Origin of the sequence: Aestuariivirga sp. (assembly GCF_046294715.1) — a bacterium.
In the GTDB taxonomy this organism is placed as follows: domain Bacteria; phylum Pseudomonadota; class Alphaproteobacteria; order Rhizobiales; family Aestuariivirgaceae; genus Aestuariivirga.
This window is the reverse complement of record NZ_JBKBKI010000019.1, coordinates 1-56,260: the sequence shown is the minus strand read 5'-3', so window position 1 is coordinate 56,260 and position 56,260 is coordinate 1. Positions and strand designations below refer to the sequence as shown.

General features: G+C 64.9%; 51 protein-coding genes and 1 tRNA gene (1 of these 52 cut by a window edge). 27 read left to right on the top strand and 25 right to left on the bottom strand.

Annotated elements, in window-relative coordinates; genetic code table 11:
- Positions 1-2,025, top strand: partial view of an efflux RND transporter permease subunit gene (locus ACK4HL_RS13530; RefSeq protein ID WP_409761171.1) — the 3' portion only. The gene continues 1,122 nt to the left of window position 1, outside the view; 2,025 of the gene's 3,147 nt are visible here — the last part of the coding sequence; its start codon lies beyond the left edge, outside the window; its stop codon occupies positions 2,023-2,025.
- A 268-nt stretch (positions 2,026-2,293) separates the two neighbouring features.
- Here ACK4HL_RS13530 and ACK4HL_RS13525 read toward each other — a convergent pair whose 3' ends face one another.
- Together ACK4HL_RS13525 and ACK4HL_RS13520 are read right to left on the bottom strand one after the other, a co-directional pair.
- Positions 2,294-3,586 carry a lipopolysaccharide biosynthesis protein gene (locus ACK4HL_RS13525; protein WP_409761169.1) on the bottom strand — a complete coding sequence of 431 codons (1,293 nt, stop codon included), beginning with the start codon at positions 3,584-3,586 and terminating at the stop codon, positions 2,294-2,296.
- Positions 3,579-4,685: a GNAT family N-acetyltransferase gene (locus tag ACK4HL_RS13520; RefSeq protein ID WP_409761167.1), complete on the bottom strand. Its 1,107-nt coding sequence runs from the start codon at positions 4,683-4,685 to the stop codon at positions 3,579-3,581. The genes ACK4HL_RS13525 and ACK4HL_RS13520 overlap by 8 nt, the downstream gene beginning before the upstream one ends.
- Before the next feature lie 312 nt (positions 4,686-4,997).
- Between ACK4HL_RS13520 and ACK4HL_RS13515 the strand changes: the two genes are divergently transcribed.
- The 8 genes from ACK4HL_RS13515 to ACK4HL_RS13480 all read left to right on the top strand — a co-directional run bounded on the left by ACK4HL_RS13515 (position 4,998) and on the right by ACK4HL_RS13480 (position 12,293).
- Entirely contained in the window at positions 4,998-5,741 is a 744-nt protein-coding gene (locus tag ACK4HL_RS13515) for a GntR family transcriptional regulator (protein WP_409761165.1), read from the top strand.
- A 5-nt stretch (positions 5,742-5,746) separates the two neighbouring features.
- Positions 5,747-6,766, top strand: coding sequence for an ADP-ribosylglycohydrolase family protein (locus ACK4HL_RS13510; RefSeq protein WP_409761163.1), 1,020 nt, complete (start codon positions 5,747-5,749; stop codon positions 6,764-6,766).
- Positions 6,763-7,677, top strand: coding sequence for a PfkB family carbohydrate kinase (locus ACK4HL_RS13505; RefSeq protein WP_409761161.1), 915 nt, complete (start codon positions 6,763-6,765; stop codon positions 7,675-7,677). The genes ACK4HL_RS13510 and ACK4HL_RS13505 overlap by 4 nt, the downstream gene beginning before the upstream one ends.
- 53 nt (positions 7,678-7,730) lie before the next feature.
- Positions 7,731-8,789, top strand: a complete 1,059-nt coding sequence (locus ACK4HL_RS13500; protein ID WP_409761159.1) for a PotD/PotF family extracellular solute-binding protein — start codon at positions 7,731-7,733, stop codon at positions 8,787-8,789.
- Between the two features lies 1 nt (position 8,790).
- A complete protein-coding gene (locus ACK4HL_RS13495) occupies positions 8,791-9,651 on the top strand; it encodes an ABC transporter permease (RefSeq protein WP_409761157.1) in 861 nt (286 codons plus the stop codon).
- Positions 9,648-10,439 carry an ABC transporter permease gene (locus ACK4HL_RS13490; RefSeq protein ID WP_409761155.1) on the top strand — a complete coding sequence of 264 codons (792 nt, stop codon included), beginning with the start codon at positions 9,648-9,650 and terminating at the stop codon, positions 10,437-10,439. Before ACK4HL_RS13495 ends, ACK4HL_RS13490 begins: the two co-directional genes overlap by 4 nt.
- A complete protein-coding gene (locus ACK4HL_RS13485; RefSeq protein ID WP_409761153.1) occupies positions 10,439-11,494 on the top strand; it encodes an ABC transporter ATP-binding protein in 1,056 nt (351 codons plus the stop codon). Before ACK4HL_RS13490 ends, ACK4HL_RS13485 begins: the two co-directional genes overlap by 1 nt.
- A 103-nt stretch (positions 11,495-11,597) precedes the next feature.
- The gene (locus tag ACK4HL_RS13480) at positions 11,598-12,293 is read left to right on the top strand and encodes a Crp/Fnr family transcriptional regulator (RefSeq protein WP_409761151.1); all 696 of its coding nucleotides are present in this window, start codon (positions 11,598-11,600) and stop codon (positions 12,291-12,293) included.
- A 4-nt stretch (positions 12,294-12,297) separates the two neighbouring features.
- Here ACK4HL_RS13480 and ACK4HL_RS13475 read toward each other — a convergent pair whose 3' ends face one another.
- A complete protein-coding gene (locus ACK4HL_RS13475) occupies positions 12,298-12,513 on the bottom strand; it encodes a DUF1858 domain-containing protein (RefSeq protein WP_409761149.1) in 216 nt (71 codons plus the stop codon).
- A 192-nt stretch (positions 12,514-12,705) separates the two neighbouring features.
- Here ACK4HL_RS13475 and ACK4HL_RS13470 point away from each other — a divergent pair, with 192 nt between their 5' ends.
- From ACK4HL_RS13470 to ACK4HL_RS13445, 6 genes are read left to right on the top strand one after another with little or no spacing between them, the layout of a single operon-like run.
- A complete protein-coding gene (locus ACK4HL_RS13470) occupies positions 12,706-13,185 on the top strand; it encodes a hemerythrin domain-containing protein (protein WP_409761147.1) in 480 nt (159 codons plus the stop codon).
- Positions 13,186-13,197: 12 nt separating this feature from the next.
- Complete coding sequence (locus ACK4HL_RS13465) at positions 13,198-14,163, top strand: polysaccharide pyruvyl transferase family protein (protein WP_409761145.1); 966 nt, start codon at positions 13,198-13,200, stop codon at positions 14,161-14,163.
- A gap of 5 nt (positions 14,164-14,168) precedes the next feature.
- Complete coding sequence (locus ACK4HL_RS13460; protein ID WP_409761143.1) at positions 14,169-14,741, top strand: glycosyltransferase family 29 protein; 573 nt, start codon at positions 14,169-14,171, stop codon at positions 14,739-14,741.
- Entirely contained in the window at positions 14,741-16,495 is a 1,755-nt protein-coding gene (locus ACK4HL_RS13455) for an ABC transporter ATP-binding protein (RefSeq protein ID WP_409761141.1), read from the top strand. The genes ACK4HL_RS13460 and ACK4HL_RS13455 overlap by 1 nt, the downstream gene beginning before the upstream one ends.
- On the top strand, positions 16,476-17,006 hold the full coding sequence (locus tag ACK4HL_RS13450; protein WP_409761139.1) for a hemerythrin domain-containing protein: 531 nt from the start codon (positions 16,476-16,478) through the stop codon (positions 17,004-17,006). The genes ACK4HL_RS13455 and ACK4HL_RS13450 overlap by 20 nt, the downstream gene beginning before the upstream one ends.
- A gap of 18 nt (positions 17,007-17,024) precedes the next feature.
- Positions 17,025-18,215, top strand: a complete 1,191-nt coding sequence (locus ACK4HL_RS13445; RefSeq protein ID WP_409761137.1) for an NnrS family protein — start codon at positions 17,025-17,027, stop codon at positions 18,213-18,215.
- Here ACK4HL_RS13445 and ACK4HL_RS13440 read toward each other — a convergent pair.
- The 7 genes from ACK4HL_RS13440 to ACK4HL_RS13410 all read right to left on the bottom strand — a co-directional run bounded on the left by ACK4HL_RS13440 (position 18,212) and on the right by ACK4HL_RS13410 (position 23,971).
- Positions 18,212-18,487, bottom strand: a complete 276-nt coding sequence (locus tag ACK4HL_RS13440; protein WP_409761201.1) for a cupin domain-containing protein — start codon at positions 18,485-18,487, stop codon at positions 18,212-18,214. The genes ACK4HL_RS13445 and ACK4HL_RS13440 overlap by 4 nt on opposite strands.
- Positions 18,488-18,580: 93 nt before the next feature.
- Positions 18,581-18,946, bottom strand: coding sequence for a cupin domain-containing protein (locus ACK4HL_RS13435; RefSeq protein ID WP_409761135.1), 366 nt, complete (start codon positions 18,944-18,946; stop codon positions 18,581-18,583).
- Positions 18,946-20,427, bottom strand: coding sequence for a glycosyltransferase (locus tag ACK4HL_RS13430; protein ID WP_409761133.1), 1,482 nt, complete (start codon positions 20,425-20,427; stop codon positions 18,946-18,948). The genes ACK4HL_RS13435 and ACK4HL_RS13430 overlap by 1 nt, the downstream gene beginning before the upstream one ends.
- 42 nt (positions 20,428-20,469) lie before the next feature.
- Positions 20,470-21,240, bottom strand: coding sequence for an ABC transporter permease (locus tag ACK4HL_RS13425; RefSeq protein WP_409761131.1), 771 nt, complete (start codon positions 21,238-21,240; stop codon positions 20,470-20,472).
- Positions 21,227-22,084 carry an ABC transporter permease gene (locus tag ACK4HL_RS13420; RefSeq protein ID WP_409761129.1) on the bottom strand — a complete coding sequence of 286 codons (858 nt, stop codon included), beginning with the start codon at positions 22,082-22,084 and terminating at the stop codon, positions 21,227-21,229. Before ACK4HL_RS13420 ends, ACK4HL_RS13425 begins: the two co-directional genes overlap by 14 nt.
- Before the next feature lie 63 nt (positions 22,085-22,147).
- Positions 22,148-23,197 (bottom strand): spermidine/putrescine ABC transporter substrate-binding protein, encoded by a 1,050-nt coding sequence (locus tag ACK4HL_RS13415; protein ID WP_409761127.1) that lies wholly within the window; start codon positions 23,195-23,197, stop codon positions 22,148-22,150.
- Positions 23,198-23,272: 75 nt separating this feature from the next.
- Entirely contained in the window at positions 23,273-23,971 is a 699-nt protein-coding gene (locus ACK4HL_RS13410) for a cyclic nucleotide-binding domain-containing protein (RefSeq protein ID WP_409761125.1), read from the bottom strand.
- A gap of 239 nt (positions 23,972-24,210) precedes the next feature.
- On the opposite strand from ACK4HL_RS13410, the gene ACK4HL_RS13405 reads away from it, so the two are divergent.
- Genes ACK4HL_RS13405 through ACK4HL_RS13375 form a run of 7 tightly spaced genes read left to right on the top strand, consistent with a single transcriptional unit; the run spans position 24,211 to position 34,722 of the window.
- Complete coding sequence (locus ACK4HL_RS13405) at positions 24,211-25,584, top strand: MFS transporter (protein ID WP_409761123.1); 1,374 nt, start codon at positions 24,211-24,213, stop codon at positions 25,582-25,584.
- A gap of 25 nt (positions 25,585-25,609) precedes the next feature.
- Entirely contained in the window at positions 25,610-26,944 is a 1,335-nt protein-coding gene (locus ACK4HL_RS13400; protein WP_409761121.1) for an MFS transporter, read from the top strand.
- Positions 26,945-26,965: 21 nt separating this feature from the next.
- Positions 26,966-30,706, top strand: coding sequence for a nitrate reductase subunit alpha (locus ACK4HL_RS13395; RefSeq protein ID WP_409761119.1), 3,741 nt, complete (start codon positions 26,966-26,968; stop codon positions 30,704-30,706).
- The gene (gene narH, locus ACK4HL_RS13390) at positions 30,703-32,229 is read left to right on the top strand and encodes a nitrate reductase subunit beta (protein ID WP_409761117.1); all 1,527 of its coding nucleotides are present in this window, start codon (positions 30,703-30,705) and stop codon (positions 32,227-32,229) included. Before ACK4HL_RS13395 ends, narH begins: the two co-directional genes overlap by 4 nt.
- Positions 32,229-32,978 carry a nitrate reductase molybdenum cofactor assembly chaperone gene (gene narJ, locus ACK4HL_RS13385; protein ID WP_409761115.1) on the top strand — a complete coding sequence of 250 codons (750 nt, stop codon included), beginning with the start codon at positions 32,229-32,231 and terminating at the stop codon, positions 32,976-32,978. Before narH ends, narJ begins: the two co-directional genes overlap by 1 nt.
- Positions 32,979-32,990: 12 nt before the next feature.
- Complete coding sequence (narI, locus tag ACK4HL_RS13380) at positions 32,991-33,704, top strand: respiratory nitrate reductase subunit gamma (RefSeq protein WP_409761113.1); 714 nt, start codon at positions 32,991-32,993, stop codon at positions 33,702-33,704.
- Entirely contained in the window at positions 33,685-34,722 is a 1,038-nt protein-coding gene (locus ACK4HL_RS13375) for a peptidylprolyl isomerase (protein ID WP_409761111.1), read from the top strand. The genes narI and ACK4HL_RS13375 overlap by 20 nt, the downstream gene beginning before the upstream one ends.
- 15 nt (positions 34,723-34,737) lie before the next feature.
- Here ACK4HL_RS13375 and ACK4HL_RS13370 read toward each other — a convergent pair whose 3' ends face one another.
- The 11 genes from ACK4HL_RS13370 to ACK4HL_RS13320 form a co-directional block, all read right to left on the bottom strand.
- Positions 34,738-37,473: an HAD-IC family P-type ATPase gene (locus ACK4HL_RS13370; RefSeq protein ID WP_409761109.1), complete on the bottom strand. Its 2,736-nt coding sequence runs from the start codon at positions 37,471-37,473 to the stop codon at positions 34,738-34,740.
- Entirely contained in the window at positions 37,449-37,862 is a 414-nt protein-coding gene (locus ACK4HL_RS13365; protein ID WP_409761107.1) for a universal stress protein, read from the bottom strand. Before ACK4HL_RS13365 ends, ACK4HL_RS13370 begins: the two co-directional genes overlap by 25 nt.
- Positions 37,863-37,932: 70 nt before the next feature.
- On the bottom strand, positions 37,933-39,126 hold the full coding sequence (gene nhaA / locus ACK4HL_RS13360; protein WP_409761105.1) for a Na+/H+ antiporter NhaA: 1,194 nt from the start codon (positions 39,124-39,126) through the stop codon (positions 37,933-37,935).
- A 99-nt stretch (positions 39,127-39,225) separates the two neighbouring features.
- A complete protein-coding gene (locus tag ACK4HL_RS13355) occupies positions 39,226-39,588 on the bottom strand; it encodes a DUF2190 family protein (protein WP_409761103.1) in 363 nt (120 codons plus the stop codon).
- A 158-nt stretch (positions 39,589-39,746) separates the two neighbouring features.
- On the bottom strand, positions 39,747-41,432 hold the full coding sequence (locus ACK4HL_RS13350; protein WP_409761101.1) for a glycosyltransferase family 39 protein: 1,686 nt from the start codon (positions 41,430-41,432) through the stop codon (positions 39,747-39,749).
- Positions 41,425-42,549: a hypothetical protein gene (locus ACK4HL_RS13345; protein ID WP_409761099.1), complete on the bottom strand. Its 1,125-nt coding sequence runs from the start codon at positions 42,547-42,549 to the stop codon at positions 41,425-41,427. Before ACK4HL_RS13345 ends, ACK4HL_RS13350 begins: the two co-directional genes overlap by 8 nt.
- A complete protein-coding gene (locus ACK4HL_RS13340) occupies positions 42,546-43,115 on the bottom strand; it encodes a hypothetical protein (RefSeq protein ID WP_409761097.1) in 570 nt (189 codons plus the stop codon). The genes ACK4HL_RS13345 and ACK4HL_RS13340 overlap by 4 nt, the downstream gene beginning before the upstream one ends.
- Complete coding sequence (locus ACK4HL_RS13335; RefSeq protein ID WP_409761096.1) at positions 43,112-44,059, bottom strand: lysylphosphatidylglycerol synthase transmembrane domain-containing protein; 948 nt, start codon at positions 44,057-44,059, stop codon at positions 43,112-43,114. The genes ACK4HL_RS13340 and ACK4HL_RS13335 overlap by 4 nt, the downstream gene beginning before the upstream one ends.
- A gap of 41 nt (positions 44,060-44,100) precedes the next feature.
- The gene (locus ACK4HL_RS13330; RefSeq protein ID WP_409761094.1) at positions 44,101-45,099 is read right to left on the bottom strand and encodes an autotransporter outer membrane beta-barrel domain-containing protein; all 999 of its coding nucleotides are present in this window, start codon (positions 45,097-45,099) and stop codon (positions 44,101-44,103) included.
- Positions 45,100-45,158: 59 nt separating this feature from the next.
- Positions 45,159-47,222 (bottom strand): DUF2298 domain-containing protein, encoded by a 2,064-nt coding sequence (locus ACK4HL_RS13325; RefSeq protein WP_409761092.1) that lies wholly within the window; start codon positions 47,220-47,222, stop codon positions 45,159-45,161.
- Positions 47,206-47,946, bottom strand: a complete 741-nt coding sequence (locus ACK4HL_RS13320; RefSeq protein ID WP_409761090.1) for a glycosyltransferase family 2 protein — start codon at positions 47,944-47,946, stop codon at positions 47,206-47,208. The genes ACK4HL_RS13325 and ACK4HL_RS13320 overlap by 17 nt, the downstream gene beginning before the upstream one ends.
- 113 nt (positions 47,947-48,059) lie before the next feature.
- Between ACK4HL_RS13320 and glf the strand changes: the two genes are divergently transcribed.
- Entirely contained in the window at positions 48,060-49,214 is a 1,155-nt protein-coding gene (glf, locus tag ACK4HL_RS13315) for a UDP-galactopyranose mutase (RefSeq protein ID WP_409761088.1), read from the top strand.
- Entirely contained in the window at positions 49,211-50,095 is an 885-nt protein-coding gene (locus ACK4HL_RS13310) for a UbiA family prenyltransferase (protein ID WP_409761086.1), read from the top strand. The genes glf and ACK4HL_RS13310 overlap by 4 nt, the downstream gene beginning before the upstream one ends.
- A 9-nt stretch (positions 50,096-50,104) precedes the next feature.
- On the opposite strand, the gene ACK4HL_RS13305 is transcribed toward ACK4HL_RS13310, so the two are convergent.
- Both ACK4HL_RS13305 and ACK4HL_RS13300 read right to left on the bottom strand, forming a co-directional pair.
- Positions 50,105-51,892 (bottom strand): glycosyltransferase family 39 protein, encoded by a 1,788-nt coding sequence (locus tag ACK4HL_RS13305; RefSeq protein ID WP_409761084.1) that lies wholly within the window; start codon positions 51,890-51,892, stop codon positions 50,105-50,107.
- Positions 51,893-51,895: 3 nt separating this feature from the next.
- Positions 51,896-52,753: a class I SAM-dependent methyltransferase gene (locus ACK4HL_RS13300; RefSeq protein ID WP_409761082.1), complete on the bottom strand. Its 858-nt coding sequence runs from the start codon at positions 52,751-52,753 to the stop codon at positions 51,896-51,898.
- A gap of 117 nt (positions 52,754-52,870) precedes the next feature.
- Between ACK4HL_RS13300 and ACK4HL_RS13295 the strand changes: the two genes are divergently transcribed.
- From ACK4HL_RS13295 to ACK4HL_RS13285, 3 genes are all read left to right on the top strand, one after another.
- A complete protein-coding gene (locus tag ACK4HL_RS13295; protein ID WP_409761080.1) occupies positions 52,871-54,022 on the top strand; it encodes a glycosyltransferase family 4 protein in 1,152 nt (383 codons plus the stop codon).
- Positions 54,023-54,105: 83 nt separating this feature from the next.
- The gene (locus ACK4HL_RS13290; protein WP_409761078.1) at positions 54,106-54,762 is read left to right on the top strand and encodes a class I SAM-dependent methyltransferase; all 657 of its coding nucleotides are present in this window, start codon (positions 54,106-54,108) and stop codon (positions 54,760-54,762) included.
- Positions 54,763-54,888: 126 nt separating this feature from the next.
- The gene (locus ACK4HL_RS13285; RefSeq protein WP_409761076.1) at positions 54,889-55,773 is read left to right on the top strand and encodes a glycine reductase; all 885 of its coding nucleotides are present in this window, start codon (positions 54,889-54,891) and stop codon (positions 55,771-55,773) included.
- A gap of 89 nt (positions 55,774-55,862) precedes the next feature.
- Here ACK4HL_RS13285 and ACK4HL_RS13280 read toward each other — a convergent pair.
- A tRNA-Arg gene (locus ACK4HL_RS13280) sits at positions 55,863-55,939 on the bottom strand.
- 66 nt (positions 55,940-56,005) lie between these two features.
- Positions 56,006-56,260 (bottom strand): helix-turn-helix transcriptional regulator (locus ACK4HL_RS13275; protein ID WP_409761074.1); only part of this gene is annotated, 255 nt, incomplete at its 5' end.

Here is a 56,260-nt window from a genome sequence, read left to right as displayed (position 1 = left end):
GCGCTCGCTTTCTTCGGCTTCACATTGAACACCATGACGCTGATGGCGCTTTCGCTGGCGATCGGGATACTGATCGACGACGCGATCGTGGTGCGCGAGAACATCAGCCGCCATCTCGCCATGGGCAAGGACCATGTGCGCGCCGCACTCGAAGGCACCAGGGAGATCGGCCTCGCCGTGCTGGCGACGACGCTTGCCATCGTCGCGGTCTTCGCTCCGCTCGCCTTCATGGGCGGTATCATCGGGCAGTTCTTCTTCGAGTTCGGCATCACCGTCGCGGTGGCGGTGCTCATTTCGCTCTTCGTCTCCTTCACCCTCGACCCCATGCTCTCCAGCGTGTGGCCCGACCCCGATGCGGAGCGGCGGCCCCGTGGCCCGCTCGGCTGGCTGGCGGCCGGTATCGACTGGCTGATGGCGGGCATCCTCGCCATCTACCATCCACTCCTGCGCTTCAGCCTGAGGCGGCGCTGGGTGGTGGTGATCGCCGCCCTCGCCCTGTTCTTCGGCAGCTTCACCCTGGTGGCGAAGATCGGCACCGAATTCGTGCCGAGCGCCGACATGGGCGAAATCTCGGTCAAGGTGGCGGCACCCGTGGGTTCCTCGCTCGACTACACGGAATCGAAGCTTCGCCAGGTCGAAGCGGCACTGAAGGAGTTCCCGGAGATCGATTACACCTATGCCACGATCAACAGCGGCGACGCTTCCGGAAAGAACCAGGCCTCGATCTTCGTTGCCCTGAAGCCGATCGGTGAGCGCGTCCGTTCCGCCGAGGCACTGGTGGATCTCATGCGGCAGCGCCTGTCCAGCATCGCAGGTCTCGAGCTTTCCCTTGGTCTCCCGGGCGTTGGCAATGGCAAGCCCATCCAGATCAGCGTGCAGGGCCCGGATACCGCGGAACTCGCCCGCATCTCGCAGCAGGTGAGGGGCCTCATTGCCGAGGTGCCCGGTGTGGTCGACATCGAGTCGAGCCTCAAGGCGGCGAGGCCTACCCTTGACGTGACGCTGGACCAGCCGCTGGCGAGCGATCTCGGCATCAGCCTGCGCAGCCTCTCCGAGACCTTGCGCGTGCTGCTCGCCGGTCAGGACGTGAGCAGTTTCCGCAGCCCGGCAGGCGAGAATTACGACGTCAATGTGCGGCTTCCCGAGAGCGACCGGCGGACGGCGGAGGACCTCTCGCGCCTGCCGCTGTCGAGCACGCTCCGCGAGGCGGACGGTTCGGCGCGCATGGTGCCGCTGCGCGAGGTGGCGAAGCTCGAACCGGGCTTCGGCCCCTCCCAGATCAACCGCCGCGACCTGACGCGCGAGGTGCAGATCACCGCCAACAAGAGCGGCCGCGCCGCGGGCGACATCAACGCAGACATCGCGAACCTCCTGAAGACAGTCGAGCTGCCACCCGGCTACGGTTTCGCGGCGGGCGGTGCGGCCGAGAACATCGCGGAAACCTCCGGCGAGGCAGGCCGCGCCCTTATTCTCGCAGTCGTATTCATCTACATCGTGCTCGCATCGCAGTTCGGCAGCTTCCTGCAGCCGCTGGCGATCATGACTTCACTGCCGCTGTCGCTCATCGGCGTGTTCCTCGGCCTTCTCGCCTGGGGATCCACCCTCAACCTGTTCTCCGCCATCGGCTTCATCATGCTCATGGGCCTCGTGGTGAAGAACGCCATTCTCCTCGTCGACTTCATCAACCAGGCGCGCGCCGGGGGGATGGAACGCACAACCGCGATCATGCGCGCGGCCGATGTGCGTCTGCGGCCCATCTTGATGACGACGCTCGCCATGATCTTCGGCATGGTGCCGCTGGCGCTGGGCCTGGGCGAAGGTGGCCAGCAGCGCGCCGGCATGGCTCATGCGGTGATCGGCGGTCTCATCAGTTCGAGCATCCTGACGCTCGTCGTGGTGCCCGTCGTCCTCACCCTGTTCGAAGACCTGGCGGGGAAGCTGGGCTTCGGCAGGCAGAAGTCCGCCCCGGCTGAGGCGGCGCCGAAGACCCTGCAGCCCAGGCCGCAGCTCAAGGCCGCGGAATAGCCCGGAACTTCGCCTGTTCCGAGGGTTTGACGGCGGAGCGGCAAGATGCCGGAGGACCGATCATGGGCGAGCGCGCTAAGGCGCGGAAGACCTGCCGCACGCGGTCCGCGGCGTGCGCCACGTGCAGAACAATCTGCGTCTCGCCGGCGGCAAGGAAGCCGGGAGAGCCCATCGGAGCGCGCCGGAAGGCAGCGATCCCTTCGCCGCCAGCGCCCCCGACGACACCGAAACGGGCCAGAAGAGCGCCCCCGGGGGCGGCGCACGAAGTTCAGACCGCTGAATTTGCCGGCCCCGAAGCCCGCGGCCGCAGCGCCGGAAGGGCAGATAGGCCCATGCTGACCCGCGCCTGTCGCAGCAGCAGGGCCGAGCGCACCGCCATGGAGCATGCCGCCGCCACGGCCGCCCCTGTGAGCCCGCAGAGCGGAGAGAGCAGCGTCATGAGCCCCGCGAGCAGGAAAAGCGTGGCACCGTTGATAAGGCCGAGCGCCCGGTTCTGCCCGGCGAGGAGCAGGAACTCGTGACAGGGTGCGGCGACCGCGCGGGCGAGCAAGGCCAGCGCGAGGATGAACATCGCCTGATGGGCCTCGCCGAATTCGGGGCCGAACAGCGTGAGAAGATGTGGCGCCAGGGCCAGGGTCGCGGCCAGTGCCCCGCCGGTTGCCAGCAAGGTGCCGGCGGTGGCGCGCTGGAGGCTTCGCTCGGGGCTTTCGGCTCCTGCCCCAACCAGTGAAAGGCTCATCAGCCGGGCGCTGACGAAGAGCACGGCGAACTGCGCGAAGCTGGCAAGCGACAGCAGGCGCTCCGCCGTGCCGTAGAGCCCCGCCTCGGCAGGCCCCAGCAGGAGGCCCACGGCAAGCAGCGCCGCCGCAGGCATGAGACCATCGAGACCGGTCACCACCAGCATCGGGATCGCGGAGCGGAGCCATAGCCTGGCGAGGCGGGGGCCGGCGCGCTCGGGCCTGCCGGTGCTCAGCCGGCGCCTGAAGACGAGGAGGAGAGCACCTGTCGTGGCGGCCATGCTGAGAATGGTCGCCGCGCCGGCAGAAGCGAGCGTCAGTCCCTCGCCGGAGACGTGGAGGAGAAGGCAGGCTGCAGCGACGAGAAGCGGCCGCAGCACGAAGTAGTTCAGCGTGCCCAGCCGGAACCAGCCCATGCCCCGGGCGACGCCGTCGAGAAAATAGTCGATTGCGATCAGCGGAAGCCCGGCAAGGACGATGATGCCGGTGTGAAGCCCCATGGCGCCGAACGGAAGCAGCGCAAGGAGTGCGCCGCCGCCGATGGCGCTCATTGCACCGGTGGTGGCCGCCATTCGCCAGCCGCTGGCGAAGAAGGCTTCCAACCGCGTGATGCGTCCGCGGGCCGCATAGCGCGGGAGAATACGGACGGCGGCCTCTGCAAGACCCAGCGAGACAGGGCTTCCGAGCGCCGCGATCCAGGCGAGCGCGATGACATAGGCTCCGTAATCGGGACCCGTCATCAGGCGTGCGAGAAGAAGTTGCTGCGCGAGCGCCAGGCCGGCTCCCGCCACGCGGATCACGAATGTGGTGGTGGCGTCAGGCAAGGAGGGTCAAGGCCTGGCTGAGCGCGCCGCGGATGCCGGTCCGGTAGGACGGCGGCAGGCTGAGCATGAGCTTCTTCAGGGCCGGACGCGACGTCGAGTACCAGAGCCTCGCGCACAGCGAGCCAGCAGCGGTGAGCCCCACTTCATGATTGGCGAGTTTCAGCGTGGTGTTGGACCAGGAGTCCTTGTAGTCGGAAGGGTTCGCCAGGAGATCATAGGCGTGAGCGCCGTTGTCGATCAGCCAGCACACGGTCATGTCCATCTGGATCTTGCCTGGCGAGCATTCCCGCAAGGCCCAGTCGAAACCCCCGATGTAGGCGTAGTAGTGCCGGTTGCGCAGGAAGCCGAGCTCGAGCGCCACCGGCATTCCTCCTGCCGAGAGCTCGAAGAGAATGGCCGAACTGCCGAGACGGGCGAGGAACTGCGCATGGCCAGGCATCGACAGGCCAAGGCTGATGCGCCCGGTGTGCTCGAGCCAGCTCTGCTTGAAGCGGAGGCATTGGGCGATGCCGGATGCGAAGTCGGGATCGGCCGGCCGCAGCACCCGGAAACCGATCTCGCCCGACCTGGCGAGCTGGTTGCGCCGCCGGTTGCGGTTGCGGCGCTGGGTCTTCCCGAGGCTCGCCAGATAGGCTTCGCTGTCGGCAAAGCATGTGAGATCGAGGATCGAAGCCTCGGAGCCGGGCGTGCTGCCGTCATGGCGCTCACCCAGCGCCCGTCCGAGCGCACTGGACCGCGGCAGCATGTCGATGACCGCGAGGTCAGCATGGCCGCCGGAAAGGACCTCTTCGCACAGCGCCGCTGCCGCGGCACCCGCATCGGCTCCCTCCCGCACCAGCAATCCGGCATATTGCGTGTGCGGGGCACCGAGGTTCCGCAGGATGCGAGGGCCGAAGCGGCGGGCCTCCAGCATCAGCGGCCAGACGGCGGCCGGCCGGCCGGCCTCGGAAGCCACGAAGACGCGCGGCTGGATGCGGGTCGTGGCATGGTGCTCCAGCCACGCCATGCACCATTCGCTTGTCTGGAAGTAATCGTGGCTTCCGCAGCGCTGGGAATCGAGCCGTCGCCAGGCCGGCAGGAATGCCTCGACCGCGGCCATGCTGGAGAGGCAGGAAACGTCAAGACGGGCCTCTCTGCTCAGAGGGAATGAACCGTGTTCGTCGATGCTGGTGTGGATTCCCATCGGGCAGACCTCGCGCGCTGAACTCACTGCAGCGAGGGAATGCGATTCGCGTGCCAGTTGCCAAAGGCGGCGCTTTCGCCGGAGAAAACCTTTGCAAGCTTCGTCGGACAACACTCAGGGGGGACACTTGCCCCGCCATGGCACCGGGACCCTGTCCCGCAATGAATGAGGGCTTCACGTTCACGGGGGAGTCGACGGAGCGCTTTCAGACAGGTATAGACAGGTCTGATGACCGGAAGCCCCCGCCTGCGCGCATCGAGCAAGTCACCTGCCGTTGCGGCTGCCAAGCCGCACCGCATTGCCGAGGCTCTTGAGCGCGACATCCGCTCGGGAAAGCTTCGCTTCGGAGCACGGCTCGAAAGCGAGAACGAACTCGTCCGCCGTTTCGCGGTGAGCCGCAGCACGGTGCGCAAGGGGCTGGAGGCGCTCGCCGGCAAGGGCCTCATCACGACGAGGGTGGGCATCGGCTCCTTCGTCACCTTCGACGGTCAGACCATCGACAATACTCTGGGCTGGACGCGCGCCCTCTCGCGCCAGAAGGAGGCCGTCGAAACGAGGCTCCTGCGGCTCGAACGCGTGCGGGATGCCGAACTTGCGGCGGCGCTGAACGAAAGCTGCGTCGATTTCATCGCCATAGACCGCACGCGGGCGCTGAGCGGCACGGGCCGTGTCATCTCGATCGAGCGCAGCCGGGTGCCGCTGCGGCCGGAGCTCGCCCATGTCCTTGCCGAAGGTTTGCATGCCGGCTCCCTCGCAGCCACCCTGCGGCAGGCGGGCCTCAGCGTGCATTCGGGAGAGGAATGGGCGGAGGTCGAATGCCTGGGAGAGGCCGATGCGGCATTGGTCGGCAGCATGCCCGGAACACCCTTCCTCCGCACGCGCCGGCTCGCTCGCGATGCCAAGGGGCGGCTTCTCGAATATGTCGTGAGCCTGCTCGACCCCCGTCACTTTGCCCTTCACCTGGAGTTCTGATGGGAATGTCCTCCGCTCGCGACCGTGCCCTGGGCGCCCTGGCGGGTGTGGCGGTCGGCGATGCCATGGGGATGCCCACCCAGACCATGACACCCGAAGAGATCGCTGCGGCCTATGGCGCGATCACCGGCTTCCGGGATGCCGCGCCGAGCCAGCCGGTCAGCGCCGGGCTCAAGGCCGGCACTGTCACCGACGATACCGAGCAGAGCCTGCTCCTCGCCCGCCATCTCCTCGCGAGGAACGGCGCCGTCGACCAGAAGGCCTGGGCGAACGAGCTGCTCGCCTGGGAACGCGACACGCATGCCCGGGGTGTCAACGATCTTCTGGGGCCTTCGACGAAACGGGCGATCGAGGCCCTGCAGCGCGGTGTTCCGGCCAGCGAGGCCGGGCGCTCCGGCACCACCAACGGCGCCGCCATGCGCATCGTGCCGGTGGCGATCGCCACGCCTCCCGAACCGGTTCCCGTGCTCGTCGATGCGGTGGAGGAAAGCTGCCGGCTGACTCACAACACCGGCGAAGCGATCAGTGCCGCTTCCGCCGTGGCCGCCGTGGTGAGCGCCGGCATCGCGGGCAAGAGCTTCGAGGAAACGCTGCCGCTGGCACTTGCCGCCGCCGAGGAAGGCGAAAGGCGTGGCACGCCCCCCGCGGCGGGTTCGGTGGCGCGGGCCATCCGGCGCGCGCTGGCGCTCGCCGAAGGAAAGAAGGGCGAGGCGGAAGCACGTGCCATCGGGGTCGGAATTGGCACCAGCGTCGCGGCCATCGAGTCCATTCCCATGGCCTTCGCCATCGTCCGGCTTGCCGGCGGCGATCCGTGGGAAGCCGCACTGCTGAGTGCCGCCATCGGCGACGACACCGATACCATCGGCGCCATCTCCTGCGGCATGGCGGCGGCATGCAAGGGGCTCGCGGCCATCCCGGCAGCCGCATGGCAGGAGGTTGTGCGCGTCAACGGTCTCGACGTGGCACCCCTCGCCGAGGGGCTTCTCGCCATCCGCCAGTCGCGCAGCGGGGGTGCTGCGCAATGAGGGACCTGCTTCAGTTGTCCGGCATCGTCATTGATCTCGTGCATCGGGTCGACCACCTGCCAGCACCCGGCGAGGAGGTCGAGACCCAGAGTTTCGCCATGACGGCAGGTGGCGGCTTCAATGCCATGGTAGCGGCCCGGCGCATGGGGGCCGATGTCACATATGGCGGCGTGCTCGGCACCGGCCTCCTGGCGGAGATCGCCGCCCGCCAGCTGGTGGAGGAGGGCATTTCCATTGCAGCGGTGGGCCGGGCCGACATCGACCAGGGCAGCTGCGCCGTCATCGTCGATGCCTCGGGCGAGCGGAGTTTCATCTCGCACCATGGCGCGGAGCGGCGCGTTACCTTGGGCCACCTCGCCGCGCTCGATGCGGCGTCATTCGCCTTCGGGCTGCTCACCGGATACTCGCTCTACAAGTCCGAGAGCGCCGCGGCGTTCCTGCCCTGGCTCCTGGCGCTCGAGCGGCCGCCCTTGCTCTTCTTCGATCCCGGTCCCACCGTGGCGGAGATCCCGCGTAATGCGCTCGATGCCGTCATGGCGCGGGCCGACTGGGTGAGTGCCAACAGCCGCGAGGCCTCGGTGCTGACCGGCCTAGCCGATCCTGCCGCCGCGGCGATGGCGCTGTCGCGGGGGCGGGCGGGCGCCCTCGTCCGGCGCGGTGCGGAGGGCTGCTGGCTCGGCCTGACGGGCAGCGTCGCCCATCATCCCGGCTTCGCCGTCGACTGCATCGACAGCAACGGCGCGGGCGACACGCATGACGGAGCCTTCATCGCCGCCCTGCTGCGCGGCGAGGCGCCCGCGGCGGCCGCCCGCCTCGCCAACGCCGCGGCGGCGCTTTCGACGACCCGTGCGGGTCCGGCCACCTCGCCGGATCTTGCCGAGACCCGGCGCTTTCTGGCCGCACGTGCATGAGAGAATTGGCTTTAACCGGGCGCAGGAGACGCCCAACAGGAGGAGGACAGAGAATGATGACGATCAACAGGCGCATCCTGCTGGGCGCCATGAGTGCCGCGGCCTTCGCCGCCACGGCGGGCTTCGCCCATGCCGCAGGCGAGATCCGCGTGCTCAACTGGCAGGGCTACGGCACGGACGAGGCCTTCGCCGTCGAGGCGTTCGAGAAGAAGACCGGCGTCAAGGTCGTGCATGACTATTTCACCTCGGAGCAGGAAATGCTGACGAAGCTCCGCACCAATCCCGGCGCCTATGACGTGGTTCTGGTCAATTCCGCATATACCGGCCAGGCCAAGGACGAGGGGCTGATCACCAAGATCGACACCTCCGACATGCCCAACGTCAAGGACCTGGCTCCGAACATGGGCCAGAACCCGGACCTCGTGCCGAACGGCGAGGTCTATGGCGTGGCCTGGACCTGGGGCGCCACCGGGCTTGCCGTCAACACCGGAGAGGTGAAGCCGCTCCCGACCTCGCTCAACGTGCTCTGGGATCCGCAGTATGCCGGCAAGGTCTCGATCCGCGACGACGGTGTCGAGGCCGTGCAATTCGCCGCCATGGCCCTCGGTCAGGACATGAACGACGTCAAGGATCTCGACGCGGTGAAGGCGAAGCTCCAGCAGCTCATGCCGCAGATCAAGACTTTCTGGTCCTCCGAGAATGACTGGAACCAGTTCTTTTCGGCGGGCGACTTCACCGTCTCGACCTTCTGGTCGGGAGGTGCGGGCCGCTCGGCATCGAAGGGCCTGCCCGTGGCCTTCATCGTGCCGGATGAGGGTGCAGTGGGCTGGCTCGACAGCCTCGCCATCCCGACGGCCTCGAAGAACCAGGAGGCCGCCCGTGCCTTCATAAACTGGATGATCGATCCCGAATTCTACGTCCAGTGGGCGGCCAAGGGTGCGCCCAGCTCCGCCAACTCCAAGGCAAATGCGGCGCTGCCTGACACCGACTTCAACAAGAAGACCTTCGCGGACCCGGCGGTGGTGGCGCGCGTGCAGTTCATGAAGCCGCTCGCCGACGACAAGCGCAAGGCCTATACCGAGCTCTGGCAGGACGTGAAGACGGCCCAGTAGCTTGGCCGCGGTCATTTCCCGCAACGACGGCTGGCGCGCGGGGTCTCTCCTCGCGCCGGCCTATCTCTGGCTGACGGTGGCGGTTTTCCTGCCGTTGTCGGCCATGCTGTTCTTCAGTTTCCTCTCGGCCGCGCCCTTCACCAATGCCGAGTGGCACGTCACGCTTGCCAATTACGCGGAATTCTTCGAGCGCTCGATCTATCCAGATCTGCTCGGCCATTCGCTCCTGCTTGCCGCCGTGGTGACGCTCATCTGCGTGCTGATCGGCTACCCTTGCGCCTATGTTCTGGCGCGCCAGATCAGGGGCCGGGCGCGCGAGGCGCTGTTCCTGCTGATCATCCTGCCATTCTGGAGCAACAGCCTCGTCCGCATCTTCTCCTGGGCCATCGTGCTGCGCGGCAACGGCATCATCGACCACACGCTCGAGGCCATCCTGCCGATCGACGTGTCGATCAATCTCATGTTCAGCTACACCGCGGTGGTGGTCGGGCTCGTCCATTCCTATCTGCCCTACGTCATCCTCACCTGCTACCTGGCGCTCCAGGCAATCGACGAGAGCATTCTCGAGGCCGCGCGCTCGCTGGGAGCACCCTTCCGCACGATTCTGTTCCGTCTGCTGTTGCCTCTGTCCCTGCCGGGCCTTGCCGCGGGCGCGGTTCTGATCTTCGTTCCCGTGGCCGGTTCCTTCATGGAGCCGCGCATCCTCGGCGGCAAGCACGGCACATTCTACGGCACGCTGATCGAGGACCAGTTCGTCGCCGTGTTCAACTGGCCGCTCGGTGCGGCGCTCTCCTTCATCCTGCTCGCCGTGGTGCTGGTGATCCTCGGTCTGTCGAGCCCGGTTCTCAGGAGGGCGGCGTGAGGCGGCCCGGCGCTGCGGCGCATGCCTTCGGCCGGGCCTATGTCTGGCTCGTGCTGTTCTTTCTCTACGCGCCCATCCTGGTGATGGCGCTGATGTCCTTCAACGCATCCGAATTCTACGCCTTTCCGCTGAGCTTCACGCTCGACTGGTACCGCAAGCTTGCGGCAAATGCGGAAATTGTCGCCTCGTCGTGGCGCAGCCTGTGGATCGCGCTCGCCACCACGCTGATCGCGACGGCCCTCGGCACCGCCGCGGCGATCGCCCTGTTCCGCTACGAGTTTCCCGGCAAGCGGCTGCTGCAGGCGCTGCTCTTTCCGCCCATCGCCATTCCCTGGCTCATCATCGGCACCGCCATGCTGATCTTCTTTTTCTGGGTAGGAATCGGCAGGGGCACGCCCGCGGTGATCCTCGGCCATGTGGCTCTGGCGTTGCCCTATGTCATCGTCGTCGTCGCCGCCAGGCTCCAGACCTTCGACCGGCAGCTCGAGGAGGCGGCGCGCTCGCTCGGCGCCAGCCAGTGGCAGGTGACACGCCACGTCACCCTGCCATGGATCGCGTCGGGCGTGGTGGCGGGGGCGCTCTTCTCCTTCGCGGTCTCCTTCGACCAGTTCGTCGTCTCTTATTTCCTTGCGAAACCGGGTGACGCCACGCTGCCCGTGGTGATCTACACGGCGATCCGCAAGGGATTCACGCCCGAGATCAACGCCATCTCGACGATCATCATTGCCGTATCCATGGCCGTCATGCTGGCGGCTTCGCGCTATTTCAAATTCGGTGGGGAGCGGTAATGGCCGAGGTCAAGGTCCGCAACGTGTCGCTTGCCTATGGCGCGACCAAGGCGCTGGACGACGTGTCGCTCGATTTCCCCGACGGCGAGCTCTTCGGCCTTCTCGGGCCTTCGGGCAGCGGCAAGACCACGCTGCTCCGCGTCATTGCCGGTTTCGTCTACCCGGATTCGGGCAGCGTCACCATCGGCGGCGAGCCGGTCGAGCGCGTGCCGGTCGAGAAACGCGAGATCGGCATGATGTTCCAGTCCTATGCGCTCTTCCCCAACATGACGGTTGCGGACAACATCGGCTTCGGCCTCAAGGTGCGGCGCGTGGCGTCACAAGAATTGAAGCGGAGGGTCGGCGAGGCCCTCGACCTCGTGCAGCTTCAGGGACTGGGCGGCAGGAAACCCCATGAACTCTCGGGCGGGCAGCGCCAGCGCGTCGCCCTGGCGCGCGCCATCGTGACGCGGCCGCGCGTCCTTCTCCTCGACGAGCCGCTCTCCGCACTCGACAAGGCGCTCCGCGTCGAGATGCAGGTAGAGCTGAAACGCATCCAGCGCGAGGTGGGCATCACCACGGTGTTCGTCACTCACGACCAGGAGGAGGCCCTCACGCTGAGCGACCGGATCGGCATACTCCGAGCCGGCGCCCTCGTTCAGGCAGGATCGCCCCGCGATCTCTACCACCGGCCAAGCGACCGCTTCACGGCATCCTTCCTGGGAGAGGTGAATTTCTTCGAAGGAAAGCCCGAGCGGGAGGGGCTGAGGCTCGCCGGCGGCGCATTGCTGCCGTGGCCCATGGTCCCGGGAGAGCATGCGAAGCCGATCCTGGGGGTGCGGCCTGAGGAGATGACGATTTCCGTGGTCCAGCCGGAGAAGAGTTCCGATCTCTGCATCCTGCGGGGCGAGATGGCTGAACCGGTGTTCTCGGGTCCCACCGCGATGTGCCGTGTCAGGGTCGAAGGCCTGCTCTGCAAGGTGCTGGTGAAGAACTCCGAACTCGCCGCCATCCCGAGCTCCGGTCCCGTCTGGGTTTCCTGGCGCATCGCGCGTTCAATGCCGCTGGCGCCCTAGATTTTGGTTGCGCCCAACCACGGCTGAACACCGGACGTTGAACGTCCGATTGGACATTGCGGCGACCGGCCGCTGGGCTATACCTCCCGGCCTGGAGGTTCCGGTGCCCGCCCTCGACCGCATGCTGATCGCCCATCTCCCGCTTTTCGAAGGTCTCTCGCCGCGCGAGCAGGAGGACGTTCTGCGCGATGCCCAATCAGTGCGTTATCCGAAGGGTGCGGACGTGTTCCAGCAGGACCAGCCTGCGCAATCCTTTTATCTGCTCCTCAATGGCCATCTTCGCGTCTACCGCTTGACGCCCGACGGCCAGCAGGTGGTGGTCCGCTACGTTTCGCCCGGCGAGCTGTTCGGAGTAGCCATGGCGCTCGGACGTTCGAGCTATCCCGCGACGGCCAGTGCCGTTGTCGACAGCGTCGCCCTCGTCTGGCCCAGCGCCATCTGGCCGCGGCTCTCGGCGAGCTATCCCTCGCTCGTCGCAAATACGCTGCGCACGGTTGGCGGGAGGCTGCAGGATGCGCACACGCGCGTCGTCGAGATGTCGACCGAGCAGGTTGAGCGCCGCATCGCCCACGCACTCCTGAGGCTGGCACAACAGTCGGGCCGCAAGGTGGAAGCCGGAATTCTCATCGATTTCCCGATCTCCCGCCAGGATGTGGCGGAGATGACGGGTGCGACCCTCCACACCGTGAGCCGCGTGCTCAGCGCCTGGGAAGAGAGGGGGCTGGTCGAAAGCGGCCGCCAGAAGATCACGCTCACAGACCCGCACCGCCTGTTCCAGCTGGCCGAGGGCTCATCCTGAACGCTCAGGACGCGGCGGCAACGTCCTCCTCCGCAAGGGTGCGCAATTCTCTCAGGAACGCCTCGGCTTCCACGCCATGCTCGAGGCAGGCATCCTCCACCGTGTGAAAGCAGGCGATGGGGCAGCCGGGGCAACCCATGCGGCGGACGAGGAACAGCCGGATCGTCGCCGGGTGCTGGCGCATGACGTCGTCCACGAGTGAGGTGTATTCGATTGTCATCAAATGATCCGCGCCATCCTGAAGCGAGACTAGCGCATCACGCACCGCCGTCTCTTTGTCGCGGCGCAACTCCCCGGATCGGTGAAAACGCTTTCTCCCGCCGCGCCCCGATGTGAACTTGATCCAGCACAAAGACCCTGGAGTCGTCTCTTCCTATCAAGGCGCAGACGCTTGAGAGGCAGCAACCCCGCCATGACCGCGATTCTCCGCCCTTCCACCCCCGCCGGGGACCTGATCGCTCACATTCTAGAACGTTTTCACGCCACTCACCGGCGCGAACTTCCGGAACTCGTGGCACTCGCCCGGGAGGTGGAGCAGCGCCACGCCGATCATCCTGCCGCACCGCATGGCTTGGGTGACGCGCTGGCGCTCCTGCAGATCGACCTCGAAGCGCATATGCGCAAGGAGGAGACGGAACTGTTTCCGGCCCTGCTCGACGGCAGGAGGCAAGGTCTCGCCGCGACGGCCGGCGCAGTGCGCCACGATCACGATTTTCAGGACGAAAGCCTGGCCCTGATCCGCGAGCTCGCTCACTATTTTCACTTGCCCGCCGATGCCTGTGTGTCATGGCGGGAACTCTATGCCGGCATCTCCAAGCTCATCGGGGATCTCGACGAGCACATGCGCCTCGAAAATCATGAAATTCTTGCGGAGCTGGCTGCGGCAGCCTGAGGCGTGCAATCCATGTCTTGCCGCAGTGCCTTCCTCGTCAACGATACCGGCGTGTCCGGCCATCCCGGATGCGTGACGGTGATGTCCGTCATCCGCGACAATCTCGAGATGCGCGGGCTCTCAATCGCCGGGCGCTGGCCATTGGGCGTCGAGCCGCAGATGGGCCTGACCCTCAGCCCGTCGCTGCGCGGCGCCGGCGTGGTCATCGTCAACGGGGAGGGGACGATTCACAACACCGCCGCGCGCCCCGGCGCACGCCGCCTGCTGCAGACCATCAAGCAGGTGCGGGCCGTCACGCGCGCTCCGATCTTCCTCGTCAACGCCACCATCGAGAACCTGCGACCGCGCGATTTCGGCGTCCTGAAGCTCTGCGACCGCGTCTTCCTGCGCGATTCGAACTCCTTGGGCTATGCCACGGAGCATGGCCTCGAGGCTTCGATGGCGCCCGATCTGTGCTTCAACGCCAGCCGGAGGCCGCGCGCCGGCGAAGAGCGCCTGGTGGTGACGGACAGCACGCTGGCGGAGACGACCGAGGCGCTCCGTCGGTGGGGCCGCAGTGTCCGCGCCCGCTACCGCCCCATGCAGCTCTCGCGCCTTCGCTCGATGCTGCACTGGGCCGTCACGCCAGGACAGCACGAGAAGGCAGCGGCCCGCTACCTTTCCGGCATCTCGGCCGCTGCCGGGGTGGTGACCGGGCGTTTCCACGCGGTAGTCTTCGCGCTCGTCTGCGAGACGCCGTTCCTGGCGCTCGGCTCCAATACCTCGAAGGTCGAGTCTCTGCTTGGGGATGTTCTGGGCGGGCACCAGCGGCTCATCGGCCCGCACCAGCTGAGGGATTCCGGCCTCGCCGTGCCGGAATTCACACCCGAGGAGCGCCGCAGGATACGTGCCTATCGGGCGGCCGCGGCCCTGAGCGCCCAGAGCATGTTCGACCATATCGCCCAGGCGGCGGTGCTCGGCAGGGCAGGGCGGCCATGAAGCCGATGAGCCTCAGGTCCAGGCTCTCGGGAAGCACGGTGGCGCTCGTCGGCAACGCGCGGAGCCTCGCCGCTTCAAGTCTCGGAGCTGAAATAGACCGCTGCAGCCTGGTGATCCGGTTGAACGCCGCCCCGCAGGCGGCAGCACAGAGCCATGGGCAGGCGACCCACTGGCTGGGCGTCAGCAGCTTCGTTGCCGCGAGGCGCCTTGGCGAACTGAAGCCGGAGATGCTCCTGTGGATGACCCCCGAGCGGCGGTGGCGCGCCGCGGCGGCTTACGGCTGGCGTCTGCCGATGCTGTTCTACCCCCAAGACTGGTGGCGGAGCCTCGCCGCGGAACTCGGCGGCGCGCGTCCCACGACGGGCCTCATGATGATCGATCTGCTGCGCCGCCTCGGTGGCTTCGCGGAGCTGCGCCTGTTCGGCTTCGACTTCTTCCAGTCGGGCTCGCTCAGCGCCCGCGGACTCGCCGCGCCGCCGCCGCATGATTTCGACCGCGAAAGAGAGCATGTGCTGGGCCTCGCCGCGTCCGACCCGCGCATCCGCCTCGTCGGGCCCGCTCCTGCGGAGGCGGCGTGATGCTGCATCTTCCCCGCATCTTCCTCGCCCGGCGCGAGGCGGCTTCCGCCCTGGTGCTGCTGTGCCTGCTTCTCGCCGGCATCGCCGAGGCGGCAAGCCTCGGCTCGCTCCTGCCTGCGCTTTCCATCATCGCCAGCGGCGATGCGGCGGGGGGCTCCGCAGTCGGCACGCATGTGCGTGCCGGGATTTCCGCCCTCGGCATCGCGCCCATTCTCGGGAACATGATTCTCCTCGCCGTGGGGCTGATGGCGGTAAAGGCGATCCTCGGTTTCGCCGCCCTCTCCTATGCCGGCGTGCTTGCCGCGCGGGTCTCGATCTCGCTCCGCCGCAGGCTCATCGCCTCCTTTTTCGATGCGCGCTGGGATTTTCTGGCCAACCAGAAGGGAGGCCACCTCGCCAATGCACTCGGCAACGATGCGGCGCGGGCGGGGGATGCCTATCTCGTCTCGGCGCAGGTCGCCGCCTATGCCATTCAGGCCGCGGCCTACGTGGCGCTCAACTTCCTGATCAACTGGCGGGTCGCGCTGTTCGGCCTCACCGGGGGGCTGCTGGTGATCCTGGCGCTCGGCCGCCTCGTTGAGATCGGCCGCCGCGCCGGCTACCGCCAGACGGACAGCACTGCCGAACTCGCCACCCTTACCGCTGACGCCATGGCCGGGCTGAAGCCCATCAAGTCCATGTGGCGGCACCATGCCATCCAGGCGCGCATCGCCCGCGCCCTGAAGGGCGTTCACCGCTCGCTGGTGGCGCGCGAGGTCTCGAAGGCGGGCCTCACCCAGGGAAGCGACCTGCTCGTCGCGATGCTGGTGGGGCTCGGCCTCTGGCTCGGACACGCCGTGGCGGGGCTGCCCCTGGCCGAGCTCATCGTCAGCGGCATCGGCTTTTTCCAGATCCTCTCCATCACCTCCCGGCTGCAGCGCTTCCTGCAGCAGGCGGTGCAGCTCGAGAGCGCCTTCGTGCGCACCGACGCACTGATCCGGGAGGCAGAGTCTGCGCGCGAGATCAACGAAGGCCACCTGCCGCCGCCCGTGCCCTGCGGCTGCCGCTTCGCGGCCGTCACCTTCCGGCGCGGCGAAAGCCTCGTCCTTGACGGGCTCGATCTCGAGATGCCGGAGGGCCAGATCACCGTGCTGCAAGGCCATTCCGGTTCCGGCAAGACGACGATCGTCGATCTGCTGCTGGGCCTTCATGCGCCGGACAGCGGAACGATCCTGCTCGGCAGCGTGCCGCTCTCCAAAGTCGATCTGTGGGCATGGCGCCGCAAGATCGGCTATGTACCCCAGGAGCTCACGCTGTTTCACGCCAGCATCCGCGACAACGTCACGCTGCTCGACCCGCACATCAGCGAAGAGGAAGTGTGGGAGGCGCTGGAGCTTGCGGGTGCGGCCCCCTTCGTCAGGCAGATGCCGCACGGCCTCGAGACCGGCGTCGGCGAAATGGGATCGCGTCTCTCAGGCGGCGAGCGCCAGCGCGTCTCCCTGGCTAGGGCTCTCGTGACGAGGCCAGCCCTTCTCATCCTTGACGAGGTGACGAGCGCGCTCGATCCCGTCACCGAGGCGCAGGTGCTCGCCAACATCAGGTCACTGAGGGGCCGCTACACCATCCTCACCATCTCGCACCGCCCGGCCTGGTCTCTGGTGGCCGACCGTGTTTACGACATCCGTGGCGGCAAGGCGGTGCCGGCCCCGCTTCCCGCCGCCGACATTCACGCCCTGTCCCAGAAAGGAGAACGCGATGAACCTGCCCTCGCCTGACGCCTTACGCGCCCCGTCCCCGGATACCATGGATGTCGAGAGCCTTCTCGACCACATCCTGGCCGCCTATCACCAGAAGCACCGGGCGGAACTTCCCGATCTCGTGGCGCTCGCCCGCAAGGTGGAGCGGGTGCACCATGACGTTCCTGAGGCACCGCTCGGCCTCGGCGATGCGCTCGAGCACGTCGCCGCCGATCTCGAAAGCCACATGCAGAAGGAGGAGCAGGTGCTGTTCCCAGCCATGCGCCAGGGCCTCGGCGGCGCACTCGCGCAGCCGATCTCCATGATGCGGAGCGATCATGAGGACCACGCGCAGTGCATTGCCGAAATCGAGCGGCTCACCCGGGGCTATGCCGTTCCGGCAGGGGCTTGCGGTTCCTGGCAGCGCCTTTACGCCGGGGTGGAAAGCCTCTGTGCCGAACTCCGCGAGCACATTCGCATTGAAGACGATATCCTGTTCCCACGTTTCGAAATCCTCGGCCATACGCGCTGCACCTGCGCGCATGGCTGAGAGCTGAAGGACGCAATCATGTCGAGTTCCGCCGAACAGATCCGCAACTGGAACGGACCGGCCATACTTGGCTACGGCTTCCGCCCCTTCTTCCTTGGCGCTGCGGTGTTCGCAGGAGTCGCCATGGCCGTCTGGATCGGGGCCCTCGCCGGATTGTGGATCATTCCCTCCGCCTTCGGTCCGATCGAGTGGCACGCCCATGAGTTTCTATGGGGCTACCTCTCGGCCGTCGTTGCGGGCTTCATGCTGACGGCGGTTCCCAACTGGACGGGCCGGCTCCCCATCGTGGGTCACCCGCTTGCCTTGCTGTGGAGCAGCTGGGCACTGGGTCGTATTGCCGTCTTCTTCTCGGCGGGCTTGCCACCGCTGCTGCTCGCAGGGCTCGACCTGCTCTTCCTGGCGCTTCTCATCTCCATGCTGGGCCGCGAGATCGTGGCGGGGCGCAATTGGCGCAATCTCAAGGTGCTGGCGATGGTCGGCACGCTGCTCACGGGCAATGCCGTGTTTCACCTCGAGAACCTGTCGGGAGAGGCGCTCTCCCAAGGTTACGGCATAAGGCTCGGCATTGGCAGCGCAATCCTGCTCATCGCGGTGATCGGAGGTCGCATCATCCCGAGCTTCACCAGGAACTGGCTGGCCCGCCGCGCTCCCGGCCGACTCCCGGAAGGCTTCAGCACCTTCGACAAGGCGGCGATCGGGCTCACCGCGGCCGCGCTCCTGCTCTGGGTCGCGAGGCCAGGCAGCGCGCTCGCCGGCATCCTCCTCCTCGCGGCCGGCGCCGCCAATCTTCTGCGGCTGGCCCGCTGGGCAGGCTGGCGCAGCCTCTCCGAACCCCTCGTGAGCATCCTGCACGCGGCCTATCTCTTCGTGCCCCTGGGCTTTCTGCTGGTGGGAAGCGCAGCACTCTGGCCCGAACAGGTGCCGCCCTCCGCCGCCATTCATGCCTGGACGGCGGGCGCCATCCTGCTGATGACGCTCGCCGTAATGACGCGGGCGAGCCTCGGCCACAGCGGCATGCCCTTGACCGCGGACAGGCGCATCACAGCCATCTACGTGCTGGCACTCGTTGCGGCGCTGAGCCGGATCGCCGCGGGCCTCGCTCCGGGGGCTTCATGGCTGCTCGAGGTCGCGGGGCTGGGCTGGATTCTCGCTTTCCTGGTCTTCGTCGCCGTCTATGCGCCGCTCTTTCTGAAGCCCAGGAGGGCCTAGCGGATCATGTAGACCTTGCGGATCGTCTCGTGCACCCGGCAGGTGCCCTTCCAGTCCCGTGGGAAGAAGGCCACCGTGCCGGGCACGATCTCGATCACCTCGCCGGACTCATGCGTATAGGTGCAGCGCCCGAGCAGGAAGTGGCAGAACTCGTCGCGCGTCACGTGGCAGTTCCAGAAGCCCGGCGTACAGATCCAGATGCCGCTTTCGCTCTCGCCGTTCGGTCCTTTGTGCAGCACGATGCCGCTCGTGTGCGACTGGCCCTCGATCATGGTGGGGATCACGCCCCAATCCTTGAACGGGCCGGAATAGCTCTCGGGCGCCACCAGGTGTGGGGCGGATGTATCCAGTTTCAGGGTCATGTCTCAGCTCAGCATGTAGACGTTGCGCATGGTTTCGTGAACGGTGCAGGTGCCCTTCCAGCCTGCCGGGAACAGCACCACCGTGCCCGGCACGATCTTGATCTCTTCGCCCGATTCGTGCCGGTAGGTGGCGCTTCCGGAAACGAAATGGCAGAGCTCGTCGCGCGGGATCTCGAGCGGCCATTCTCCCGGTGTGCATTGCCAGAGCCCCACCTCCGGCGCGCCGCCTGCCCCCTTGTGCAGCAGCACGCCGTCGTTCTTCGAATTGCCGGAGATGGGGTTCGGCTGATGGCCCCAGTCCTTCAAGGGCCCGGCGTAATGCGCCGGGTCCCGAAGGTGCGGGGCGGAAGAGTCGAGCTTCGCCTCCATCAGGCGATCTTCCGGCGCGTCAGCGCGTCGATCACCTTCGCGGCCTTGGTCGGGCCGTGCTCGGCACGCATCTGCTGCGAGGTCTTCTTCAGTCTCTCCTTCATCTTCTTGTCGGTGAGCATGGTCATGATCTTCTGCTGCAATTCCTCCTCCGTCCAGTCATAGCGATCGAGCTTGAAGCCATGGCCGGTTTCCTGGACGCGCGTGGCATTGTCGTGGCCATCCCACACATACGGCATGATGATCGCGGGCTTGCCGAAATAGAGGCACTCGGTGAAGGAGTTGTTGCCGCCGTGATGGATCACGCCGTCCACCTTGGGGATCACCGAAGGCTGCGGGAACCAGCTGTCGATGATCACATTGGGCGGGATGTCGGAGTACTGGTCCTTGTAGTCGCCGACATTGACCAGCGCCCGCACCGGCATCTTGCCCAGCGCCGCGATCAGCCGCTTCAGGAGGTCGACGTCACCCGATCCCAACGATCCGAAGCTCACATAGAGGAGCGGCTTGTCGTTGTTGGCCTGGAACTGCGGCACCTCATAGGGCTTGTCCTTGCGCACGCATCCCTCGAGATACTGGAACTGCCTTGCGGGCAACTTGTGACGGCGCTTGAACTTCACCGCACTCGGATAGAGCAGGATGTTCATGTGCGGGCTCGCCTCGAAGAACTGGCCCAGCGGATACTTCTTCTCGCCCACCGAGGCGAGGAAGCGGTTGAACTCCTCGTGGATCGGCTTGATCACTTCCTTGAAGCGCTTGCGGTAGGCGGAATGCGCCTTCTTGTCCGTGGCGCCCGCACCTGAGAGATGGGGAGGGATGTCCGGGTCCTCGATCTCGTTCTCGGAGCAGGAGATGACGCGCACCCATGGTTTTCCGTGCGTCTTGGCATAGCGCTTGATCGCGGGGAACAGGATCACGTTGTCGACGCAGACGACGTCCGGCTTCACCCGCTCGAGAATGCCGGGCAGGTCCTTCTCGGCCCATTTTGCCGTCTCGACGATCATGCTCCAGCAGTCCTTCACGTAGTTGCCGATCTGCTCGAAGGGCGTCTTGCGGAAGTTCGGTATGTGGCCGTTGATGAAATCGACCCAGAACTTCGCCATCTGCTCGGGCGGCAGCGGCTCCGAGAGGTTCACGGGGTGCGCCTCGAAACCGTAACCCTTGTAGACGTCGAGAAAGCCGGGGTCGGAGAGAAACACCACCTTGTGCCCGAGCTTCTTCAGTGCCTGGCCGATGCCCACCGAATTGAGCGCCGGCCCGAAGGCCGCTTCCGGAAACAGGGCGATCACCTTCTTTGCCGAGGCCTTCGCCTTGGGCTTCGCGGTGGTACGGCTCCGCGCCGCCGCCTTGCGGGAAAGCCCCAGTTTCCTCGGCGCGGGCGTTTTCTTCTTTGCCGGCGCCTTCTTTGCGGGGCCTGCCTTCTTCCTCGCGGCGGGTTTTTTCCTCGCCCCGCCAGCCTTCTTCACTGCTTTCCTTGCCATGGTGTGTTACTCCCTCGTGCCGTTTCGACGTTCAAAAAAGGATCAGGCCCCCGGAATGCGTCCGCTGTTCAGCCGCTGGGCGGCGAGGACCAGGATGAAGCTCACGCCGAGGACGATGCTCGCCATGGCGTTGATCTCGGGCGTCACGCCGAAGCGGATCATCGCATAGATCTGCATCGGCAGAGTGGTGGAGGACTGGCCCGCACCTGCCGTGAAATAGGCAATGATGAACTCGTCGATCGAGAGCGTGAAGGCCAGCAGTGCCGCCGCCACGACGGAGGGGCCGATCAGCGGCAGCGTGATGCGGAGGAAGGTCGCGATGGCGCCCGCCCCGAGATCGCGCGAGGCTTCGTCGAGTGACCAGTCGTAGGACTTGAGGCGCGCGCGCACCACGGCGCACACGAAAGCGATGTTGAACACCACATGCGCCACGACGATCGAGTGCAGGCCGAGCGTGAATTTCGTCAGCGTGAAGAAGGAGAGCAGTGCTATGGCGAGCACGATATCCGGAATGATCATCGGCGCGAAGAGCAGCGCCTCGCGGGACGCGGAAGGCCTCGCCCGCTCCACACCCAGCGCCAGCAGTGTGCCCAATGCGGTCGAGATCGCCGTCGCCCAGAACGCGACGACGAGCGAGTTCCAGGCAGCGCCCATGATCTTGGGGTTGGCGGCGAGTTCGCCATACCATGAGAAGGTGAAGCCGCCCCATGCGGTGGGCAGGCCGGAGCGGTTGAAGGACAGCACCATCAGGATCGCGATGGGCAGATAAAGGAAGCCGTAGACGGCGCCGAGCCAGGCATTAAGCGCGCGCATGTTCGCCCCTTGCCCGCAGCGACGCCACGGCCTGCGCGAAGAGAAGTCCCATCATGAGCACAATAAGCAGGGCCGAGAGGGCCGCGCCGAAGGGCCAGTCCCGGGCCGAGAGGAACTGGTCGTAGATGAGGTTGCCCACCATCTGAAACTTGCCGCCGCCGAGGAGGTCCGGGGTCACGAAATTGCCGATCGACAGCACAAAGACGAAGACCGCCCCCGCAGCAACCCCGGGTGCCGTCAGGGGCAGGGTGATGCGCAGGAACGTCTCGACAGGCCCGGCGCCGAGGTCACGCGAAGCCTCGGCATAGGAGGGATCGAGCCGCTGCAATGCGGAGTAGATCGCCAGGATCACAAAGGGCGTATAGCTGTAGACGAGGCCGAGTACCACGGCGGCCTTGGTGTAGAGAAGGGGCAGCGGCTCGCTCCGAAGCCCCGAGCCCAGCAGCAGGACGTTGATGAGCCCGGCAGGATTGAGAAGCACGATCCACGCATAGGTGCGGATCAGGTAGTTCGTCCAGAACGGCAGGATCGCGAGGAACAAGAGTGCGGTCTGCCGCTCGGGCGGCGACTTGGCGATGGCATAGGCGGCCGGATAGCCGATCAGCAGGGCGAACAGCGTTGCCGCCCCTGCCACGGCCGCGCTGTCCAGGAATACCGAGAGATAGAGCGGATCGAAAACGCGGCGGATGTTCTCGAACGTCGGCGCTTCCCAGTCGACGCCGCCATAGATGCCGCGCTCGAAGAAGATCAGCACGAAGACGAGCAGGCACGGCACGACCATGAGCAGCCCGAGCCAGAGGAGCCCGGGTGCCATCAGGAGCCAGGAGGTGTGCTGCGGCCTCATCGGTGGGGGAGTGCTCTCCCGGCGGGGCCGGGAGAGCGGGAAGGGAGGTTCACCTGGCCGCCTTCACTTAGCTGCCATGATTTCGGAGACGGTCTTCGAGAAGGCCTTCATGCCATTGCCCAGATCGCGCAGCTGCTCGTATTTGAGAAGTTCGGCCGGCGGAATTGCCATGTTGGGATATTGCGTGAGCATGGCCTTGTCGATCGCCTCCATGCCGGCCTTGTTGGGTGTCTTGTACATGATGTTCTCGACCACCCATTTTCCGTTCTCGGCATTGAGCACGAAGTCGATGAACTTGTGCGCGGCTTCCGGGTTCTTCGAAGCCTTGGTGATGACGATGGCATCGACCCACAGGTCCGAGCCTTCCTTCGGGATCACGTATTTGATCTCGGGCTTCTCGGCGATGCCGTAGTTGCACCAGCCATCCCAGGCGTGGACGAGCGAGGCCTCGCCCGATACGAGCTTGGAATAGAAGGTTGTATCGTCATAGGCCAGAAGCTGGCGCTTCGTCTCGATCAGCTGATCGCGAACCTTGTCGAGATCGGCCTGCTCCGTGGTGTTGACCGACATGCCGTTGGCAAGGAAGCCCGCCGCCATCAGCCAACGGTCCGTCGAGAGCATGGTGACCTTGCCCTTGAGATCGTCCGAAGGCTTCAGGAGGTCGTTCCAGCTTGCGGGTTCCGTCTTGACGACGTCCGAACGGTAGCAGAGCCCTGTCGTGCCCCACGTATAGGGGATCGAGAACGCGTTGCCCGGATCGTGCTTGAGCTGCGTGGCCTCCGGGTAGAGATTCGCGAGGTTGGGGATCTTCGCGTGGTCGATCGGCGCCACGAGTCCGAGGTTGTTGAGCGCCTCGGCGAACGGCGAGGAGACGAAGAGCACGTCGTAGCCTTCCCCGCCGGACGCCGTCACCTTGCCCATGATCTCTTCATTCGTGGCATGCACTGCGATCTCGAGATCGATCCCCGTCGCGGCCTTGAACTTTTCGGCCATGTCCTTCGGCATGTAGCCGTCCCAGTTGGAGATCACGAGCTTGTCGGCGAGTGCTGTCCCCGAGCCGGAAGCGAACAGCAATGCGCCAACGGCAAGTGCGAGCAGACTCTTGAACTTCATGGTGTTTCCTCCCTTGTCGTGTTCTGTTTGGCGCGGAGATTAGGTCAAATCGCCGTCTTGGTCGAGGCCCCGTTCCTAGAACTCGGGATCGTCGATGATGGGCGAAGGCTTTGCGAAATTCGTGAGCAGCGCCAGGTCGTTCACGACGACCGACTTGCCCGACACCGTGACGCCGTAGGGCACCAGCGCCGCGAAGTTGCGCGAGAGTACCTCCGGGGTGACGCCAAGCTTGGCGGCGAGGGTTTTCTTGTCGAAGGGAAAGGTGAAGGTCGCCGGCGCCGCATCCTTGCCCACCTGGCGCAGGATCCAGTTCGCCAGACGCTCGAGGCTCGAGCGGAGTTTCTGGTTGTTGATCTCCTTGACGAGAGAGCGGTAGCCCTCCGCCATTTCGCTTGCGATCCGCCGCGCGAAGTTCGGATCGAGCCCGAAGGCTGCCCTCACATTCGCCGCCGGGAGGAGGAGCAAACGGGCGGCTGAAAGCGAGCGGGCCGATTTGAGGTAGGGCTTGTCCAGAAAGACGGCCGCAAGGATGAAGCTTGCTCCTGGCCCCAGCACCGCGACCGTGGTCTCGCGGTCCCGGTAGCTGGAGAAGACCTCAACTTGCCCCTCCACCACCACATGAAGAAAGTCAGCCGTCTGGCCCTGGTGGATGAGTTCAACGTGGGCGGGAAAGCGCTGCAGATAGGCGCCGCGGATCAGCAGCCTGACCGTCGCTTCCGCCAGTCCCTCGAAGAACGGCAATTCCGATGCTGTCGCCTCGTCTTCGCTCCGCATGATTCTTTCCGATCCGCCTTGTTTCCCTCGTGCACTGTGCCGTGTCTTGATGTTTATCAATCTTTCCGAGGGGAGTTCAATGAATTCGTCCTGCCGGTTGGAGAAAGCGGCTTTGCCATCCGTCGAGGCGGAACTTGAATCGACCTGCCGAGAAGCGGACGTTGATTCACATCAAAGGGAATGCGGCCCCTCAGCCCCATTGATCTTGGAAAGGCCATTCCGATCCATGAGGGGCAAAGATGATGACGGAAGACACCGGGGAGCACGGAGCGCAATCGCGCGCGCTCTGGCTTTCGACACTTTCATTCACGGTCTGCTTCGCTGTCTGGACCATCTTCTCGATCATCGGTGTGCAGATCAAGAAGGACCTGGGGCTCTCCGACACGCAGTTCGGCCTCCTGGCCGGCACGCCGATCCTCACGGGTTCACTCATTCGCCTGGTGCTCGGCATCTGGGCCGATCAGTATGGCGGAAGGATCGTCAACGTCGCGGTGATGGTGACGGCGGCGATCGCCACCTGGCTTCTCACCTTCGCGTATGATTATCCGACATTCCTGCTCGCGGCACTGGGCGTCGGGGTGGCGGGCGGCTCCTTCGCGGTGGGCATCGCCTATGTCTCGAAGTGGTTTCCCAAGGAGAAGCAGGGAACGGCGCTGGGCATCTTCGGCGCCGGCAATGTCGGCGCGGCGGTGACCAAGTTCCTGGCCCCGATGGTGATGGTGCATTTCGGCTGGACCATGGTCGCCAATCTGTGGGCAGTCGGGCTCCTGGTGATGGCGGCCATCTTCTGGTTCATGACCTCGGACGACCCGGACCTCGCCGAGCGCCGCAAGTCAGGAAAGAAGCCCGAGCCGATGAGCGCCATGCTGAAGCCGCTCAGGAACCTGCAGGTCTGGCGCTTCTCACTCTATTACTTCTTCGTGTTCGGCGGCTTCGTGGCGCTCGCGCTGTGGCTGCCCCGCTACTATGTCGGCGTCTATGGCCTCGATATCGTGACAGCCGGTCTGCTGGGCGCGGCGTACTCCATTCCCGGTTCGCTGTTCCGCGTTCTCGGCGGCACGCTCTCGGACAAGCACGGCGCACGCAAGGTGATGTACTGGACCTTCATCGGGTCGCTTGTCTGCACATTCCTGCTCAGCTATCCCGCAACCCATTACATCGTGAGCGGCATCAAGGGCCCGATCGAGTTCACCTTTGCGCTTGGATTCGTTCCGTTCACGATCCTCACCTTCTGCCTCGGCTTCTTCATGAGCCTCGGCAAGGCGGCGGTCTACAAGCATATCCCTGTCTACTATCCAGGTCGCGTGGGTGCCGTGGGCGGCATCGTGGGGCTCATCGGGGGGCTCGGCGGCTTCATCCTGCCGATTGCCTTCGGCATTCTGAACGATGTCGTCGGTGTGTGGACCAGCTGCTTCATGCTTCTCTTCCTCATCGTCGCCGTCAGCCTCGCCTGGATGCACCTGGCGATCCGCGAAATGGAGAAGCAGGCTCATCCGGAACTCGCCCGTCCGCGCGACCTCCCGGAGCTCGAGGCGCTGAACCTCCCGAAGGCGAAGAGCCGCAAGGCTGCAAAGGTTCTGGGCGTTGCACCGGCAGGGCCGGGTGCGCGCTGACAATCGTTCACCAGGAGAAAGATCAATGTCCACTTCCACCACCTGGCTCAAGCAATGGACGCCCGAGGACGAGCTGTTCTGGAGCAAGACCGGGAAAGCCGTCGCGAACCGCACGCTCGTCATCACCACGGCCAATCTCACGCTTGCCTTCATCGTCTGGTTCGTGGTCTCCGCCCTGGTCGTGCGGCTGCCGCAGATCGGCTTTCAGCTGACGACGGGCCAGCTCTTCTGGCTCGCGGCCATGCCGGGGCTGGCTGGCGGCACGCTGCGCCTCGTTCATATGTTCCTCACGCCGATGTTCGGCACCCGAACCGTCGTGACCTTCTCCACCCTCTCGCTGCTCATCCCGGCGGTGGGTTGGTATTATGCGGTCCAGAATCCCGAGACGCCTTACTGGGTGCTGATGGTGCTCGCCTTCCTTGCCGGGCTCGGAGGCGGTAACTTCTCCTCCTTCATGCCCTCGACCAGCCTCTTCTTCCCGAAGCGTCTGCAGGGCACGGCCTTGGCGATTCAGGCGGGCATCGGAAACTTCGGTGTCTCCGTCGTTCAGTTCGTCACGCCCTGGATCATCGGTGTGGCGCTGGTGGGCGGCGGCCTCCTCGGCTCCTCCCAGACGCTGACCAAGGGCGGTGCCACGAGCCAAGTCTATCTCCAGAACGCGACCGCCATCTACATCCCATTCATCATCGTCTTCGGTGCGCTCGGCTGGCTCATGCTGCGCTCCGTTCCCATCAAGGCGAATTTTCGCGAGCAGTTCGATATCTTCGGTTCGCGCCACACCTGGTCCATGACCTCGCTCTACATCATGACCTTCGGCGCCTTCTCCGGCCTCTCGGCTACCTTCCCGCTGCTCATCAAGTCCTGTTACGGCGGGCTCGAGGGTGCGCCCGATCCGCTGACATACGCCTTCTATGGCCCGCTCGTGGGCTCGATCGCCCGGGTGCTTGCCGGACCATTGTCTGACAAGCTGGGCGGCGCGCGCGTCACGCAATGGGCCGGGCTTGGCATGCTGCTCTCGGCGATTGCGGTTCCGATGTTCACCACGCCCTCCGACATGTCGTCCTTCCCGTGGTTCGTGGCCGCCATGCTCGCGCTGTTCTTCTTCGCCGGCGTAGGCAATGCCTCGACATTCAAGCAGATGCCGATGATCTTCCCGCCCCGCCAGGCCGGCGGCGTGATCGGCTTTACCGCGGCGATCGCGGCATATGGGCCTCTGTTCTTCGGCATGATGTTCGCGCTCGCCATCGGCCGCTTCGGCACGCCCAACGCGGTCTTCTACTGGCTCGCGGTCTACATCGCCGCGAACGTCGTGATGAACTGGCGGATGTATGCCCGCCGCGGCGCCGCCACCCCCTGCTGATTTCAAGAACGGACAGGAACAATGTCTCTCTTTCTCGACCGACTGACCTTCTTCAAGCGTGACGTGCAGCCCTTCGCCAACGGCCACGGCATCACGACCACCGAGGACCGTTCCTGGGAGGACGGTTATCGCAAGCGCTGGCAACACGACAAGGTCGTGCGCTCCACCCACGGGGCGAACTGCACCGGCTCCTGCAGCTGGAAGATCTATGTGAAGGGCGGCATCGTCACCTGGGAAACCCAGCAGACGGATTACCCGCGTACGCGACCCGATCTCCCGAACCACGAGCCGCGTGGTTGTTCGCGCGGAGCGAGCTATAGCTGGTATCTCTATTCGGGGAACCGCGTGAAATATCCGCTGGTGCGCTCGAGGCTGCTCAAGCAGTGGCGCGAGGCGCGTGCAAGGCAGGCACCGGTGGCCGCTTGGGCCTCGATCGTGGAGAATCCCCACAAGCGCGACAGTTACGTGAAGGTCCGCGGCCACGGCGGGTTCGTTCGCGCCAGCTGGGACGAGGTGACGGAGATCATCGCTGCCGCGAACGCCTATACGGCAAGGCAATACGGGCCTGACCGCATTTTCGGCTTCTCGCCCATTCCTGCCATGTCAATGGTATCCTATGCCGCGGGATCGCGTTACCTCTCCCTCCTCGGCGGCGTGTGCATGTCCTTCTATGACTGGTACTGCGACCTGCCGCCGGCCTCGCCCCAGACCTGGGGCGAGCAGACGGACGTTCCCGAGTCAGCCGACTGGTACAATGCCGGCTTCATCATCCTGTGGGGTTCCAACGTTCCGCAGACGCGCACTCCGGATGCGCATTTCTACACCGAGGCGCGCTATCGCGGCATGAAGAGCGCAGTGATCTGCCCGGACTATTCCGAAGCATCGAAATTCGCCGATATCTGGCTTTCGGTGAAGCAGGGCACCGACGCCGCCCTTGCCATGGCCATGGGTCACGTGATCCTCAAGGAATATCACGTCGAGAGAAGCGTTCCCTATTTCGAGGATTACGTCCGGCAGTACACCGACATGCCGATGCTGGTCCGCCTCGAGAAGCAGGGCGGAAAGCTGGTGCCCGGGAGAATGCTGCGCGCCAGCGACTTCGCCGAGAATCTCGGCGAGGCCAACAATCCGGACTGGAAGACGGTGGCCTTTGACGAGGAGAGCGGCAAGGTCGTGGTGCCGACGGGCTCGATCGGCTTCCGCTGGGGCGAGCAGGGCAAATGGAACCTCGAGGAGCAGGAAAGTGGAGGCAGGCCGGTCCGGCTGCGTCTCTCGCTCGCCGAAGTCCGCGACGAGCTCGCCGATGTGTCCTTCCCCTATTACGGCAATATCGCGCATGATCACTTCGCATCGACCGACCATGCGAGTGTGCTCGAGCGCCGCATTCCCGTGAAGCGGTTGCAGACCACGGAGGGCGAATTCCTCGTCGCCTCCGTGCACGACCTGTTCGTCGCCAATTATGGCGTCGATTGCGGCTATGGCGGTGCCAACGTCGCAGCCTCCTTCGACGAGGATCTTCCCTACACCCCAGCCTGGGCAGAGAAGATCACCGGCGTCTCGCGCGACAAGATCATCCAGGTGGCCCGCGAGTTCGCCACCAACGCCGAGAAGACGAACGGCCGCTCGATGGTGATCATCGGCGCCGCCATGAACCACTGGTACCACGCCGACATGAACTATCGCGGCGTCATCAACATGCTTGTCATGTGCGGCTGCGTAGGGCAGTCGGGCGGAGGGTGGTCGCACTACGTCGGCCAGGAAAAGCTGAGGCCGCAGGCCGGCTGGGCGCCTCTTGCCTTCGCCCTGGATTGGGGCCGTCCGCCCCGCCAGCAGAATTCGACCTCGGCCTGGTATGCACATACCGACCAGTGGCGCTACGAGACGGTGGACGTGAAGGGCATCCTCTCGCCCCTCGCACAGGAGGGCGCATGGGATGGTGCCATCATCGACTACAACATCCGTGCCGAGCGGATGGGCTGGCTGCCTTCCGCCCCTCAGCTCAAGCAGAACCCCCTTACCATCGCGAAGGACGCAGCAGCAGCAGGCCTTGAGCCGAAGGACTACGTCGCCCAGGCGTTGAAGTCCGGCAAGCTCCAGATGTCCTGCGAGGACCCGGATCATCCGGACAACTGGCCACGCAACCTCTTCGTCTGGCGCTCCAACCTTCTGGGCTCTTCCGGCAAAGGCCACGAGTATTTTTTGAAGCACCTGCTCGGCACCACGCACGGCGTCATGGGCAAGGATCTCGGCGAACAGGGGCTGGCAAAGCCCAGGGAAGCGCGCTGGCACGACGAGGCGCCCCAGGGGAAGCTCGATCTCCTGGTGACGCTCGACTTTCGCATGTCCACGACCTGCGTCTATTCCGACATCGTGCTTCCCACAGCCACCTGGTACGAGAAGAACGACCTCAACACCTCGGACATGCATCCCTTCATCCACCCGCTCACCAGCGCTGTCGATCCGGTGTGGGAGGCGAGGAGCGACTGGGAAATCTACAAGGCGATTGCCAAGGCCTTCTCGCGCGTAGCACCCGAAGTGCTGGGTGTGGAGAAGGACGTCGTGCTCAATCCGATCATGCATGACAGCCCCAACGAGATTGCCCAGCCCAAGGACGTGAGGGACTGGAAGCGCGGCGAAGTGGAGCCCATTCCCGGCAAGACGATGCCGACTGTGACGGTTGTCGAGCGCGATTATCCCCGTGTCTACGAGCGCTTCACCGCATTGGGCCCCCTCATGGAAAGAGTCGGGAACGGCATCAAGGGCATGACCTGGAAGACGGAGCACGAAGTCGAGAACCTCAAGGCCCTGAACGGCGTTTGGGAGGAGGGTCCCGCCAAGGGCCTCGCCCGCATCGACACCGACATCGACGCGGCCGAGGTGGTGCTTATGATGGCGCCCGAGACCAATGGCGAAGTGGCCGTCCGCTCGTGGAAGGCCCTTTCGAAAACCACGGGGAGGGAGCACGCGCATCTCGCACTCCCGAAGGAAGACGAGAAGATCCGCTTCCGCGACGTGGTGGCACAGCCGCGCAAGATCATCTCGGCACCGACCTGGTCGGGCCTCGAAAGCGAGAAGGTCTGCTACAACGCGGGCTATACGAACGTGCACGAGTTGATCCCGTGGCGCACCCTCTCGGGCCGCCAGCAACTCTACCAGGATCACCCCTGGATGCGCGCCTTCGGCGAGGCTCTCTGCGCTTACCGCCCGCCGGTCGACCTGAAGACAGTCGCTCCCGTGAAAGGCAAGAAGCCCAACGGCAACCCGGAGATCGAACTCAACTTCATCACGCCGCATCAGAAATGGGGGATCCACTCGACCTATACCGACAATCTCCTGATGCTCACGCTTTCGCGCGGGGGGCCGATCGTCTGGCTGTCGGAGAAGGACGCAGCGAGAGCCGGCATCGTGGACAATGACTGGGTCGAGGCCTTCAACGCCAATGGCGCGCTGGTGGCGCGTGCCGTCGTCTCCCAGCGCATGAAGGAGGGAACGCTCTTCATGTATCACGCGCAGGAGAAGATCGTGAACGTGCCCGGCTCGGAAATGACCGGCAACCGCGGCGGCATTCACAATTCCGTCACCCGTGCCGTCCTGAAGCCCACGCACATGATCGGGGGCTATGCGCAGCTCGCCTACGGGTTCAACTACTATGGAACCATCGGCACGAACCGCGACGAATTCGTCGTCATACGCAAGCTCGCAAAGGTGGACTGGCTTGAACGCGGCCTTGGCGAAACCGGCAAGGAAGGAGTATCGGCATGAAGGTCCGCGCGCAAATTGCAATGGTGCTGAACCTCGATAAGTGCATCGGGTGTCACACCTGCTCCGTCACGTGCAAGAACGTGTGGACCAACCGGGAAGGCATGGAATATGCCTGGTTCAACAATGTCGAGACCAAACCGGGCATCGGTTACCCGAAGAACTGGGAAGACCAGGGAAGGTGGAACGGTGGGTGGAGGCGCAAGGCCAACGGCAAGATCGAGCCTCGCATGGGCTCGAAGTGGCGCATTCTCGCTTCTATATTCGCCAATCCGAACCTGCCTGAAATCGATGATTACTATGAGCCATTCACCTTCGACTACGAGCACCTGCAGAAAGCGCCGGAGCTTGAGGCATTCCCAACCGCGCGGCCGCGTTCGCTCATCACCGGCAAGCGCATGGAGAAGATCGAGTGGGGGCCGAACTGGGAGGAGATCCTCGGCGGCGAATTCGCCAAGCGTTCGGCAGACGTCAATTTCGAAGGCGTAGAGAAGGAGATCTACGGCCAGTTCGAGAACACCTTCATGATGTACCTGCCGCGCCTGTGCGAGCACTGCCTCAATCCGGCCTGCGCGGCTTCCTGCCCCTCGGGCGCCATCTACAAGCGCGAAGAGGATGGCATCGTCCTGATCGATCAGGACAAGTGCCGAGGATGGCGCATGTGCGTGACGGGCTGCCCCTACAAGAAGATCTACTTCAACTGGTCGAGCGGCAAGTCCGAGAAATGCATTTTCTGCTATCCGCGCATCGAGGCCGGCCAGCCCACCGTCTGCTCTGAAACCTGCGTTGGCCGCATCCGCTATCTCGGTGTCGTTCTCTACGATGCCGACCGCATCGAGGAGACGGCCAGCGTTCCACAGGAGGGCGACCTCTATGAAGCACAGCTGAAGCTGTTTCTCGATCCCAGTGACCCCGAGGTGATCGCACAGGCGCGTCTCGATGGGGTTCAGGAAAGCTGGCTCGATGCTGCGCGCAAGTCTCCAATCTGGAAAATGGCGATGGAATGGAAGATCGCCTTCCCCCTTCACCCCGAATACCGCACTCTGCCCATGGTCTGGTATGTGCCGCCGCTCTCGCCGATCCAGGCCGCTGCGGAGGCCGGTAAGATGGGAACCGATGGCGGCATGCCGGATGTCCGCTCACTGCGCATTCCGCTCAAGTACCTGGCCAACATGCTGACGGCAGGCGAGGAGGAGCCGGTGGCGAAAGCCCTTGAGCGGATGCTGGCGATGCGCGCCTACATGCGCGCCAAGACGGTGGACGGCGTCATTGACGAGAAAGTGGCGGCGCGCGCTGGCCTCAGGCCCTCGCAGATCGAGGAAATGTACCGGCTTATGGCAATTGCCAACTACGAGGATCGCTTCGTGATCCCGACCGCGCACCGCGAGGTGTCCGAGGATGCCTATGAGCTTCGTGGGCAGTGCGGCTTCTCCTTCGGCGACGGTTGCCTGCCGAGCGACGATCGCGTGAACCTGTTCGGCGGCATCAAGGTGAAGAACGACAAGCCGAAAGTGGGGTCCTACTGATGAAGACGCTCAAGGTTCTCTCAGCCATCCTCTCCTATCCCTCGGCCGAACTGGTGGAAGCGGCGGACGAGCTGAGAGAGGTGCTAGCTGCCGAGGCGGTGATCCCCACGGCAGAGCGCGAGGGCGTCCTCGGGCTCATCGACGAGATCGCCTCGGGCGATCTCTACGATCTGCAGGAAAGATACCTCCTTCTCTTCGACCGCACCCGCTCGCTCTCTCTCCACCTCTTCGAGCATGTCCACGGGGAGAGCCGTGACAGGGGCCAGGCCATGGTCGATCTCCTGAAACTTTACGAGGAGGCAGGCTATTCGCCGACCGCTTCGGAGCTTCCGGACTATCTGCCGCTCTTCCTTGAATTCTCTGCAACGCGGCCCGCCGCCGACGCACTTGATCTCGTCGGCCAGCCGGGGCACGTCTTCGCCGCACTGAAGGAGAGGCTCGAGAAGCGCAAGTCGTCCTATGCCGCGGTATTCGCAGCCCTGATCGCGCTCTCGAAGGCGAAGCTGGACGAGACAGCGCTAGCCGCCCTCAGGTCCGAGCCTGACCCCGAGCCCGATGACCTCGCCGCCCTCGATGCGGCCTGGGAGGAGGAAGAAGTAACCTTCGGCCCCGGTGCCGCTCAGGACTGCGGCAAGGAAGGCCTCGTGGCGAAGCTCCGCCATGCGCGTCGTCCCGCACCGGGAGTTGCCGCGCCCGCAGCACAAGGGCCGCGCGTTTCCATCACCACTTCACCCGCATCCCGCAACTAGGAGCCCCGCACCATGCGCGACACGCTCTTTCACATCCTCTTCGTCTGGTATCCCTATGTCTGCCTCTCGTCCTTCATCTTCGGCAGCCTCATCCGCTTCGACCGCGAGCAGTATACGTGGAAGGCGAGTTCCAGCCAGCTGCTGAGAAAGCGACAGCTTTTCTGGGGCTCCAACCTGTTCCACTTCGGCATCCTCTTTCTGTTGCTCGGCCACACGGTGGGCCTTCTCACGCCCACCTCGGTTTACACGCTCTTCATCACCGTGGAGCAGAAGCAGCTGATCGCCATCACGGCGGGCGGAATCGCCGGCGTCGTCTGTTTCGTGGGACTGACGCTCCTGCTGCATCGCCGGCTCTTCGACGATCGCATCCGCCAGACTTCGACCTACATGGATCTGGCGATCCTGATCATCCTCTGGGTGCAGCTTTCGCTGGGTCTTCTCACATTGCCGTTCTCCTTCGCCCACAGCGATGGCGAGGTCATGCTGAAGCTGTCGCACTGGGCGCAGGGCATTCTCACCGTGCAGCCGGTCGACGCCAAGACCCTGCAGGGCCTTGACTGGCCCTACCTCGTGCATCTGGTGCTTGGCATGACGATCTTCCTGCTCTTCCCCTATTCGCGACTTGTTCACATTTGGTCAGCACCCGTCTGGTACCTGGGCCGCAAGGGTTACCAGGTCGTCCGCCGCAGACCCATGGAGACCAGCTATGTCCGCAAGAGCCTTTGACGTTACCCCGGGAGTGATCTCCGTCAACGGAGTCGAGATCGCGCGAGATGATATCGCCCGCGAAGCCCAGCATCATCCCGGGGCTACACCGCTTGATACATGGCGCGAGGCGGCGCGTGCCCTCGTCATCCGCGAGCTTCTCCTGCAGGAGTCATATCGCCAGGGCTTGACACCGGAGCCTCAGAACGACGGGGAAGGCTGCCGTGAGTCCGATGAGGAGGCCCTGATCCGCCAGCTCATCGAGGCGCGGGTGGAAACACTCGAACCTGATGCGGAGGCCTGCCAGCGCTATTACGCGCAGAACCGCGGGCGCTTCCGCTCCGCCGATCTGTTCGAAGCGGCGCACATTCTGATCGCGGCGGAGCCCGGCAATGCCGCGGCGCGGAGCGCAGCCCATACGAAGGCCTCGGCGCTCATCGCGGAGTTGCGCGCAGCGCCCCGGCGCTTCGGCGAAGCCGCGGCGCTGCACTCGGCCTGCACGTCCGCTGCCCAAGGCGGCAATCTCGGCCAGATCGGACCGGGCCAGACAGTGCCGCAGTTCGAAAAGGCGCTGAAAACCATGGAGGAGGGCGCGATTTCCCTCGAGCCCGTCGAGACGCGCTACGGCTTCCACGTCATCAGGCTTGACCGGCGCATCCCGGGCCGCGAGCTTCCCTTCGAATCCGTTGCAGGGATGATCAGCGATTATCTCTCCGTCCGGGCCCGGCACGATGCGCTCTACAGCTATGTGCGCTGGCTCGCCGTGAATTCCCGCATCACTGGCATCGATCTCGAGACGGGGCGAATCGATCCCGCCGCCGTGTCCGGGGGCGAGAGGGGTGCGAAACAGGCGGCGATGCGCCGCTTCGCCAATGGCGCCAGTGCCGAGGACTGGACGAGCCTTGTGGGAACCGTGCAAAGAGCGGAAGATCCCGCACACGCACTCGAAAAGACTATGGCGGACTGGCGGCCGCCGGCACGGCCCGAAGGGCCATCCCCGCGCCCTCGCACACTCTTCACCTATGGTGGAAGCGGCTGAGAGGAGAATGCCCCTTCATGGCCGGGGAGCGGTGCGCGCCAGTGCAAGACGCATCTGCTTCTCTATCTCGAGAATGACGAAGAACACCGCGCCGAGAGCCACGATGATCACGCCCTCGGTAAACGGAACCGCTGACGTTCCAAGCACGGCCTGAAACGGCGGCAGATAAGTGATGGCGAACTGGGCCACCGTGATGATGAGCACGGTGGTCCAGACCACCCGCGTTCCCCGGGCCGCCTTCCAGGTGAGCGATGTTCCGTAGATGTTGCGCACGAAGAAGAGGTGGAAGATCTCGAAGACGACGAGGGTATTGAGCGCGATGGTGCGCGCGAGCTCGTCAGGGTGACCCTTGTCCACGGCATAGGCATAAACGCCGAAGGCACCTGCCATGAAAAGCAAGGATACAAAAGCCACGTGCCAGAGCAGTCCGCCGCTGATCAGCGCCTCGCCGCGCGTCCGCGGCGGCCTGAGCATCGTGTTCTCCTCGGTGGGCTCGAAGGCGAGGGCAAGCCCCAGCGTGACGCCGGTGATCAGGTTGATCCAGAGGATCTGCACCGCGGTTACCGGCAGGGCCAATCCCAGCAGCAACGCGGCGGCAACCGTCAATCCCTCGCCCGCATTCGTGGGAAGGGTCCAGCTGATCACCTTCCTGATGTTGTCGTAGACGGTGCGGCCTTCCCTGATCGCCGCCACGATCGAGGCGAAATTGTCGTCGGCGAGCACGAGGTCCGATGCCTCTTTTGCCGCCTCGCTTCCCTTCTGGCCCATGGCGATCCCGGCATCCGCCCGCTTCAGCGCCGGCGCATCGTTCACGCCATCGCCGGTCATCGCCACGCTGAGGCCGTGCGATTGCAGCGCCGTCACCAGCCGCAGCTTGTGCTCCGGGCTGGTGCGCGCGAAGATGTCCACCGTCTGCACGGCGCTGGCCAGTGCCGCATCATCCATCTGGTCGAGATTGGTCCCGGTAAGCACCTGCGTGTGCTGCAGAAGCCCCACTTGCCGCCCGATGGCGGCTGCCGTCGCCGCGTGATCGCCGGTGATCATCTTCACCGCAATTCCCGCCCGATGGCAAGCCGCGACGGCGGCAATGGCTTCCGGCCGCGGCGGATCGATCAGGCCAACGAGCCCGAGCAACGTAAGGCCGCTCTCGAGATCTCTCACCGTCAGGTTGCCATGATCAATTGCAGCACCGCGCATGGCGAGGGCGAGCACCCGCTGGCCACGTGCCGCGATCTCCTCGGCCTTGCGGTGCCAGTGCGCCTCATCGACGGGAACGCTCTCTCCGCTGGCCGAGAGTTCCAGCGCGCACATCCTGAGAATGCGTTCGGGCGCGCCCTTGGCGAAGATGGCGGCGTTTCCGGCGTCGTCCTGCGCCAGCACGGCCATGTAGCGGTGGCGCGCATCGAAGGGAATTTCGTCGATCCTGCTCCATGCCTGGGGCGCATCGTCCGGCAGAAGCTTGCCGGCGAGCGCGAGAAGGGCTCCTTCCATCGGATCACCCCGTACGACCCAGTGGCCGTTCGCCTGCGAAATGGTGGCGTCGTTGCAGAGATGCGCTGCGAGGCCCAGGGCCTGCAGCAGGCCGTCGGCCCTTGCGTCGAGCGCACCTGTTCCCCCGACTATTGAGCCCGTGGGAGCATATCCTTCCCCCTCTACCCTGTAATCGGCGCGGGCAGAGGAGATCGCGGCAACCATCATTTCATTCCGGGTGAGCGTCCCCGTCTTGTCCGTGCAGATCACGGAGACTGAACCCAGGGTCTCGATGGCAGGCAGTCGCCGGACGATCGCGTTTCGCCGCGCCATGGCCTGAACGCCGACAGCCAGCGTGATGGTCAGCACGGCCGGCAGCCCCTCGGGGATCGCGGCGACGGTCAGGCTCACCACCACCATGAAAAGCTCGGCAAAAGGGTGATGCCCCACGTAATAGCCGTAGGTGAGGATCAGCCCCGCGAAGATCAGGATGAGCAGTGACAGCCAGCGGCCGAAGTCGTCCATTTGACGGGTGAGCGGAGTTTCCAGCGCCTCAATTCCGGACAGCAGCCCGCTGATGCGGCCGAGTTCCGTGGCACTTCCGGTTGCCACGGCAACGCCCCGGCCGGTGCCCGAGGTGACCAGCGTTCCGCCATAGGCCATGGAGGTTCGCTCGCCCAGTTGCGCCAGGACATCGGCCCGCTCCGGAGACTTCTCCACCGGCACGGACTCTCCTGTCAGCACGGCCTCCTCGATGCTGAGGCCATTCGCCTCGAGAATGCGGAGGTCGGCGGGAACCTTGTCTCCCGCCTCGAGCAGGACAATATCGCCCGGCGCGATCATCGCCGCGTCGACCACGGTCCGCTTGCCGTCGCGCAGCACGGAACTGCTGGCGGCGACGAGTTTCCGGATCGAGTCCATCGCGCTCTCGGCCCGCCCTTCCTGAATGAAGCCGATCACGGCGTTCGCGACCAGCACCGCGAGGATGACGCCGGTGTCGACGAAGTGCCCAAGTGCCGCCGTGATGGCGGCCGACGCGAACAGAACGTAGATCAGGACATTGTTGAAGTGGGCGGCAAAGCGGCGGAGAAGACTTGGCCGCGCCGGTTGCGGCAGCGCATTGCGGCCGTGACGCGCGAGCCGCACCGCCGCCTCGGCGCTGCTCAGCCCCTGCGCCGAACTCCCGAACAAAGCGAGGACCTCGCCGGTTGAGAGGGCGTGGTGGGTGGTGGTTCCTTCTCCCTTTCCCGCCTCGGTCAGTGGACGATCGTCACCGGGCATGCCGACTTCCGCAGAAGATCAATCGAGGTGGAACCGAGTGCAAAGCGCCGGAGGGCATCCTTCCCCGTGGAGCCCACAACGATCATCCCGGCTCCATGCTCGTCGGCATAGTCCGCGATCGAGACGGCCGCATCGCGCCCCTTAAGTTCGACGGCAGCCACGGATCCGCACCCGCTCTGGCGGGCCAATTCGACGGCTGCTTCGAGAACGGCCGCGGCCTCTTCCGGCGTCGGAAGGCCTGCTGCAGCCGACCGCCCGAGCACGAAGCTGCGCACAGTCACCACGCTGAGCCGTGCGCCCAGCCCCTTGGCCATCTCCGCCGCGAGCACCACGGCCCGCAGCGAAGGCTCCGACCCGTCCACCGCACAGACGATGTGTGTCAATCCCATGACAGCTCCTGCCACTTTGCTCTCGGAACATCATAGCGCCGCTCGACGGCGGCTTCCATGCCGCCCTGCGTCACGCCCGCCACACCGCGAACCGCAGCAGAGCGAGCCCTGCGGCACAGGACAGAAGCGAACCATAGAGGACACCCGTGCGCACCGCATCGGCGGCGGTCTCGGAGTCGAATGCGAGGGCGCCGATGAAAAGACTCATGGTGAAGCCGATGCCTGCCAAAAAGCCCACACCGACAACATGGGTCCAGTTGCAGTCCTGTGGCAGCTGAGACAGGCGCAGCCTTACGGCTAGCCAGCAGGCCGCGACGATGCCGAGCGGCTTGCCGATGAACAGTCCCGCAGCAATGCCGATGGCGGGCGGCTCCATCGCGCGCGCCAGTGCCAGTGCTTCGACTGGAAGGCCGGCATTGGCGAATGCGAAGACCGGAAGGATCATGAATTTCACATAAGGGTGAAGCGCGTGCTCGATGGGGTACAGGAAAGCTCTGCCGTCTCGGCGCGTCAAGGGAATGGCCAGCCCGAGAACGACGCCCGCCAGGGTGGCGTGGACGCCGGATTCCAGGACGCAAAGCCACAGCACGATCCCTGAGAGAATGTAGAGACCCGTATGGCTGTAATGGATGCGGTTGAGCAGGAGAAGGAACAACCCGGCAAGGCCTGCCAGCGCCAGCGCCAGAGTTGAGATATGCGCCGTGTAGAAGAGCGCGATGATGACGATGGCGCCGAGATCGTCGCGAGCGGCAAGGGTCAGCAGGAACACCTTGAGGCTGAAGGGAACCGCACGCCCGGCCAGCGAGAGCGCCCCGAGGGCAAATGCGATGTCGGTCGCGGCCGGAATGGCCCAGCCGCTCAGCAGCTCCGGGTGGTTGCCGTTCAACACGAAGTAGATCACGGCCGGAACGGCCATGCCGCCCGCTGCAGCAATGGCCGGGAGGATGATCTGGTCGCGAAAGGAGAGATTACCCTCCAGGAACTCCCGCTTGAGTTCGAGGCCGACGAGGAAGAAGAACACGGCCATCAGACCGTCGTTGATCCACAGCAGCAGTGGCTTGGCCAACTCTGCCTCGGCGAAACCGATGCGGAGCGGCGCCTGGAGCAGGTCGCTGTAATAGGGCTTCGCCAGCTCGATGTTGTAGAGCACAATCGCCAGCGCCGCAGCCGAAGCGAGGATGAGTCCCGCCGTGGCTTCGTTCTGCAGGAAGGCTGCCAGCCTGCTTCTCGGTGTCAGGTCTTCCCCATGCTCGAGGCTGCTCACGCCTCCCGGCTCCCCATCTGGAATGCATACGAGTGGTCCACGAGGATGTTCCTGCCCGTGGCGTGCCTGCTGCGCAAGACAAGTTGGATTAAATCGCTGTCATGTGGGGTCATTGCGGGACTCCTGGAGAGCGGCATGTCCGATGAGCTTTCCCCGCACCCAGGGGTGGTCCTGGCCCCGCGTATGGCTCACGGCCACGCCGACCATCACCGCGCCCTTTGCCTCGCGGGTGAAGCGTTTCCCGGCATCATCCCAATAGATGGGCTCGCCGACCTCCCAATGCTCGTCAGTCTCCCGCTTCAGGTCGAACACGCCGGCGGTGCTGATGCTGACCGTCTCACCTTGCCGTGCCCAGCTGGTCGCTATCCCGAAGAGCGCCCCGCGCAAGAGCCCGTCGCCACTCGTCACGTCGTAGGGCGCAGTCACTTCCAGAAAATGACCCTCGTGAACGAAATTGTTCATGTTCGATTCTCCATCGCCTGGGGCAAGAAACTCAGCGAGCCTGCCCGGACAATTGCCGGGCGCGGCGATCACGCTTCTCCGGTGCGCCGCATCATGTCGCCCAGAATGGTGGCAGAGCAAGGCCCATGCCATAGGCAAGGCTACCTAGGTGCAGGCCCTCACCGGCAACCGGGCGGCACGTTGCCGAGTTCGCGCCGGATGTCCTCCATTCGGGCCCGGCGTGCATTCCTGAATATGAACACCTCGGGGCTGTCGAACACGGAGAAGGTCTCTTCCGCGATTGCGACAGGATCGAGAACTGAGACGACGCCCTGGGCTCGGCGGTTGAAGCGTTCCAAGAGCTCATAGCCGAGCCGCCCGCTCCACAGCGCATCGTAATAACCGCACATTTCCGGAAAGCGGGCGCGCATATGGGGCAGCACGCGATGATGCCGCCGGCTCGCGATGATCATCCAGTCTCCGGACGCGAGCACGCCGGCGAGGGTCTCCATCTTCGCCGGACCGCTCGGCTCGATGAGGGGTAGGACGGCGACCCTGAGCGACAGCTTCTCTGCGCCGCCGAGGGGCGGGCCCACCTCCACCGGCTCGACCAGCAGCGTATCGCCCTTCTGCATGTTGGCGAGAAGGAAGGTCCAAGCCGAGATCCGGCTGTCCCGCCTCAGATACAGGCCTGCTTGCATGAAGCCGTAGATCAGCATCGAGAACACGATGAGGGCGGTGAGCGGTCGGCGCAGTGCGAGGCCCCATTTCCGACCTGTGGCAAACCACGCGCATGCCACCGCCATGATGAAGAGCGGCAGCAGCGGAACGAGATAGCGGATGAACTTGGCGTGCCATCCGCTGACCAGGCCGAAATAGATGAGTCCGGCGGCGAGGGCGGGAAAGAGCAGGCGCGGCCTGCCGCCGCCACGCACCGCCTGCCAGGCGACAATGATCAGCCCGGGAACGATGAACACGGCCGACACCGGATCGAGCAACCACGGAATCTGGCGCAACTCGAAGAGGACGTTCGTGGCACCGTGGAACTGGTAGGTCCAGAATACGTCCACCGTTCCGCGGACCACGCCGCCCTCGAAGATCATCGTGTCGAGATAGGCTTGCGGGTTGAGCAGAATCTGAGGCGTCGTTGCGAGGAGAACCAGGACAGAGAGCACACCCGCCGCCGCAAGCCAGCCAAAGCGCTGCACCATCGTTCCGGTCCTGGCCAGCGAAAAGCTGAAGATGGGGATGAGAGCGAAGGCGGCGGCCGTGGTCTTCAGCCCGAGCCCAAAGCCGAGGATGAGGCCATAGAGCAACGCAGCCGAAGGATTTGCGATCTGCGTTCCGACATGTCGCACCGAAACCAGCATGAGGAGCGAGACCACGAGGACCAGGCCGGACTCGGTTGTTCCGAAATGGGCAGCCTGAACGAGGCCAGGTGAGAAAGCCGCGAGGAATGCTGCGAGAGCGGCGGTTTCCTCGTCGAAGAGGTCGCGCGCCGTGCGGTAGATCGCGAACACTGCCGCGAGAGACAGGAACGCGGAAAGAAGCCGCGCGCACCAGGCAATCTCGGGCACGCCGGTCGCGCCGAGGATACCCACGCTCGCCAAGGCTTCGGCGAGAAGCCGGGGAAGAAACAGCGCCAGACCGTTGTATGCATGGAAATCGGGCACGAGGCCATCCGGCCAGGAGAGCCGAGCCGCTGCAGTGGCGAGATTGCGCTCGTCGGGATGAAACATCATCCCCTCATCCCAGGAGAGGCCGCGCAGTCGGAAGACCGCGGCGGCAAGGAAGAGGAGCAAGGTGAGGGCGCCCGCCGCCGTCATCCTCGCTGGCGGAGGCGCTTGTGTCGAGGCGTCAGCCACGACGCCTGCTCCCTCGTTCCGCTCGCCGCGCGAGAGGGGGCCGTGTGGTGGGAAGGAAAAAGATCACGAACGGCATGATGAAGAGATTGAAATAGACAGCGCAGTTCTGAAGCGCGGCGAGCACGCTCCGCGAGGCCCCGCCCGGCGGTTCGTAGCTTTCCAGCCGGGACGAGGAGGCGAGCTGCGTGAGCCCTGCCGCGACTGCTTCACCTTGCGCGAGGGTGAAGGCAGCGGCCGATACTGCCAGCGCCATTCCGAGGAGGGCCATCAACGCGACGAGCAGCTTCGACTTTGGCGGAGCATTGGCGACGAGCAAGGATGCTGCAAGCAATGGAAAGCCGACCGCAAAGTCGCGGGGAGAGAAGGGAAGTGAGGCAAGGCTGACCGGCGCATGCGAGGTGACGAGCGTGGTATCGATGAAATGACCTCCGCCCTGTTCGCTGATGCCAATGACGAGCATGCCGGGAACCAGCCTTATTGTGGCGCTGCTCAGCGGCACCAGGATCGCACCGGTGACCGCGTCGGCGACAAAGTGCCAGATGACGGCGCCCGCCAACGCAATTGCGCACCAGCGTAGAAGCGCGCCCGCTGGAACGGAGAACGACCGGTGCCCGGCCAGCAAGACGATGCCGGCGATGAGCAGCGCGCTCAGCAAGGGGAAGATATGGAAATGAACGAGTTCGAAACCCGCGCTCGTTGCCGGCAGCAATCCGTATAGCGACAGGATGCGCGCGAGATTGAAGGCCTGTATGAGGACGAAGCCGGCTCCGGCCACCGCGAGGTAGCGCGCCCAGCTGAAGGGCGGGGCGGCGAGTGCCGCAAGGGTGGAGAGCAACGTCACTGTCAGGCCAAGGCCATCGCAGGCCGAGGTCACCGAGAGGGCATAACCGGTCTCCCCGCTGCGGAGTTCGCTCCCCGAGCGCAGCACGTCGCCTCGAAAGACCTCGAGCACCGCACTCGACACAACCGCGAGCAGCGTCGCAATGGTGCCGGAAATATACTCTCCCAGTCCGGTCCGGAGCAGGAGGAAGCCGAGCAGCAATCCTGCACCGAGCTTGGCGATGAGGGTCCAGGAAAACCGGTCGGTCTGTGGAAGACCGGGAAGAATTCCGCTCATCTTCTCCGGTCGGCCCGGCGCGCCCAGACCAGCAAAGTGAGCATGGACGCGACGAGCACGATGAGCAGGCCCGGAATGGTCGGGCCGCGGCCGCTGCCGCCCGGAATGACGTCGACATCGGCAGGCGTTGCCGTGGAGGTTATCGGAGTGGTGATGGGCGTCGAGGTCAATGTGCCTGTCGGCGTATTGGTGGGCGTATCCGTTGGCGTGTCGGTCGGCGTGTTTGTTGGCGTATCGGTCGGCGATCCGGTGGGAGTGTCGGTGGGAGTGTTGGTCGGGGTGTCCGTCGGGGCCACCGGCGTGTTGGTCGGCGTGTTGGTGGGCGTGTCGGTTGGTGTGTTTGTGGGCGTGTTGGTGGGCGTGTCAGTTGGTGTGTTTGTTGGCGTATCAGTCGGCGTGTTGGTGGGAGTATCTGTTGGCGTGCTGGTGGGAGTGTCGGTTGGTGTGTTTGTTGGCGTATCAGTCGGGGTGTTTGTGGCGGTCTGCGCGAGGGGCGCACCGGCGCTCAGCAGGGTGAGCTTCGCCAGGAGAAAAGCGGCAACGACGTGCTTCAGGCTCGCTCTCATCGTTTGATCCGCCCCGGCCAGATGGAGATGTAGGCGACTGCAGGTATCGCCGCAATAAGTTGAAAAATACCAAAGAATATAGATGCAAGCAATGCGTCTTGTTGGGCGATCCCGTAGAGCGAGAGGCCATGGACCACCGTCAGCTCGCGCACGCCCCATCCTCCGAATGAAATTGGCAGCATCGAAGCGAGCAGGGCGAGCGGAAATACGCTCATCGCGGCAGCAAAGGGAACGTCGAGCGCAAAGGCGCGCGCCAGAAGCACGAAGATGAGTACTGAGAGGGCGTGTCCCGCGGCGGCGAGGACGACGAGCAGGGGGGCCTTCTGAATGGCGGGGGCGGCAACCCGCGCGGGTATTCTTCGCAGCAGTGCGGCCGCCTCTTTTCGCCCAACGGAATAGAGGAGCGCCAGAAAGGCAGCGGCGGCCACTCCGGCAGCCGAGAGCGCCGCGGAAGAAACGTCCGGCCACAGAAGCCACCGCGGATCGGCCATCAGGACCGGCAGCAGAAGCAGCAGGAGGCCGGCGAGTCCAATGACCCGGTCAATCACCACCGACATAGCCGCACCGGACCAGGAAACGCCCTCGAGGCGCAGTGCGGCAATGCGCAGGCCATCGCTGCCGATCACCGCGGGCAAGACCTGCCCCACGGCACTGCTGAGCCATGTCACCGCAAGGAATCTGCGGAAGCTCGGCAGCGCCTGCGCATCCCCGAGGAGCACTGCCGTCGTCATCCTCCAGCGCAGCGCCAGAGTTGCGAACTGCACCAGCGCGATTGCCGCGGAGGCCATGACCAGCGAAGGAACGGCGAGTTCCACCTGCGGCCATTCTCCCGCAGGCGGCAGGCGGGACCACAGCCAGTATAGCAGGCCTCCAGAAAGCGCGATCTTTGCGGCGATGAGGGCAATGACCTTTGTTCGGCCGCGCCCGGACGACTGCGCCGTCATTGCTGAAGGAAACTGGGCATTAGTGGCCGTGCCGGCGCTGATCAGAAGTTCCTGCTGAAGCCGAGCCGCACATCGAAGCCCTTCCAGCCGTCGTCGGCGAAATAGGCGCCGCTGGACAGCGACAGCAGCCCGTCGAGCATCTCGGCATCCGCGCCCACGCCCAACCTGCCGCTGAAGGTCTCGTCGTCGGCATCGATGCCGATGATGCCGAGGGACTCGTCGTGCACGATGTCCGCCAGGCCGGAAAGCTGGACATAGGGCCGGATGCCGTCGATGGTCGTCCCGATCTTCAGGTCGCCCACCAGCGAGACGAGGAACAGATCGACGTCGTCTACCGTGGTCTCGCTGCCGTCATCGCCCTTCTCGTCATAGGAGTCGTTGTTCTGGCTGATCACACGAATGCCGCCGCGATAGATGAGCCAGAGATCCTCCTCCCCCATCTGCCCGCCGAGCGCCGCATCGCCGAACAAGCGGGTGGCATCGTAGCTGCCTTCGTAGAAGCCGCCGGAGCGGCTGACATCGTAGTTCAGCCCCTCGATCCCGCCGAGCAGGCTGAGTTCCACGGCGGGCGAAAACTTGTGAATGAAACCCGCCGCGGCTCCGATCCCCTTCTGGTCCACTTCGCCATCGTTGAAGTCGGTTTCAGTCGTGGCGGCCTCGAAGAGTATCCCGCCGACGATCACGGTGTTCGGCGAAATCCATCTCGATATCATGATGTTACCGTAGCCGGCGGTGGACTGGTAGTCATAGCCGTCGGGCTCGTCGTCCAGGTAGAGCATCTCCCCCCGTGCCGAGAATCCCCACTCGCAGTAGTCCCGGCGGTCATCCGGCCCGGCCTTGTACTGCTTTCCGCACAGCTCGAAACGCGAGGACTCGATTGCCGACTGCACGGTCAGGTCGACGAGGTTGGAAGCGACTTGCCTGTCGACGCGGCCCTGCACCGCCCCGGCCGAGCCAGGCACGTTCTTGGCGAATGTCGGCGCGGCGGAAAGGAACAGGATGGGCAGCAATGCCAGCACCAGTCGATGAATGTGCAACATTGATGCCCCCGTCTCTCTTGGACCGGATGGATAAAGGATGCAAAGAGCAATAGGTGATTTCAAGGTACGCCGCAAGCATCGCCTGCGATCTCGTAGAGGCGCGTCTCGCCCTTTTCCGCGATGGCGCGGCCGAGCTTGCGGAAGGTCTCCTCTTTCAGTGCCGGGTAGATCTGCCGCTCGATCCGGCCCACCACGACATATTGCACCGCGAGCGCCCTCAACGGCGGGCAGGCTTCCTCCGGGCTGCGCGAAGCATAGATCTTTTCGATCTGGCCCGAGAGCCGGGATACTTTCGGCCAGTCGCTGCGCCACAGCCATTCGTGGTTCCGCCAGCCGAGTGGAACCGGCTGGCCGGTTAGCGCTGAGAATCGGCCGGCATAGCTGTAGCTGTCGCCCGGCGCCTCGAGCAGGCGCTTTCCCGGAGCAAGCGCCAGGCCGCGTATCACCGGGATGAGCTCCTCCTCTCCTGGCGCTTCGCGGGCAACGAAGCGCAGTCCGTCGAGCGTATAGCGGGCCGGCGGAACGTCACGCAGCCGGTCCCACAGCCAATAGCGTGGATAGACCAGCGGCATCACAAGCGGCGCTGCGATGAGAAGGGCAGCCACCTGCGGCAACCTTCTCCCGGCCCGCGTCAGCAGCAGGCCGATGGTCAGTGCCGCCGCGATCACGCCCAGCGGCTGGCCCTGGAAGGTGAGCTTGAACATGGTATTGGCCCGTGCGTGATCGGCGCCGTATATGTCCTTCAGGAAGACGATCTCGGGCAGGATCAGCAATGTCAGCGAGGCGGCGGCGAGTGCGGCTGAAAAGGCAGCGGCGGCGCTGCGCTGGCGGAATAGCGCCCATCCGGCGAGCGCTGCGAGGCAGCCCGGCAGCAGGTGCATGTAGAGCGTCAGCCATTGCCAGAGCGGTGTCGTCTTCTCCACCAGTCGAACCCCTTCGCCGAAGGGTCTGAAGTGGATGAGGAAAGGAAGAATGACAAGAATGGCAATGGCGAGGGCGGAGAGGCCCTGGCCCGCGAGACGGAAGAGTTCGGAAATCCGGAGCCGTTCTGCGCTGAGCCATGCGGCGAGCCCGAGAAGGCTGATGACGAGGCCGTAGATCACCGCGTCCCAGGCATTGGTCATGACCGCTGCACCCAGAAGGAAACCGGCGGCCGCAACGTGATGGGGCTTCACCGGAACCACCGCCCGCGCTGCAGCCCCGCGTTGCGCCACGGCATGGAACATCACAAGCAGCAGCAGCATCGTCACCGGCAGGTTCGACACGTGGCCATGCAGGTCGGCCACCGCGAAACCATAGGCCGGCATCTCGGTAAAGGCCTTGTCGTCGGTCGGCGGATCGAACCCGATGAAACGGGTGGAATCCGGATAGAAGAAGTAGTCCCGCCCGGTTTGCGAACCGGCCCACGGGCGCAGCGCACCGTAGATCACCGTGTGGAAATTGCCGCCGAAGACCACCGCCGCAGACGCAACGAGGGCCGTCACGCGTGCCGTCACACGGCCTGATTCCGTGAGCGCGTCCTGAACCAGCGTGAAGACGAGGCTCGCCGTGGCGGCGAAGATCGTGGCCATCATGAGATTGTACCCATGATCGGCGGGAACGCCGCTGACGAGGGTCACCCAGGCCGCCATGAGATGCCCGAAGTAGTAATAATTGATCGGCGCCCCCCCGAACCACGGATCGGGCGGCGGCATTGCCTCCGCCCTCATCGCCCCGTTCATGAATCCGAAATCCATGAACTTCTCGAGACCGTGGATATCGGGGCTCGTGGCCCGGATGACGGCGCCGGCCGCCAGAAGGCTCGTGAAGAAGAGTTCACGCGCGAGAAAAATGCGGGGCGAGACAGGAAGCCTCTGCATCCCGAAGATGACGGGGAGAACGGCAAGCGTGGCGAGACCGACAAGTGGGCCCGCCCCTGCAAAGGAAACGAAGCCGGCAGCACTCGCCAGCCAAGCCGCATAGCTCGCGAGCACGATGGCAGCTGCCTTGGAGGCGAGATATCCGCGGTCGATGCTGCCCGGGAACAGTGCTGCGCAGAGAGGCCAGCACAGGAGGCCGCAGATCAGCAGCGTGAACCACCAGATGCCGAACGACGCGAGCGAACTCTCAGTCAGCACGCTCATTGGCTTGCCGGAGCTGAGAGCCGTGCCGGAACGCTGCCCCAAAGCCCCGGATCTCCCGCAGCGCATGCCAGCAGAAGCGCACCAGTCTGCGGAGGTTCAGGGTGGATTCGCCGTGGGGCCTTTCGAAATGGGCGACCGGCTCCTGCACCACCCGGAAGCTTTCGTCCTTCAGCAGATATGTTGCCAGCAGCACCGACGGTATCCAGCTCTCGCGGCTGATCAGCCGGCTCGCAACGCTCCAGGCGCGGCGCGAGACGAGCTTGTAGGGCGCGCCGGCATCGGCGGGAACAACGCCGACGTTGAGCCGCAGAACGTATTTCATCATCCGGGAGACCATCAGGCGGAAAGCGGCGTCGTTGCGGGGTGTGCGGATGGCGAGGAAGGCATCGAACGCGCCGCGCCGCGCCCAGTGCTCGGAAAAGCGCGACAGGCCGACCTGGCAATCGCTGTCGAGCAGGAGAAGCCAGTCACCAGATGCGGCGTCGAGGCCGGCGCGAAGGGCAGGGCCGTGCCCCGAATTGACCTGCCTGATCAGCCGGAGTTCGCCATGCTGCCGCTGGAGCGATTGCACGATGTCCGCCGTGCGGTCCTTGCTTCCGTCGTCGACGACGATGAACTCCACATCGCCGGCGGCCGGAACGACGTGGGTGAACACGTCCTCGATGGCCTTCCGTATCGTCATCTCTTCATTGTATGCAGGCATGACGACGGTGAGGGCAGGCATCGTGCAGTCTCTCGGGCCTCGGGGGAACTTATTCATCACATTGCATGAAATCTCCTGCGGTGTACAGTGTTGCGCAAGGGGAATGCACCGGGCTCTCGCTAGGCATGGAATTCATGAAAGGACCGGTCCTGATCGTCGGGGCCGGCATCAGCGGCGCGGTACTGGCGCGCAGCCTGGCCGAAAGCGGCTTCCGCTGCGTCGTGCTGGAGGAGCGCCGCCACGTGGCGGGAAATTGCCACACCTCCCGCGATGCCGCGACCGGGATCATGGTCCACCGCTACGGGCCCCACATCTTTCATACCGATGACGAGGCCGTGTGGCGTTTCGTGGGGCGCTTCGCCGAATTCGTCGCCTACCGCCACAAAGCGTTCACCGTTTCCGGCGGTCGCGTCTTCAGCCTGCCGATCAATCTCCTGACGATCAACCAGTTCTTCGGTCAGTCCTTCACGCCGGAAGAGGCTGCGGCGTTCATCCGCTCGCGCGCGGTTCCGATCGCCTCGCCACGCAGTTTCGAGGAGCAGGCTCTCGCGACGATGGGGCCGGAGCTCTACCGTGCGTTCTTCCGCGGCTACACGCAGAAGCAATGGGGAAGAGACCCCGGCGAGCTTCCGGCCGCGATCTTGAAGCGTCTTCCCGTGCGTTTTGATTACGACAACAACTATTTCCACCACACGCGCCAGGCCCTGCCGCGCCACGGCTACACGGCGCTCGTCGAGAACATGCTGCGCCACCCGAACATCGAGGTGAGGCTCGGCCAGGGCTTCGCACCTGAAGCGGCCGGAGCATTCGGTCATGTCTTCTATACGGGCCCGCTCGACCGCTATTTCGGCTACTGCCTCGGACGGCTGTCATACCGCACTCTCGACTTTGAGGAGCTGCGCGGCCCGCGGGCGCTTCAGGGCACAGCCGTCATGAACTATGCCGACGCTTCCGTGCCATGGACGAGGATAACCGAACACAGCCATCTCGCGCCCTGGGAGAAGGGGAGCGGGCAAGATGCCATCAGCTTCCGGGAGTATTCGCGTGAGTGCCTTCAGGACGACATCCCCTACTACCCGGTCCATCTCTCAGGGGAACAGAAGCTGCTGACGGATTACGTGGAACTCGCCGACCTGCAGCCGGGCGTCACGTTCCTGGGACGCCTCGGCTGTTATGCCTATCTCGACATGGACGCCGCCATCGCCCGCGCACTGGAGGTGGCCCGGCACGCCGTCGAAGCCTGGCGCCGCGGCAAGCGCCTCTCGAGCTTCATTCACAGGCCCGCATGAGAAGCAGCTTGCGCGAGCACGTGAGGCTCATGCGGCCACGTTACTGGGCGAAGAATCTCCTCGTCTTCGTGCCGGCGTTCCTCGCCGATGCGTTCCGCGAGGAGGGCGTTCTCCTCAGCTGCACCGTCGGTTTCGCACTGCTGAGTCTCTGCGCGTCGGCGACCTATGTATTCAACGACCTTGCCGACGTCGAGCTCGACCGCCGCCACGCCGCCAAAAAGAAGCGGCCGCTCGCAAGCAAGGCCGTGAGCGCCAGAAGTGCGGGGATCATGGGGCTGCTCCTCGTCGCCTTTGCCCTTGCCTGTGCTTTCGCCTGGCAACCGTCATTGGCGGCCGTGCTGGCCACCTACTGCCTCTGCAGCATTCTCTATACAGTGGCCGTCAAGAAGATCCTGCTGTTCGACACGTTCTGGCTTTCGGGCATGCACACGGCGCGGCTCGTGATCGGCGGCATCCTGGCGGATGTGGTGCTGTCGGGCTGGCTCATCGCCTTTTCACTGGTGTTCTTCTTCTCGCTCACCCTTGCCAAGCGCTATTGCGAACTCGTCCTGTCCTCGCGCGACGGTGAGGGCGGAATTCATGGGCGTGCCTACACGATGCGGGATGCGACGCTGCTGCAATCCTTCGGAGCGGCCTCGGCCGTGGGTTCGATCGTGGTTCTCGCACTCTATGTGACGGACCGGGATTATTCGGGGCGCTATTACACCCACCCGGACTATCTCTGGCTTCCGGTGCTGATCATCGCGGCATGGCTCCTGCATATCTGGAGGAAGGCCCATGACGGCAGCCTGACGTCGGATCCCGTCAGCTTCGCCCTGCGGGACAGGACGAGCCTCGCCTTGTTCATGGCTCTCGTCGCCACAATGTGGCTCGCAAAGTGAGGGGCTTCATCACGGCTGAAGCGGGGCGCTCCCAGCTTGGGCGAGTGCCGCCCGCAAACGCCTCCGCAACTCCATCGCGTCGAAGCAGGGCGCCTTGCGGTAGATCCTGACGATGGGATGGTCGTAGACGCGCCAGGGCTCCTGAGCCCAGCTGTCGTCGAGGCGGATGCCGGGCAGAGGATAGCCGCGGTCCCTGCTCCAGGCGAGTTCGAGGCAGGCCTCGCCGGACTCGAGCATGCGGTAATAGGCGGCGGTCAGCGGGAATCGCTCCGGCAGCCGTGGCATGACCTCGCGCTGACGGCCGGAGGACAGGATCACGAGATCGGCGCGGTCGATCAGGTCGGCCATCTTGTCGGCCTTCTCCACCGAATCGGGCGCCACGATGTCGAGGGTCAGGAGTTCGAAATGGCCGTCGGCATCGGGGTAGCGCTTCTCCGGCCTTTCCGAAAAGCGGATCGCCGCTGGAAGCCCTTCGTCCCAGCTGGTCTCGTTGAGCAGAACGGTGCCGCGCGGCTGGGTCCACAGCCATACCGAGGCCAGGATGCGCGGGTGGTACCCGTCATGCAGCCTGACCGTGGCTGCACCCCACCACAACGAGGCGGCGATGGATACGATGAGGGGCAGGCTGCCCATGGCTGACAGCGCCGCTCCAGCGATCACGGCCGTTGCCGGAATGGCGGGTGCCACGTAGCGCAGAACGGCAATCTCGGTGACCAGTCCCTGCAGGAGGTAGACTCCGGCAAGCGAGGCAGGGATGAGCAGAACTTTGGGCGCCTTGCGCCATCGCAGCACCGCGAGCCCCGCCACGAGCGTCATCACCGGGCCGAAACCGAACAGCGCGGCATCGCGGGCGAAGCGAAGCGGGCCGTAGCCTGCCATCCATTGCCATCCTGGTGGAAAGTCGAGGAGTTCCGAAAAGCCGATGACGGTTCGCATGTCCCGAAGCCAGGCTTCCGCCAGCAGGAGGCCCAGCGGCCCGGGTCCCGCGAAGGCGAAGGGATTTGCGAGCCTGAAGACGGCAAACGCCGTAAGGAAACCGAAGATGCAAGCCAGCGCCGCATCGGCGATGCTGCGGCGCATGGCGAGGCGCAGGACCACGATCCCGGCGGGCAGCAGAAGCGCAAGGCCGCTGACCTTGCAGGCCACCGCTGCGCCGAGGAAGAATCCGGCCGCGGTCGCGCTGCCGGCGATCGCGCCGCGCTTCTCGCTGCGGTCAAGCACCATGAGGAACAGCAGCGACCAGGCCACGGCGGCGGCGAGCCAGATGTCGACGGTGTAGAAATTGGCGAGCTGCAGGGCCGTGGGTGCGGCGGCGTACAAAGCCGCCGATGCGAACGCGGTACGCCAGCCCCACAGCGGATGGCACGTCATGAAGATCGCCAGAACGGTGAGGGAGTCAATGAGCGCGGCGATCTGCCGTCCGAGGATCATCAGCTCGTCCCATCCCGTAAGGTTCGTGAACCAGCCGACGAGGGTGGTCACCAGGAGTGGCGCCTCGCCATAGACATAGCTTTCCCCGCCGGCCCGCGGGTTGAGGGGCGAGCTCGATTCGGAGAACCACAGCTCCGCAACGCCGAGCCCCGTCTCGGGAAGCGCCTGCAAGGCGCGCATCAGCCGTGTGCTGACGAACAGCATGTGCCGTTCGTCAGGGTGGAGCCCGGCGGTTGCGTCCCAATGCGTCCCTGCGAAACGGACGAGGGCCGAGACGGCGACGAGCAGCGTCACCAGGCAGAGCACCGCAAAGGGCGGGTCGAAGCGCAATGACGGCGCCGCGGGGTGTTTCGGCTTTGCATGCATGGGCTATTCGGCTTTCTCCTCAGGCTTCAGGGCGGCAAGACAGATGTTCTGCGCCCGCTCGCCCGGCTTCGCCCGATCGGCGTTGCGCCGGTCCGCCCAGTGGATCAGGCCGATGCCGAGTCGGACCGGGTTGATGCCGGTGAGCCGGCCCGTCGAACGCTCGGCGCTTTTCGCCCAGGTGGCGGGGAGCAGTCCGTTCTCGAGCAGGGGCTTTCCCAGCCCGTAGACGATGTTGTGGACGAAGGGAAAACAGCGCGTGGTATGGGTGAAGAGATCGGTGACGGTGAACCCCGCGGCCTTCACGCTGTCCCTGAGCATGGTTGTATCGTAGAGTCTCGCGTGATTGGCCCAGATGCCCGCGAGCAGACCGGTGCGGAAGGGCCGCCCGGTCGTCCGCTCAAGGACGAAGTTGATGGGGTCCCAGGCAAGGGGATAGTCCTCATTCGGCACGGTGACGAGCAGTATGCCGCCCGGAGCCAGCACGCGGTGCGCCTCCACAAGCGCCTCGGCCGGCCTCTCGAGATGTTCGAGGATCTCGGACATTACCACCGCGTCGAAGCTCGCATCCGGGAAGGGAAGGCGCTCGGCGCGGGCGGCGAGGATCGACACGCCCGTTGTGCGCGCGCGCTCTTCCGCCCAGCGGCGGGCTTCCGCGTCGAGTTCGATCCCCGTGGCGCAGGCACCGAGTGCTGCATAGAGCGGCAGATAAAAGCCGCGCCCGCAACCGACGTCGAGCAGGCGGAAGGGTGTTTTCCGGAATCTCTCCCCGAGCACCTCGCCGATCCAGAGGGCACGGCGCCTGAACGCCGGATCGGCCTCGTTGGCGAAGATCGCCTCGGCTATGGCTCGTCCGCTGTCCAATTTCCTCCGAGCCTCTTCCGGTGCGTGTTGTGATATGCGTCTTTTGTGATATTAGACCGCCGCGTGGTTGCCATCCAGTGCCCAGAGCAGCAGACACAGTCCGCAGACGGTCCGCGTTTGCCCGGCTTTCTGCTCTGCCTGACCTATCATCTTCCGAATGTATCGGGTCTGACGCTCTCGGCCCATGAACTGGCACGCCATCTTGCGTCCCGGGGTCACAAGCTGCGCGTGGTGGCAGGGCGCGTTCCCGATACAGCACCGGCGCTCGAAACGATCGACGACGTGGAGGTCGTCCGTGTGCGCTCCCTTTGCCGTATCAGCAAGGCTCTCGTCATGCCGGGCTACGGGCTTGCCGTGTGGCGGGCGATGGACGGCATGGCCGTCGTCAACGTGCAGCTTCCCTGTCTCGACGCGGGGCTGGTCGCCGTTCTGGCGAAGCTGCGCGGCCGCAAGCTTATCGTCAGCTACATCAGCAGCATGAGCAAGGCGACGATCGGTGCCAGGATTCTCCGCGCCCTGGCGGCAGTTCCCCATGTCGCCGCAGGGATCCTGGCCGATCGCATACAGGTCGTCTCGCCGGATTATGCGGAGGCTTCCACCTTCTGCCGCCTGTTCAGGCGGAAGATCGACTTCGCGCCTCTGCCCGTCCACCTCCATCTTCTGCCGGGGGAGACGCATCCGCCGCGCAGGCCGCGCACTGCCGACGCAGACCGCCCCTTTCGAATCGGCTACGTGGGCCGCGTAGCACGTCAGAAAAGCCTGGGGCTCTTGCTGGCGGCACTGCCGCGGATCGTCGAACTGGTCGGCCCACATGTCGTCCTCGACATCGTCGGGCCCGCCTCGGACGTGATCGGCGAAAGCCATTGGCACGAGATCCTCGAAGCGGCCAATGCCTCGGGCGGCAGGGTTCGCTACTGCGGCTCGAAGAGCGGCATGGCACTCGCGCGCCATTATGCAGAGCTTGACGTTCTCGTCTTGCCGAGCACCGACAGGCTGGAAAGCTTCGGGCTGGTGCAGGTCGAGGCCATGCTGCGGCGGGTTCCCGTCGTCGCTTCGGACCTGCCCGGCATGCGCCTGCCCATCGCCCGCACGGGCATGGGACGGCTGTTCCCGGCGGGCGACGCCGCGGCACTGGCGGAGGCCGTCGCCAAGGTGCTTGCAGATGGCCCGCCGTGTGATCCGGGCCCGGACGAAATCGAGAGGCTGTTCGGCAACGAAGCGGCGTGCACCCCCTATGCGAGGCTTCTTGCCGCGGGCGACGGGCGATAAAGAAGCAGGCTCCAGATTCGCACTACACGCGAGAATACTTTCACACGTGGAACTACGGCGACCGGCCGCTTGGCCGCTTCAGCATGTACTGGTTTGCGCGCCGATACTATGCGGCGCTTGTCCGCCGGCATGCTTCGGGCGGAGGGGGCCGCCTCCTCGAGCTTGGTTGCGGCCTGGGCCATCTGCTCGGTCTCCTGCAAGACGATTTCCGCTGCACGGGCATCGATCTGATCGACTACGGCATCGAGCAGTGCCGGCTCAACGCACCCAGGGCCGAGGCCTTTCAGCATGATGCCGCCGATCTTCCCCTCTTCGGCGGTGAGGCGTACAGCGCAGTCGTGGCACTGCATGTGTTGGAGCATCTTCCGGATCCGGCGGAGACGATCAGAGAGGTGCACCGGTTGCTGCAGCCCGGCGGCATCTTCCTCTTCGCCACGCCGCACCCCACTTATGCCCTCCGCTTCCTGAAGGACCCCCAGCGAGACGCGATTGGAAAGGACAAGACCCACATCAACGTCCATGATCCCCGCCAGTGGCGCGTCTGGTGCGAGGAAGCCGGTCTGAGGATGATCAAGCACTTCGGCGACGGTCTGTGGGACGTGCCCTATCTTCCGCTGATTCCCAAGGCACTGCAGTTCGCCGTCTTCGGTCTTCCAGCAGCCTTGCAGGTCGTCTCACGGACGACGTGGACCCCGTTGAGCATGGGCGTGAACCAGATCGGCATCGCCCGGAAGCCCTGACTGACCTCCCGGGCTGTCCTGGCGGGCGATCGGGATTGTTGCAGGCTGGATCATGAGATAATCTGCCAACGGCAAACGTGGGCGGGCCGCGGCAAGGTGGCGATGTCTGATGCTCCAACCCGATACATGGAACGGACTCGAACCTACTACGAGGCGCTGGGCTATGCCCCATACGTGTGGGCGAAATTCGAGGACGTGCCCTTCGTCCCGTTGAAATCACCGCTCGCCCAGTGCTGCGTTGCATTGATCACGACCGCAGCACCCTACGATCCCTCGAAAGGTGACCAGGGTCCCGGGGCACCCTACAACGCTGCGGCAAAGTTCTATAAGGTCTACTCGGGAAGCAGCGCGACCGATCCGGACCTGCGGATCTCTCATGTTGCCATCGATCGCGCGCATACGACTGCCGAAGACAAGAACAGCTATTTCCCTCTGGCGGCCTTGCGCAAGGCTGCAGGCAAAGGGGTGATTGGCCGAGTCGCAGAGCGCTACCATGGATTGCCGACCAACCGGAGCCAGCGGACCACCATCGAGGTGGACTGCGCCGAACTCGTGAGCCGTGTGGCGCGAGACGGAGCGGATGCCGCAGTCCTCGTGCCCAACTGCCCCGTCTGTCACCAGAGCTGCTCACTTGCGGCGCGCGCATTGGAAGCTTCGGGAATTGCCACGGTCATCATGGGAACGGCATTGGACATCGTTGAACATATCGGCGTGCCGCGCTTCCTGTTCAGCGACGTCCCGCTGGGCAACAGCGCAGGCAGGCCGAATGATCCTGTCTCTCAGGAGGAGACCCTTGCCATGGCGCTGAGGCTGCTGGAGGAGGCCTCATCCTCGCGCACGACCTGCCGATCTCCCCTGAAGTGGTCGGATGATCCTTCCTGGAAGCTCGACTACTGCAACATCGACCGGCTTTCGGCCGATGAAATTGCCCGACACAAGTCGGAGTACCAGAGCATAAGAGACGAGGCTCGCACCGTCCGCGAGGAAGGGGCAACTCACCAGCTGCCCTGACGTCTCTGTCCAGCGGGTGCTTCGATGCGTCTCGCGGCCGAGGAGGCTCCGGCGATATACGTGAATTCACACCGGGTGATTGAAAACGATGGCGCGCCCGACAGGATTCGAACCCATGACCCCCAGATTCGTAGTCTGGTGCTCTATCCAGCTGAGCTACGGGCGCTGACCGGGGTGTCTCTAGTCTGATGCGGGCCGAAATGCAAGCGTGCTCGTGGGTCTTCCTGAAGGGTCACGCCGGTCCGTGCCGGCGGCCCGGCTGGCTGCTCCGCCAGGCCGAGGGCGAAAGGCCGGTCCAGCGGCGGAAGGCGTCGGCGAAGACGCTTGGCGAGGCATAGGCGAGCGCGGTTCCGATCTCGCTCACCGGGAGATCGGTGAGGTCGAGCAGCTCGCGCGCGAGGTCGAAGCGGATCGAATCGCACAGGGCTTCGAAACTGGTCTGCTCCTTCGCGAGGTGGCGGCGCAGCGTGCGGGGGTGCATGGCGAG

What these genes read in the sequence shown, in the direction of transcription:
- ACK4HL_RS13520 (WP_409761167.1), bottom strand. Translation starts at nt 4,685, where the DNA reads ATGGCCGCGGTCGAGGCATTCCTGCCGGCCTGGCGACGGCTCGATTCC.
- ACK4HL_RS13515 (WP_409761165.1), top strand. Translation starts at nt 4,998, where the DNA reads ATGACCGGAAGCCCCCGCCTGCGCGCATCGAGCAAGTCACCTGCCGTT.
- ACK4HL_RS13510 (WP_409761163.1), top strand. Translation starts at nt 5,747, where the DNA reads ATGTCCTCCGCTCGCGACCGTGCCCTGGGCGCCCTGGCGGGTGTGGCG.
- ACK4HL_RS13505 (WP_409761161.1), top strand. Translation starts at nt 6,763, where the DNA reads ATGAGGGACCTGCTTCAGTTGTCCGGCATCGTCATTGATCTCGTGCAT.
- ACK4HL_RS13500 (WP_409761159.1), top strand. Translation starts at nt 7,731, where the DNA reads ATGATGACGATCAACAGGCGCATCCTGCTGGGCGCCATGAGTGCCGCG.
- ACK4HL_RS13485 (WP_409761153.1), top strand. Translation starts at nt 10,439, where the DNA reads ATGGCCGAGGTCAAGGTCCGCAACGTGTCGCTTGCCTATGGCGCGACC.
- ACK4HL_RS13475 (WP_409761149.1), bottom strand. Translation starts at nt 12,513, where the DNA reads ATGACAATCGAATACACCTCACTCGTGGACGACGTCATGCGCCAGCAC.
- ACK4HL_RS13470 (WP_409761147.1), top strand. Translation starts at nt 12,706, where the DNA reads ATGACCGCGATTCTCCGCCCTTCCACCCCCGCCGGGGACCTGATCGCT.
- ACK4HL_RS13465 (WP_409761145.1), top strand. Translation starts at nt 13,198, where the DNA reads ATGTCTTGCCGCAGTGCCTTCCTCGTCAACGATACCGGCGTGTCCGGC.
- ACK4HL_RS13460 (WP_409761143.1), top strand. Translation starts at nt 14,169, where the DNA reads ATGAGCCTCAGGTCCAGGCTCTCGGGAAGCACGGTGGCGCTCGTCGGC.
- ACK4HL_RS13455 (WP_409761141.1), top strand. Translation starts at nt 14,741, where the DNA reads ATGCTGCATCTTCCCCGCATCTTCCTCGCCCGGCGCGAGGCGGCTTCC.
- ACK4HL_RS13450 (WP_409761139.1), top strand. Translation starts at nt 16,476, where the DNA reads ATGAACCTGCCCTCGCCTGACGCCTTACGCGCCCCGTCCCCGGATACC.
- ACK4HL_RS13445 (WP_409761137.1), top strand. Translation starts at nt 17,025, where the DNA reads ATGTCGAGTTCCGCCGAACAGATCCGCAACTGGAACGGACCGGCCATA.
- ACK4HL_RS13440 (WP_409761201.1), bottom strand. Translation starts at nt 18,487, where the DNA reads ATGATCGAGGGCCAGTCGCACACGAGCGGCATCGTGCTGCACAAAGGA.
- ACK4HL_RS13435 (WP_409761135.1), bottom strand. Translation starts at nt 18,946, where the DNA reads ATGGAGGCGAAGCTCGACTCTTCCGCCCCGCACCTTCGGGACCCGGCG.
- ACK4HL_RS13430 (WP_409761133.1), bottom strand. Translation starts at nt 20,427, where the DNA reads ATGGCAAGGAAAGCAGTGAAGAAGGCTGGCGGGGCGAGGAAAAAACCC.
- ACK4HL_RS13425 (WP_409761131.1), bottom strand. Translation starts at nt 21,240, where the DNA reads ATGCGCGCGCTTAATGCCTGGCTCGGCGCCGTCTACGGCTTCCTTTAT.
- ACK4HL_RS13420 (WP_409761129.1), bottom strand. Translation starts at nt 22,084, where the DNA reads ATGAGGCCGCAGCACACCTCCTGGCTCCTGATGGCACCCGGGCTCCTC.
- ACK4HL_RS13415 (WP_409761127.1), bottom strand. Translation starts at nt 23,197, where the DNA reads ATGAAGTTCAAGAGTCTGCTCGCACTTGCCGTTGGCGCATTGCTGTTC.
- ACK4HL_RS13410 (WP_409761125.1), bottom strand. Translation starts at nt 23,971, where the DNA reads ATGCGGAGCGAAGACGAGGCGACAGCATCGGAATTGCCGTTCTTCGAG.
- ACK4HL_RS13405 (WP_409761123.1), top strand. Translation starts at nt 24,211, where the DNA reads ATGATGACGGAAGACACCGGGGAGCACGGAGCGCAATCGCGCGCGCTC.
- ACK4HL_RS13400 (WP_409761121.1), top strand. Translation starts at nt 25,610, where the DNA reads ATGTCCACTTCCACCACCTGGCTCAAGCAATGGACGCCCGAGGACGAG.
- ACK4HL_RS13395 (WP_409761119.1), top strand. Translation starts at nt 26,966, where the DNA reads ATGTCTCTCTTTCTCGACCGACTGACCTTCTTCAAGCGTGACGTGCAG.
- narH (WP_409761117.1), top strand. Translation starts at nt 30,703, where the DNA reads ATGAAGGTCCGCGCGCAAATTGCAATGGTGCTGAACCTCGATAAGTGC.
- narJ (WP_409761115.1), top strand. Translation starts at nt 32,229, where the DNA reads ATGAAGACGCTCAAGGTTCTCTCAGCCATCCTCTCCTATCCCTCGGCC.
- narI (WP_409761113.1), top strand. Translation starts at nt 32,991, where the DNA reads ATGCGCGACACGCTCTTTCACATCCTCTTCGTCTGGTATCCCTATGTC.
- ACK4HL_RS13375 (WP_409761111.1), top strand. Translation starts at nt 33,685, where the DNA reads ATGTCCGCAAGAGCCTTTGACGTTACCCCGGGAGTGATCTCCGTCAAC.
- ACK4HL_RS13370 (WP_409761109.1), bottom strand. Translation starts at nt 37,473, where the DNA reads ATGCCCGGTGACGATCGTCCACTGACCGAGGCGGGAAAGGGAGAAGGA.
- ACK4HL_RS13365 (WP_409761107.1), bottom strand. Translation starts at nt 37,862, where the DNA reads ATGGGATTGACACACATCGTCTGTGCGGTGGACGGGTCGGAGCCTTCG.
- ACK4HL_RS13355 (WP_409761103.1), bottom strand. Translation starts at nt 39,588, where the DNA reads ATGAACAATTTCGTTCACGAGGGTCATTTTCTGGAAGTGACTGCGCCC.
- ACK4HL_RS13345 (WP_409761099.1), bottom strand. Translation starts at nt 42,549, where the DNA reads ATGAGCGGAATTCTTCCCGGTCTTCCACAGACCGACCGGTTTTCCTGG.
- ACK4HL_RS13340 (WP_409761097.1), bottom strand. Translation starts at nt 43,115, where the DNA reads ATGAGAGCGAGCCTGAAGCACGTCGTTGCCGCTTTTCTCCTGGCGAAG.
- ACK4HL_RS13335 (WP_409761096.1), bottom strand. Translation starts at nt 44,059, where the DNA reads ATGACGGCGCAGTCGTCCGGGCGCGGCCGAACAAAGGTCATTGCCCTC.
- ACK4HL_RS13330 (WP_409761094.1), bottom strand. Translation starts at nt 45,099, where the DNA reads ATGTTGCACATTCATCGACTGGTGCTGGCATTGCTGCCCATCCTGTTC.
- ACK4HL_RS13325 (WP_409761092.1), bottom strand. Translation starts at nt 47,222, where the DNA reads ATGAGCGTGCTGACTGAGAGTTCGCTCGCGTCGTTCGGCATCTGGTGG.
- ACK4HL_RS13320 (WP_409761090.1), bottom strand. Translation starts at nt 47,946, where the DNA reads ATGCCTGCCCTCACCGTCGTCATGCCTGCATACAATGAAGAGATGACG.
- glf (WP_409761088.1), top strand. Translation starts at nt 48,060, where the DNA reads ATGAAAGGACCGGTCCTGATCGTCGGGGCCGGCATCAGCGGCGCGGTA.
- ACK4HL_RS13310 (WP_409761086.1), top strand. Translation starts at nt 49,211, where the DNA reads ATGAGAAGCAGCTTGCGCGAGCACGTGAGGCTCATGCGGCCACGTTAC.
- ACK4HL_RS13305 (WP_409761084.1), bottom strand. Translation starts at nt 51,892, where the DNA reads ATGCATGCAAAGCCGAAACACCCCGCGGCGCCGTCATTGCGCTTCGAC.
- ACK4HL_RS13290 (WP_409761078.1), top strand. Translation starts at nt 54,106, where the DNA reads ATGTACTGGTTTGCGCGCCGATACTATGCGGCGCTTGTCCGCCGGCAT.
- ACK4HL_RS13285 (WP_409761076.1), top strand. Translation starts at nt 54,889, where the DNA reads ATGGAACGGACTCGAACCTACTACGAGGCGCTGGGCTATGCCCCATAC.